This window comes from Thalassotalea castellviae, assembly GCF_031846185.1.
GTDB classification, from domain to species: Bacteria; Pseudomonadota; Gammaproteobacteria; order Enterobacterales; family Alteromonadaceae; genus Thalassotalea_H; species Thalassotalea_H castellviae.
This window is the reverse complement of record NZ_JAVRIF010000002.1, coordinates 1-57,671: the sequence shown is the minus strand read 5'-3', so window position 1 is coordinate 57,671 and position 57,671 is coordinate 1. Positions and strand designations below refer to the sequence as shown.

Sequence of the window (57,671 nt, the reverse complement as noted above, 5' to 3'; positions counted from 1 at the left end):
CGATAAATCCCAAGTGGAATGGGCTGAATTATGTGAAGATTTTCATCATGATGGAGTTTATCAAACCAATGATGTGATTGGTTTTGGCATACTTGAATGTCAAAAATGCTTGAAAACACAACAAATCACTCATTTTTCCAACGTAAATAATTGTTTGCATTGTGGGCATAATCAATTTTTAAGAAAAAGTTTAACGCCTTAATTGATTGAATAGCTTAAGATCTTTTTCCAATTAAACCGGTTAACGAGTACAATCATCCATAATTTACAATGACCGCATAATATTCTTTAGGTGCTTACGGTGATGCATTCATGACCCAACATTCAACGCAGTGGCGTTTAACCCCAGAACAATTAACGGCCGATTTACGTGATGATATTTTTTCGTTATCGGAGCAAAACAGTAATGACAGCGATATTTTTCTTGGTCATCACCGTGCAAAAGAAGCCCTAGATTTTGGCTTGTCTATGGAATCTCGCGGGTTTAATGTGTTTGCCATGGGGGAACATGGTACCGGTCGTCAAACCTTAATTAGACAAATGTTAAATGCCAAAGCAAGTGTGCAACCAACCCCTTCTGAGTGGTGTTACATTAATAACTTTGATGATGTGCATGCGCCATATAAACTTTATGTTAGCCCTGGTGATGGTAAGCAATTACTTACTCGGATAAATACATTTATAGATGAGTTATTAGATTTATTTCCAGAAATATTTGACAACCCTGGCTATCAGCGACAAAAAGCAGCGATAGATCGCGAGTTTAATCAAAAGTATGACGAAGCGATAAGTAAAGTTGAAGATACGGCGTTAAAAAATAATGTCATTTTATTTGAAGAGAATGGTGAAATTGGTTTTTCGTTATTAGTTGATGGTAAGCCGTTAGGTGATAAAGAATTTGCTAATTTAGATGAAAAAAAGCGTAATGATTTTTATGTTTTATTAGAAAAACTAGAAAACTTATTATCTGAGCAATTGATCGAGTTACCCTTATGGAAGCGTATTTCTTCCGATAAAATGCGGAAACTCAAACATGAAACCGCTGAGCAAAGTATCCGGCCATTTTTAAAAGAGTTGGAACATGAGTTTGCCAGTAATATTGGTGTGCTCAAATACTTATCAAAAGTAAAAACACATGTGGTTGATGCCGTGTTAGAGATTTTGGTCGATGAAGGCAGCGAGCATCAAAACGATAAAGATTCCCGTAAATTAATGCAAGAACGCTTTTTACCAAACCTTCTTGTGGCTCGTGAACCTGAAGAGGGGGCTCCTGTTGTTTATGAACAAAACCCCACCTTTCAAAACTTATTTGGCCATGTTGATTTTGCCAGTTTTCAAGGAAGTTCATATACCAGTTATCGGTTAATTAGACCGGGTGCTTTACATAAAGCCAATGGTGGTTATTTATTATTAGAAGCGGAAAAATTGCTGAACCAACCTTTGGTTTGGTCACGTTTAAAATTGGCACTTAAAACTCAAGAAATAACCATTGAAAACCCTTACTCTGAATTTTCACAGCCAGGCGCATTTAGTTTACAGCCTGAAAAAATTCCTTTGAAAGTTAAGGTGATATTATTAGGTGATCCTGAAATTTATTATACATTGCAAGATTACGATCAAGAGTTCACTGAACTATTTAGAGTGCTAGCCGATTTTGATCGCTACTTAGATAGTACCGATCAGAATTTAATTGAGTATGCGCAATTGATCAGACAGCGTGCAGAAAAATATGATTATCCTAACGTCTCCGATGCTGCCATTAAAGAATTAGTGAAATATGCGTTAAGAAGAGCTGAGCATCAACATAAAATATCTTCCAATATTGTGCAGGTCAATGATTTACTGGATGAGTCGGTATACTTCTGGAAAAAGCAAACGGAACAAAGCTTGTTAACTCCCGAATTTGTTATTCAAGCGTTAAATGCACAACAACGTAGAACTGGCAGAATTAGTGAAGCTTGGCTTTCTGAAATAAAAGAAGAGCAAGTATTAATAAGCACACAAGGTAAGCAAGTTGGTAAAGTCAATGGTTTAACTGTACTTGAAATTGGCGATAGTGTTTTTGGAACACCAGCTAGAATTACCGCGACTGTTTATGCCGGTAGCCATGGTATAACCGATATTGAAAGAGAAGTGGATTTAGGGAAGTCAATTCACTCGAAAGGTGTCTTGTTATTATCGGGGTATATTGGTCATAAGTATGGACAAAACTTACCTGTAGCTATTTCGGCAAATATAGCCATAGAGCAATCTTATGGTCATATCGACGGAGATAGCGCATCAATGGCCGAACTTTGTGCTCTTATCTCTGCCATTTCTCACTTACCAATTGATCAAAGTATCGCCATTACCGGTTCAATGAACCAACATGGCGAGGTGCAATCTATCGGTGGAGTGAATGAAAAAATCGAAGGTTTTTATCGATTATGTAAAGATAAAGGCTTAACAGGTGAACAAGGGGTAATTATTCCTACCACTAACGTGATTAACTTAATGCTACGTGATGAAGTGATTAATGCCGTAAAAAATGGCGATTTTCATATTTATGCGGTTGATAATGTTGACCAATCGTTAGAAATATTAATGGGGTTAAGCGCCGGTGTGAAAAATAGCGTAGGGCGTTATCCTAGAAAATCAATCCACGCACTCGTGTTAAATAAATTATCTCATTTATCAGAATTATTAGAAGGCGGTGAAGCGTAAGCGCTATCCATAGTCACACGTTAGCTTTTCATTTAATTTTCAATGCTAGTTTAAACACTTTATTAACTTTATTTGCTTAAAAATTAAGCAAATAAAGTTTTTCTTTCTATACTGAGATCAACATATAAATTAATCGTTAATTTAGCCAACAAATAATTATTCATACTCTGTTGAGAAGGATCGTTTATAAAAATAATAAAAAAACAATACCCTTAACTGTTTGTAAACTGAGTAACGCGCTATTACTGTTTTCAGTGAAACGTTTTAAGGTCAATTTCAGTTATGGCAATGTCCATTTTGCCGCATCATTTGACGTCACTTTAGCTCTGACGCCCCGACTAACGCATGCCGCAAATTAATTAAAGTTATTGAAATTTAAGAATATTTTGCAATTTATTTACTTTGGTTTATGATTTAATAAAGATGATTAAAAAGTAAACGAATACTCAATTATAAAATAGAAGCATTCTTTATTTTGAGTACGATAAGTCAGCTGTCTATCGTTTTTGTCAGTAGTGAATACTGTCAGCAGTGAGGGCGTTGTGGATAAATCGAATCAAATAGATCAGTTATGGCCTATTGCGGCCTATTTTTTAATATTAGCGGTAATGTTGGCCGTGATGATGTTATTGTCTCACTTTCTTGGGCCTAAAACTAACAGCCGCGCAAAAAACACGCCTTATGAATCAGGCATCATCTCAGTGTCAGACAACAAAACACGTTTTACCAGTCACTTTTTTCTCTATGCTATTTTCTTTGTTATTTTCGATCTAGAAACTATTTATCTATTTGCTTGGGTGATTGCTTTTGATGAAGTTGGTTGGTTAGGGTTTATTGAAGCGAGTATTTTTATTATCGTTTTATTGGTCGCACTACTCTATATATGGCGTATTGGTGGCTTATCACTGAAAAAGCGTCATTTACCTTTTCGGCAAACACAATTCACTGTGAATTCTCCCAAAACAGCGAAATCATCGCATCAATTTACTGATAGTTCGAGAGGTGCTTAATGGAGTGGTCGTTAACAAAAGCGAAATTAGATGAAGCAATGGAGCAAGCTCAGAAAGTTTCGGAAGAAGAGTTAAAACGAAATGTGTTTATGGCCAAGCTTGATGATATGGTGAATTGGGGCAGAAAAAACTCAGTCTGGCCGTTTAATTTTGGCCTAAGTTGTTGCTATGTTGAAATGGCTACGAGTTTTACTTCTCGGCATGATATTGCGCGTTTCGGTGCGGAAGTCATTCGGGCAACACCAAGACAAGCCGATTTGATGGTGATCTCAGGTACTTGTTTTCGAAAAATGGCTCCAGTGATCCAACATTTGTATGAACAATTATTAGAACCTCGCTGGATCATCTCAATGGGATCTTGCGCAAATTCTGGCGGTATGTACGACATTTATAGTGTTGTACAAGGGGTTGATAAATTTATCCCTGTGGATGTTTATGTTCCCGGTTGTCCGCCAAGACCTGAAGCTTTATTAGAAGCATTATTATTATTACAAAACTCCATTGCCCATCAACCAAGACCTTTAAGTTGGGTAGTTGGCGAACAATCTGTGTCACAAATCGCAAAGCCTTCACTACGGGATATAAAACACGAACATCGTATGAATGTCACCAACCTCGATGAACCGGACTCAATTTAATGGCGAAGATAGATTTGCAAGCCAGTAAAGACTGGCAACCGACTCACGTTTTACCTATTGGCGACGAAATACAGGCAGTTGCTGATCATTTAGTGTTAACCCCAGTCTCGGTGATTGAAAACATTGTTGATGGCATAGACACTTTTTGGCTCGATAAAAAGCAATTAACACAATTGATGCAAGTACTTAGGTATGACTTATCTGAGCCATTTGATATGTGTTTTGATATAAGCGCTATTGATGAAACTGAAAGGCAACATGTCGCAGGTCATGTGAGTGATTTTACCGTGAGTTATCACTTGCGTTCTTATCAACGAAATCAAGACATTCGCATTAAAGTTGCCCTGACTAATGATGATAAAACGTTAGCCAGTGCTTGTTCATTTTGGCCCAATGCTAACTGGTATGAACGAGAAATTTGGGACATGTTCGGCATTATTTTTGAAGGTCATCCGCATTTAACGCGTATTTTAATGCCCAATACGTGGCAAGGACATCCGCTATTGAAAACCCATCCTGCTCGTGCGACCGAAATGGATCCCTTTGTACTTCCCCCCCAGAAGCAAGATGAAGAACAACAAGCATTACAGTTTAATCCAGAGGCATGGGGGATGAAACGTCAAAGTCAAGATAATGACTTTATGTTCTTAAATCTTGGCCCTAATCATCCGAGTGTTCATGGCGCGTTTCGAATTGTTTTACAAATGGATGGAGAGGAAATTGTCGATTGTGTCCCAGATATAGGCTATCACCATCGTGGCGCTGAAAAAATGGGTGAACGTCAATCTTGGCATAGTTATATTCCCTATACCGACCGTATCGATTACCTCGGCGGTGTGATGAACAATTATCCTTATGTCATGGCCGTGGAAAAACTAGCGGGCATTGAAGTACCTGAGCGCGCGAAAATGATCCGCATTATGACCGCTGAAATGTTTCGCATCCTTTCTCATTTACTTTTCTATGGCACCTTTGCACAAGATATTGGCGCTCTTTCGCCGATATTTTATATGTTTGTCGATCGAGAAAAACTCTTTGGCATCATCGAAGCGTTTACTGGTGCAAGAATGCACCCAAGCTGGTTTCGTATTGGTGGCATCGCTTCTGATTTACCTAAAGGTTGGGATAGCTTAGTGCGTGATTACGTCAATTATTTGCCCAAGCGACTCGATGAATACGAAAAAATGGTGATGCAAAATAGCTTATTGAAAAAAAGAACGGTTGATGTTGGTGCGTACTCAACCAAAGAAGCTATTGAGTGGGGCGTAACAGGCCCTGGATTACGTGCTACGGGTTTTTCTTGGGATTTGCGTAAGCAACGCCCTTATGGCGGCTATGATCAATTTGAATTTGAAGTACCACTTGGTCATAAAGGAGATTGCTACGATCGCTGTCGTGTCCGAGTTGAAGAAATGCGTCAAAGCATTCGTATTATTGAACAATGCCTAAATAATATGCCTGAAGGGCCTTATAAAGCTGAACACCCTCAAACTACACCTCCAAATAAAACTAATACCATGACAGATATCGACAGTTTGATCCCGCATTTTATCAATGTTTCATGGGGACCAACCATTCCGGTAGGAGAAGTTTCGATGAGCGTGGAAGCGACTAAAGGCATTATGGCTTATCACTTGATTAGTGATGGCTCAACCATGAGCTATCGTACCCGAATTCGCACACCAAGCTTCGCACATTTACAAATGTTACCGGTGATCTGTAAGGGGCAAATGGTGGCTGACTTAATTGCCACGCTAGGCAGTGTTGATTATGTCATGGCTGATGTCGATAGATAGCGGAGGAAGTTGCATTGGAAATTATTAAAACAATTACAGTACATCCAACAGATTACTTAACCTCACAAGAGTTGGCGGACATTGATCATGAAATTAGTCTTATGGAAACTCGCGAGGCGGCAGGTATTGAAGCTTTAAAAGTGGTGCAATCACATCGCGGCTGGATCAGTGATGAATCGTTACATGTTATCGCTGCTTATTTAAAAATGTCATCGGCAGAGTTAGAAGGTGTTGCGACATTTTACAATTTGATTTATCGACAACCGGTTGGCAAGTATGTGATCCATCTTTGTAATAGTGTTAGTTGCCATTTAACCGGCTATCAACAAGTGCTTCACGCCATTGAACAACATCTTAATATTGGTTATGGACAAACAACGGAAGATAATCGCTTTACATTACTATCAAATGTTTGTTTAGGCGGTTGTGATAAATCGCCTGTTATGATGATAGGTAAGCAACATTATGAGCAGTTAACTCCGAAAAAAGCAGTTGAAATAATTACCGCTTTACAAAATGAAAATCAAAACGTTGAGGTAGAACTATGAACGCCTTAACACACCCATTAACGCATTTAGTGAACCTACAGTCCCCACTCAATTTAAAAGATTACTATCAACAAGGTGGTTATTTAGGCGCTGAAAAAGCATTGAAAGCATATAGTCCGTCACAGGTGCTCGACATTGTAAAAAAATCTCAGTTAAAGGGCCGAGGAGGTGCAGGTTTTCCTACCGGCATGAAATGGAGTTTTGTACCCGATTATGATGAGTCAGATCCTCGTAGCCAAGAAAATAAGTACTTAGTTTGTAATGCTGATGAGATGGAGCCAGGCACATTTAAAGACCGTTTATTACTGGAAGGGGTTCCTCATCAATTAATTGAAGCAATGATTATCGCGGCATATACCATAGGCGCTAATAAAGCTTATATCTTTTTACGTGGAGAATATCATCTCGCGGCACAACGTATCGAAACTGCACTTAAAGAGGCATATCAAGCCAATTGGCTAGGGAAAAATATTCAAGGCAGTGATTATCAATTAGATTTATATTTACATACGAGTGCCGGTCGCTATATATGTGGCGAAGAAACTGCGTTGATTAATGCGCTGGAAGGTAAACGCGCTAATCCTCGTGCAAAACCGCCATTTCCACAGGTGGCGGGATTATTTGGCAAACCGACGATCGTGAACAATGTCGAAACCTTATGTAACCTTCCTCATATTTTAAAAAATGGCCCTGAATGGTTTATTAACCTTGCCCCAAATAGCGATGCTGGCAGCAAAATATATGGTGCTTGTGGGCGAATAAAAAATCCTGGTTTGTGGGAATTACCCATGGGAGCGACGATAGGTGAAGTATTAAATAAACACGCCGGAGGTATGCAAGAAGGCTTGAAACTTAAAGGTTTGTTACCAGGCGGTGCATCAACTGATTTTCTCTTGCCTGAACATTTAGATACACCGATGGATTATGACTCTATCGCTAAAGCTGGAAGCCGTTTAGGTACTGGGGGATTAATTGTCTTAGACGATAAGAATTGTCCGGTGGCAATGGTGTTAAACCTATTACAATTTTTTGCACAAGAATCCTGTGGTTGGTGTACACCTTGTCGTGATGGTACTCCCTGGGCGGTTGAAATTTTAACTCGCATTGAACAGGGGAAAGGCACGATTGACGATATCGATTCTCTGTTAAAGTTATGTGATTTTATGTGGATAGGCAAAACCCATTGTGCATTAGCCCCAGGAGCAGTTGAGCCATTAAAAAGCGCGTTAAAATATTTTAATGATGAATTTATGCAACACATAGAACAAGGTTGTTGCCCTTATCATGGAGCTTACTAAGATGAGTGCTGATAACAACACGCCAACTATGGTCACAGTGTATATTGATGATCTCCCCTATCAAGTAAGCAGTGACGACAATTTACTCGCTGGCGTGCTTTCTCAAAAATTAAACCTGCCTTATTTTTGTTGGCACCCTTCAATGGGATCTGTGGGGGCTTGCCGACAATGCGCTGTGACGCAATACCAAGACGAAAATGATCAACGCGGCCGTTTAGTCATGGCCTGCACAACACCTGTAACCGATGGCATGCGCATTAGTTTAAAAGACAGTCAGTCCGAAGTTTTTAGAGAGCAAGTCATCTCAGCCATGATGACTAATCACCCCCATGATTGTCCGGTTTGCGCTGAGGGCGGTGAGTGTCATTTACAAGATATGACTGTCATGACAGGGCATAGTACTCGCGAATATAAAGGTGATAAGCGAACCTTTGTTAATCAACATTTAGGTGAATTTGTTGGTCATGAAATGAACCGTTGTATCACTTGTTATCGGTGTGTTCGATTTTATAAAGATTATGCGGGAGGTACTGATTTTGGTGTTTACGGCACCAACAACAAAGTTTGTTTTGGTCGCCAAGAAGAAGGGCAATTAGAAAGTGAATTCAGTGGTAACTTAATAGAAGTTTGTCCAACAGGCGTATTTACTAATAAACTTTTTTCTGCTCATTACACTCGAAAATGGGATTTACAATCGGCACCTTCAATATGTGCTTTTTGCTCTGTGGGTTGTAATACCAGTGTAGGCGAGAGATATGGCAGTGTTCGACGGGTAATGAATCGTTATAATCATGACTTAAATGGGTATTTTTTGTGTGATAAAGGACGATTTGGCATCGGTTTTGTCAATGGATTAACACGATTGCGCAAAGCCAAAGGTATTTCGCAACAGTCTCCTGAGAAACTGACCCGCTTAGAGGTAAGTAAAGCGCTAGTGCATTACAAAGGTAAGAATTTTATCGGTGTTGGTTCTGCGCGTGCCTCGTTTGAAGCGAACTATTATTTGCAACAACTTGTCGGTAAAAGTCATTTTTCTTTAGGTTATAGCCATAATGAAATGGTTTTTGCAGAACTACATCAACAATTTTTAATCCACCATAAAGCGCCAAGTATAGCTGAAATTGAGCAAAGTGATTTTGTGCTTATTATTGATGAAGATATCACACAAACAGCACCAAGAATTGCGCTTGCGGTGCGTCAAGCATTGCGCAATGCAAGTATTGAAAAAGCAGATAAACTAGGCGTACCTTCGTGGCAAGACAGTGCAGTGAGAACCATAGGGGGAAGTGCACTATCACCATTATTCTTACTGCAAAGTAAAGCAACCAAGTTAGACGATGTTGCTGAAGCTGTGCTGATGAAAAACACGCAAGACAGCATTGAACTGCTGCATTTATTCACGACCTTAATTCAAAACAATCATGAATTGGCCAAAGTCGGTGATGATAATGTTGCTTTACTGAATAAATTATTAATGGCTAAAAAACCTTTAATTATTAGCGGTTGGAGTCACCAATCACCCGCTTTATTTAACGCAACAATTGAATTCATGACCGTTTTGACTCGAACTTGCAAAACCTTGCGATCACTTTTATTGCCGCCTGAAGCTAATAGCGTTGGGCAATTAGCCTTGATGGATGAAAGCAGTTTATCGATTGAACAAGTCGTTTATAAATTAACCGATAATGATAGTGGTATCGATGGGGTTATCTTGTTAGAAAACGAGCTTGAAGTGATGAATGAAGCACAGCTTAATTGTTTAAAAGAGACAGATAAAACCATTATTTGTTTAGATCATAGTGACAACCAAATAACGGCGTTGGCTGATATTGTTTTTCCCGCTGCGCCGATAACGGAAAGCGATGGACATTTCGTTAACTATCAAGGTCAAATCCAAGCCTTTTATCAAGTACACCCCAGTGTTTTACCTGTGCAAGAGAACTGGCGTTGGTTAACATTAATTGCCAAAGCTATGTATCCTAAACATGCTCTGTCCCAAGAGGTTCATTCGCTTAGTGAGCTTCACCAACTTTTTCATCAACATGACGATTATTGGCCAATTACGAAGTCGGCGACTTATCAAGCTAACGCGATTAAACCGATTGCTAGGGAGCCTCATCGTGCTAGTGGTCGTACGGCTAAAATGGCCAATATTAGTGTACACGAAGCGAAAGTTAGCCAAAGCGAAGGCGATTATCGTTTTTCAATGGAAGGTAGCGATTTAAATCATGCCACTGAAATGCCTTTTACTTGGTCTCCTGGGTGGAATTCCAATCAATCTATACATCAATATCAACAAAAAGTGGCGGGTCATTTAACTCATCAAGCCGACGCTTTGTTTTTTGATTTCAACCAAATTAAAGCAGTGATAGAGCGACGAGCACCTTTAAGCGAGCATCAACAATGTTTTCATTCTCAAATACCTTGGCATCGTAGTGGTTGGCAATCGGGGTTAAATCCGGAGTTTGCTTTGTTGCATAAAGTCAACAAGATATTTATGTCATCTACTGAAATAGCTAAAAGAAAGTTAGTTGAAAATCACTGGGTGAGTGTTGATCTTACGGCTGCAAGCACGGGTGAGAAAAGACAATATATTGCTCAACTATTGTTAGATGAAAATCTATTGGGGGATTTAATTTATGGTGATATCGATCAATTACCTAATCAAATCTATAGCAAAGTTGCTGTTTCCATTGCAAGTGCGCATCAAGTAGAAAAATATCAAAACCAATGTCAGCATTTACAACAAAAAGCGACTCAAGATAAAGCGTTAATCCTTGAAAAACTCAAAGCACAAGATGCTTATATTCCAATTCGATTAGTCTCTGGAGGGTTAGATAATGCCTGAAATGATATGGAAACTAGTTGAAATATCTATCATTATTGCCTTGTTGATCCCAATGGCTGCCATGTTGGTGTGGGTTGAACGACGCATGATAGGCATATGGCAAGATCGCTTAGGGCCAAATCGTGTTGGGCCATTTGGTATTTTGCAATCGTTTGCCGATTTATTAAAAATTCTCGGTAAAGAAGATTGGATCCCACCTTTTAGTGAAAAGTTCGTTTTTGTATTAGCGCCAATAATTGGTGCGGTATGTGTGTTGATGAGTTTTGCGGTGATCCCTTTCGCTCCTGATGTAGGGGTTTCTGATCTCAATATCGGTTTGTTGTTTTTCTTGGCCATGGCATCACTGGCAGTTTATTCCGTGGTGTTAGCGGGTTGGGCTTCTAATTCTAAATATGCCTTACTTGGCGGGATGAGAGCGGCAGCGCAAACGGTAAGTTACGAAGTTTTTATGGGCTTATCTGTTATGGGAGTCGTATTGCTTTCAGGAAGCTTTAACTTACGCGAAGTGGTGTTGGCACAATCGGATGGTTGGTTTATTCAATCACAATTTATCGGTTGTTTTGTTTTTTTAGTGGCAGGGATTGCTGAAAGTCATCGTTTGCCGTTTGATTTGCCTGAAGCGGAAACTGAATTAACAGCAGGATTTCATACTGAGTATTCAGGCTTAAAATTTGCCTTATTCTTTTTAGGTGAATATTTAGGGGTCACATTAATCTCTGCGATGTCAGTGGTATTATTTTTTGGCGGTTGGTTAATGCCTGCACCATTAGATACTTGGTTGCCGCCAATAGTGTGGTTTGTCGTGAAGATTGCTTTTTTTATCTTATTTTTTATTTTACTTCGTACCTCATTACCTAGGCCAAGATTTGATCAGTTATTAGCCTTTGGTTGGCTTGTTATGTTACCTCTGGCGCTTCTTAATTTATTGGTCACCGCTTTATTAAAACTGATGGAGGTGCTGTAATGCTTAGTCAATTAAGAACCATGTGGTTGGTGTTAAAACATACCTTTACGAAAGCAGATACGGTTGAATATCCCGAACAAAAACCGTATCTCGCGCCAAGATACCGAGGTCGTATTGTTCTCACAAGAGAGCCTAACGGTGAGGAGCGTTGTGTTGCTTGTAATTTATGCGCCGTTGCATGTCCAGTTGATTGCATTGCTCTTCAGCAAACTATTGATGATGACGGAAGAAAACGAGCTGAATTTTTTCGGATAAATTTTTCGCGTTGTATTTTATGTGGTTTTTGTGAAGAAGCTTGTCCTACTTATGCCATTCAATTAACCCCTGATGTTGAGTTAGCTGAATATGACCGTCAAAATTTAGTGTATGAAAAAGAACATTTGTTAATTAAAGGCGTTGGTAAATACCCTGATTATAGTTTTTATCAACAGTCAGGCATCAAAATAAAAGACAAAGACAAAGGGGAGGGGCTCCAAGAGAAACCGCCGATAGATGTGAAGGGGTTAATGCCATGATTACACGCTTTGCTTCAATTGAAACCTTATTCTATCTTGCTGCTTTAATTGCCATTATCGCGAGTTTAAAAGTTGTCACACAAAAAAATACCGTTCATGCTTTATTGTATTTAGTGGTGTCTTTACTCGCCGTTGCTGTTTGTTTTTATTTAATGGGGGCTCCTTTTGCTGCCGGTTTAGAAGTGATTGTTTATGCCGGCGCCATTTTAGTGCTGTTTGTTTTTGCTATTATGATGTTTGGTTTAAAAAATGATGAAACCAAATATGCCCCTCAAAGTACGGGATTAACTATTTGGCTTGGTCCTTGTCTCTTAGCTGTATTTTTGCTGTTGGCCTTATTGCTTTCTTTTGATAGTGCTGACATTCAACAGCAACTTAATGCAACCGTCATTAGTTCCAAAGATGTAGGCATTCTGCTTTATGGCCCGTACTTACTCGCTGTTGAAATTGCTTCTTTTCTTTTATTAGCCGGTCTTGTGGCTGGTTATCATTATGCAAAACCTGACGCCCAAGGAGGTCATTTATGACAGCAATTCCACTGGAGCACGTTTTAATTTTGGCTTGTATTCTTTTCAGCATTGGATTTTTTGGTGTGATCGTCAGAAAAAATACGCTTTTTATGTTGATGAGTTTAGAAGTGATGCTAAATGCAGTTGGGGTTGCCTTTATTGGAGCAGGCAGCGTTTGGCAACAAGCTGATGGACAAGTCATGTTTGTTTTAATTTTAACCTTGGCCGCTGCGGAAGTAGCCGTTGGCCTCGCGTTACTTATTCGTTTACAGCAAAGATTTAAGTCGCTCGATATCGACTGTTTAAGCCAGTTAAAAGGGTAGGAGATATTATGTTATTAAGCTTTTTGCCTTTTTACCCATTAATCAGCTTCTTGTTGATCATTTTATTAAAAAAACAACTGTCGTGGTGGCAAACCAGTGTACTGAGTGTCGGGGCTATGTTGTTGTGTGCTATCACGAGTTTAGTGTTATTTAATGCTTTAAACCAAGCCCCAGATGGCGTGATAACTTCACATTTATGGCGTTGGTTCTCTCTCAGTGATGGCGATAGCTTTGTCAGTGTCAATTTTTCTTTTTACTTAGATGCTTTGTCTGCGGTGATGATTTGTGTCGTGTCTTGCGTGGGATTTCTTATTCATCTTTTTGCCGCAGTTTATATGAAGGAAGATGAAAATTTTGGCCGTTTCATGGCCTATATGAATTTATTTATCGTAGCGATGCTGATTTTAGTTTTAGCTGATAATTTAGTTTTACTGTATTTAGGTTGGGAAGGTGTTGGCTTATGTAGCTTTTTATTGATTGGCTTTTGGTATCAAGAAAAAGCCAATGTATTAGCAGCAAGAAAAGCGTTTATTGTGACGCGTATTGGCGATACTTCTATGGCTATAGGGCTATTTATGCTCTTTAATGCGTTAGGAAGTGTAAATATTGTTGATGTAAGTGAACTTGCCAGCGCTCAATGGCAATTAGGTAATAATGACGCTTATTGGATTTGTTTATTATTGTTGGGCGGCGCAGTAGGAAAATCAGCACAACTGCCATTACAAACCTGGTTACCTGATGCTATGGCTGGACCAACACCTGTCAGCGCCTTGATTCATGCCGCTACTATGGTCACGGCAGGTGTATATTTAATTGCTAGGATGAACGGATTATTTATTTTGTCTCCTCAAGTGATGAATTATGTTGCTTGGATAGGAGCCATTACCTTACTTCTTGCCGGTATTTCGGCACTGGTGCAAACTGATATCAAACGGGTTTTAGCTTATTCCACCATGAGTCAGATTGGTTATATGATGTTAGGTTTAGGTGCTGGCGCTTGGTCTGCGGGGATTTTCCATTTAATGACCCATGCTTTTTTCAAAGCCTTGTTGTTTTTAACGGCAGGCGCGGTTATTTATGCACTACATCACCAACAAAATGTTTTTAAAATGGGTGGCGTGTTAAAGCGTTTACCGTTCGAATCAAGTTTGTTTATTATTGGTTTGATCTGCCTGATGGCGTTACCGGGAACGTCAGGTTTTTTCTCAAAAGAAGCTATTATTGGCCAACTTTGGTCCTCGGCAACCGCAGGACAAGCATTATGGTGGTGTGCAATTTTAGGCGCTTTTTTAACCAGTGTTTATAGTTGTCGATTATTTTTCATTGCTTTTCTTGGTCAAGAACGTTTTAGTCATCCAGTGACAAACTTATCAAATAAGGGGTTAAAAGCATCGTTAATTACTTTAGCTTTATTATCACTTGTTGGTGGTTTTCTTGTACCTGACTTGTCTGGAGTGTTTGTTAACACAACTCAAGGCGTAAACAATGTCGTTGAGCCAAAGTGGTTACACAGTGTCGCGATTGCAACTCCTATTGTTGGCATTGTATTTTCTTGGTTTTATTTTAGTCAGTATCGCAGTGCAGAGCCTAATATTTATCAACAGGCCCAACTAAAGGAAAATCAAAACCCGATTGTTCGCTATTGTTTTTCAGGGCTTGGTTTTGATCATTTATATGAATTAGTGTTTATTAAACCTTTTGTTTTTATCGCACGCTTAAATAAACGTGATGTGGTCGATCAATGTATCATGAGTATTACATGGTATGTTGGCCTATGGCGAGATATCTTAGTTTATAGTCAAAATGGTTTGATGCGTTGGTATGCTGCGGCTTTTGCTATTGGTTTAGTCTGCTTTATAGGAGGCTGGTTATTATGATCATTTCTTTACTGATGATCGGACTTGTTTTCTCTGGCGGTTTCGCTTGGTATATGGAAACTAAACGGTCAGGGCAAGCAAAGTTTATTGCGTTGTTAGCCACGATCATACTTGGAAGTAGTTTTACACTTTACATCGCCACCTCGCCAGAAAGTTATGCTGAGTTAGTGTTACTCACTAAGGTTACATGGATTTCTGTTTTTAATATCCATTATATGATTGCCTTAGATCATTTAAGTATCTTGCTATTATTACTTACTTTCATACTCACTGTGGTTGCCATTTTAATTTCATGGCGTGAGATCACGCACCGACAAGGTTTCTATTATTTTAATTTATTAACCACCATCGCTGGCATTATTGGGGTTTTTACCGCGGTAGATATGTTTTTGTTTTTCTTCTTTTGGGAAGTGATGTTATTACCTATGACCGCACTGATTGCAATTTGGGGTCATGAAAACCGTCATTTTGCAGCAATTAAATTTTTCATCTTTACGCAAGTAAGTAGTTTATTAATGCTTATTGCCATTATATTAATGGCTTTTATTCATCAACAGCAAGAAGGCCAACTAAGTTTCGCTTATCAAGACTGGTTAACATTAACCCTTCCTGCTGATTATAGTTATTATTTAATGTTAGGTTTTTTTATTGCTTTTGCCGTGAAGCTACCTTCTTTTCCTGTTCATAGTTGGTTGCCTGATGCTCATACACAAGCCCCAACGGCAGGTAGTGTATTACTTGCCGGCATTTTATTAAAAACAGGAGCTTATGGACTCATTCGTTTTGTTATCGTCTTATTTCCACAAGCTAGTGAGGAATTTGCGCCTATTGCCGCTGTATTAGCTTTAATAAGCATCTTATATGGCGCCAAAATGGCCTTTGCACAAACTGATTTTAAACGTTTGGTGGCATATAGCAGTATCAGTCATATGGGCTTTGTGATGTTGGCGTTATTCGCGTTTAATGCGAATGCTTTTCAAGGGGTGATTATTACTTTGGTCGCTCATGGTTTGAGCAGTGCGGCATTATTTACCTTTGCAGGCATGATCTATGCGCGGATCCATTCACGAGATTTAAGGGAAATGGGAGGCTTTTGGCGAGCCTCCCCCGTGATGGGAGGCTTTGCTTTGGCATTTGTAGCCGCAGCGTTTGGTATGCCAGGTTTAGCGAATTTTATTGGTGAATTTTATAGTTTAATCGGCGCTTTTCAACGGTTCCCTTTGATCACAATTTTAGCGGCCTTAGGCATTATCGGATCAGCAATTTATGGCATGTTACTGTTTCAATCTAGTTTTCAAGGCCCGGTAAAAAATAGCTTTATTGATTTATCGATAAGAGAAAGGTTTATTGCAACAAGTCTGTTTATCTTTCTGTTAGTGCTCGGATTATTTCCCAATTTAATTTTGCAATATTCGTTTAATGGAGGGCTATAACCATGGATTTATTTGCCCTTAGTATGATTGTCCCACAATTAATAATTGCCGCAGGTATTGTTCTTGCTATGTTGTTAGTTGCATGGCGAAGAAGTCAGCAACTGATCGCAAACTTTACTTTGTTCACTTTAATCCTTTCTTTGGTCGCAACTATTCATGGTTTTGGTTTTGATAAAATATCGGTAACTATGTTGTTAGCGGTTGATGACTATAGCCGCTTTGCTTTTATTTTAGTGTTATCGGCCAGTATCGTTTGTTTGTATTTAAGTAAAATTATGCTTAAACAAGTCGAAGACGTTCATGATGAATACTATTTATTATTATTACTAGTGGTATTGGGTGCTGGAATTTTAGTTGTTAGTGATCATTTTGCTAGTTTGTTTTTAGGTTTTGAATTATTAAGCATCGCCATTGTTGGATTAGTTGGTTATTGTCGAAAAGCGCCCAATGCCGTAGAAACTGGATTTAAATATTTAATATTAAGTGCCAGTGCATCAAGTTTTATGTTACTTGGTATTGCGTTTATGTATGCCCAAACGGGGGATTTAAGCTTTACACAAACTGGCTTGGAAAATGTCACTTTATTGAAAATATCTTTGCTATATCAAATTGGTTTTATGCTGTTTTTTTCAGGAGTTGCCTTCAAGTTATCTTTAGTGCCTTTTCATTTTTGGACACCAGACGTTTATCAAGGGGCGAGTTCCCCTGTGGCTATGTTATTGGCGACTGTCTCGAAATGTGCGATGTTTATTGTGTTATTAAAATGCTGTTATACCGCTACAAATTTAATGTTATTACAAAATGATAAACTGTTTGAATTTATCGCTTGGATTGCCATTTTATCGATGATAGTTGGGAATAGTTTGGCATTAAAACAACAATCTATTAAGCGCTTATTGGCTTATTCTTCTATTGCACATATGGGGTATCTTCTAATCGTGTTGCTGATCAGTGACAGCAAAGGTTTAAATATGGCGTGGCAAAGTGTGCTGTTTTATTTAACGGCTTATCTTTTAGCTAATGCATCAATATTCACAGTTATTACCTTGATGAATCGCGATAGTGAGGTGTATCAAGACATTACGATTAATGATTGGCGTGGTTTATTTTGGCAACAACCTTTGAGGGCCACGTTACTCATTTTTTCTTTGTTAAGCTTTGCTGGCATCCCTTTAACTGCCGGTTTTATCGGTAAGTTTTATTTAATCACTTTAGCGGCAAATCAGGCATTATGGGCGTTATTAGCCGCGTTAATTATCGGCAGCGGTATTGCTTTAGCGTATTATTTACCGGTTATATTTTCATTGTTTTCGTTGGAAAAACCTCGTGATGATTTACCTCCGGCTTCAATGTCAATACTGGAAAAGTGTGCGGTTATCTTATTGATTTTTACCGGCTTAGCGATTGGTATTTTCCCTAATGCTATCGGCAGAGTTTTACAAGCGATTTAAACCTTTTATAAAATAACGGCTTGGTTAATTTCACAAACTAATTGTTTTCTTGACGACTAATATGTCATTAAACAACTTACTTAATAGAAAAAAATTACTAACGTATTGTTAATCTTGTAAAAAACATGTTGGCGTGATGTTTGTATATATTCTTGCTAAAAATGATCAGAACGTTGATCTTTTATTTATTATTCAAGGAATATCGTAGATGAAACATATAAAAATAATTTCAGCCATAACTCTTACTACTTTAATGAGTGGTTGCGTAGTCATTGCTTCGTCACCTTCTCGCGCAGATTTTCATATGCAAAAAGAACTTTCTATAGACGCGAGTGAATTAACCGCTTTAGATATTGAAACGGGCAGTGGTTCACTCAGCGTGATAGGCAATGCAGAGTTAACTGAAATTAGAGTAACAGCGGATATTTATACGGATAAAAAGTATACCGACAATTATGAACTTACCCTAAATAAGTCGGGGAATTCAGGTTACTTTGTTGCTAAAAACCATAGTACATCTGGTTTTTGGGTGGGTGACTCGCCACATATTGATGTGGTTATACAACTTCCTAAATCTATGTCGTTAACTATTGATGACGGATCGGGTGATATTGATGTGCAAAACTTAAACGGTCAATTAGATATTAAAGATGGCTCTGGTGGACTGTTGGTAAAAGATATTAATGGCGATATTAATATTAATGATGGCTCAGGTGAAATAGATGTGAGTCAAATTACTGGCAACTTAAAAATTATTGATGGCTCTGGTGAAATAAATATCCATGAAATCAAAGGTAATCTTAACGTAGATGATGGCTCAGGAACGATCTATGCGAGCAATATTGATGGAAGTGCCGACTTTGATGACGGCTCTGGCGATTTAACGGTTAAAGAAATTACCGGTATGGTAACCATTGATGATGGTTCAGGTAGTATAACGGTCGATAATGCAGGCGGTTTGAAAATTTTAGAATCAGGCTCAGGTGGCTTAAAAGTCAAGAATGTTAAAGGTGGTTTTAATATTGATAGCTGATCGATAAATAGCACAATTTTGCCGGTAAATAACGTTAAATTGCGATAATTTAGCGTTATTTTTTACGTTTCTTGTAGTTTTCCTTGCTTCTAATTTTCACCTCTGTATAATGCGCGCCTCGATATCAAGTCGTTGGATGTACTTGATATATTTATAGTGTGGGGTTATCCCAATAGACTTGCCCAGCTAGTTTCCTAACTAAGCTTTAGAATGTGCCTTGAGTCTTCCGGTGGTTTCCTCGTTATTGAACGCAGGGGTTGTTAGTTTACAACTATACCTGCCATTGAGAAGACAAAATTTATGTTAAATATTGACAATGCCTCTGTAGGCTTTGATGGCCTTGGTTTGCCTGAAAACTTATTATCTGCCCTTAAAACACTTGGTTTTGAGAATGCAACGCCTATTCAATCAAAAACAATTCCACCTTTATTAGAAGGTTATGATGTTTTAGGTGAAGCACAAACGGGTACAGGTAAAACAGCTGCTTTTGGCTTACCTGCCTTAGCAAAAATTGATACATCAATTAGAAAACCACAATTGATGGTATTAGCACCAACTCGTGAGTTAGCGATGCAAGTGGCTGAAGCCATTGAATCATTTGCGAAAAATATTAAAGGTCTTAAGGTTGCTACTTTATATGGTGGTCAATCTTATGGTCCACAATTTCAACAATTAGAGCGCGGTGCGCAAGTGGTTGTTGGCACACCTGGTCGTTTAATGGATCACTTACGTCGTAAGAGCCTTAAATTAGATCAATTAAAAGTTTGTGTACTTGATGAAGCTGATGAAATGTTAAACATGGGCTTTTTAGAAGACATTACTTGGACACTAGATCATGTGCCTGAATCTACACAAATGTGTTTGTTTTCAGCAACAATGCCTGCTGGCATTCGTAAAATTGCCAATCGTTTCTTAAAAGATCCTGTGCATGTAAAAATTGCCGCGGTTAAGAAAGAAAAAGCGAATATTACGCAATATGCTTGGAAAGTTAGCGGAATTCAAAAAATTACTGCATTAACACGTATTGCTGAAATTGTTGATTATGATGCGATGATTATTTTCGTACGCACCCGAAACGATACTGTTGATGTTGCTGAAAAATTAGAGCGTGCAGGTTACCCTGCATTGGCGTTAAACGGTGATATGAACCAGCAGCAACGCGAACGAACTATTGATCAATTAAAATCTGGTGGTTCTTCAATTTTAGTCGCTACAGATGTGGTTGCTCGTGGTTTAGATATTCCGCGTATTTCGTTAGTCATTAACTACGATTTACCGAGTGATAATGAATCTTATGTTCACCGTATTGGTCGTACTGGTCGTGCCGGTCGTGAAGGTACATCTATATCGTTTGTTCGTCCGCGCGAAATGTATTCATTACGTCATTATGAACGTTTAACTTCAGGCGTTGTGAAACCTTATGATTTACCAAATATTCAAGAAATTGGTAAAAAACGTATCGAAAGAACACGCACTGAAATAGCTGAAATTATTGCGGAAAAAGATTTAACGGCAATGCGCGAAATTATTGAAGGTATGGCGGCAGAGTCTGAACTTTCGATGACTGATTTAGCGGCAGCATTATTGTTCCAAAAACAATTAAAGCAACCTTTACAGCCGAAAGAAGATCCTAAGCCTCGTCGTGATGCGCGTTCAGATAACCGTAATGATAGAGATGGTCGTGGTCGTAATGATAGTCGTCGTGATGCTCGTGGTGAAGGCCGTGGTAGGGATAACCGCAGTGAACGTGCGCCTCGTAAAGCGAAAGAAGTGCGTAACGATGTAGATTGGCAGACTTACCGTTTAGAAGTTGGTAAAGAGCATGGTGCTAAACCGGGTGATATTGTTGGTGCCATTGCCAATGAGATTTCACTTGATAGTAGCTACATTGGACAAATCAACTTACATGAACGTCATACTTTTGTTCAGTTACCAAAAGGTATGCCTGATAAGTCATTTAAACAATTAAAGAATGTTCGCATTCGACGTCAAGCTTTAGAGATTTCGGTGTCAGATGCAGCATTGGTAAAAGATCGTCCTCGTCGTTCAAATAGAACTGAACGTCCAAGACGTGCAAACTAAGCACCAATATTAGACAATATTAATATATAGAAAAGGCGAGTCAGTTGACTCGCCTTTTTTGTCTGTGCATTTTACTTGCTAAGTTAATTACCTATCGTTATTTGGCTAATTCAACCATAACTGCGGTATACATTTTTAAATTAAGAGCAAATTGTTCTACGGTAATAAACTCATGTTCAGAATGTCCAGTATATTCTGCACCAGGCATTGACGGCCCAAAAGATACCGCATTAGGGAATAAACGAGAGTTTGTACCACCGCCAATTGAAATGGGCTTGGCATCTGTTATGCCAGTAAAATGAGAGAAAACAGCTAATAATGTCTCGATTTGTGGGGCTTTATTTTGTACAAAGGGTTCGCCAATATAATGATCTAACTCAGTAATATCAGCCATATTTTTTAATTTCCAGCTGGCAATGGCATGATTGATTTCATTGCGCAATTGCTGTTCACTCTTACCTCTCGGTCGTCTTATATTGATATTTAATTCAAGATTGTTTTTATTCTGTTTGATTACCGTTGGAGACACCGTCATCGGACCCATAAAGTCGTCAGTGTATGCGATATTGCCGAATTTTTTTCCTTCTAATCCTAAGCCAATATTATCGTTAATAAAATTAACTAACGTGCCGGCACCATTATTGGGCCAACGGGTATTGGACAATAAGTCTGCTAAATAGGGAATAGCGTTTACCCCTTCTTGAGGTTTTGAAGAATGGGCTGATTTCCCTAAAGCGGTAATTATTAATTGCTGGTCTTTTAAGGTTAAATCAAAAGAGATCCCTTGATAAAACTGGACCTTGTCCATTAATTTCTGTAGCAATGTAATGTCTGCATTTTCGATAATGGCTTTAGCATCTTCGGGAATTTGACTGCCAAAATATCCCCCCTCAAAATGACTAATATATGGATCTAAGCTGCTAGATTTATCTTGTTTATTAAAGGCTATTTTTAATGTGCCATAGCCTTTTTCTGCAGTAACAACAGGATATTCTGCATCAGTAGTAATGTTTATCTGCGGGAGATCATTATTCTTCACATATTCTTGTAAAGGTCCCCAGTCTGACTCTTCCGCCATATATACGTAGAGCTCTATACGTTTAGATAATTTAATATGTTTGTCTTTAATGGCTTTCATGGCATATAGTACAGAAGAGATTGGCCCTTTATCATCTTCACTGCCTCGAGCAATTAATTTTCCAGGTTCGGTGGTGCTATCTAATTCAAAAGGAGATTTAGCCCATTTAGCTGGATTAACTGGTTGAATATCACCGTGGGTGATAATACCTAGTCTTTCTTGGCTATCACCTAAACCGATTATTAGCACATAACCGTCATCTTGATAATCTAAACCTAGCTGCTCAGCTTGAGTTTTTAAGGTTTTCTTAAAGGCGATATGCTCAGGATTATCGGTAGATTTAATTCCTTCAACAGCAACCGTATTATGTTTTACGAGTTGGCTGAGGCTGTTAATCATGTCTTTTTTGTAGGTTTCTACCGCATATTGTGCGGTATCTTTTGCAAGAACACTCACAGTGTTAGCCATAGCATTAACAGAAAATATGAGCATGGTTACTATCGATACGGTTCGGGATAGTAAGGATAATTTTTTCAGATTTTTTAACACAAGATTTCCTTTCAGATATAAGTAAAGTAACAAATCAGCTAACATACATCATTTGAATGTAATCGATTAACTCAAATATAAACTGATAACGTAGACCGTTAATATATTAACTGGTTCAAGGTAAAAACAGCTACAATAAATAAAAAAATAAACTTATACAGTTAGTTAAAGTTTTAAAAAATGATCATATGGAACTAAATGAAATTTCTACACGTTTGAAATACATTTGTCATCCCTATGTTTTAATAAATAACCCCCACTTTATAGAGTAATATATGTCAAATTTAAACATCAGAACTGCAACGATTGACGATGCAGAAACCATTTTATACTTTATTCGTGAACTTGCGATTTACGAGAAGGCTGAACATGAGGTGCTAGCTACAGTAGAGACGATCAAATCAAGTATGTTTGGTGAGAAAGGTGGTGTACATGGTTTGATTTGTGAGCTTGATGGTAAAGCAATCGGCTTTTCTGTGTATTTTTATAATTATTCTACTTGGTTAGCAAAACCGGGACTTTACTTGGAAGACTTATATGTCTCGCCCGAGTATCGCGAGCAAGGTGCAGGCATTGCTTTATTAAAAGCATTAGCCAACATCGCTTTAAATGAAGGCTGTGGTCGTTTTGAATGGAGTTGTTTAGATTGGAATACTCCTTCTCGCGAGTTTTATGAATCACTGGGCGCAGAACCACAACATGAATGGTTAGGTTATAGAATGTCAGGAAAAACGTTAACAGACTTTGCTCGTTAACGTTTAAAATTTATTGGTATAACGCTTACCCTTGACAGTATTTTTTACTGGTGAGTAAGAGTCGTTAGATGGTTAATTTTAGGAACAGTCATCTGTGACTTTGAAATATTAATCATTAAAGTGTGAAAACATCTATAGACTTGTGCCAAAGTACAGGTGTTTAGGGAACACAAATAAAAGTACTGTTCAAACATCAATAGAAAGAGTAATTATGGGGTTGCTGTTTTTTGTTTTGAGCGAATAGTTTCAGTAAAGTTTAAGGTCTCAAATGAAAGTAAAATTTGCCGTAATAGGCACCAGTAAAATTACTAAAATGTTTATTGAAGCAGCTAAACAAGATCAACGTTTTGAACTACATGCCGTATATTCTCGCGGCAAAGAAACCGCACAAGCGTTTGCAAAAGATCATAACGCAGCGCATGTATTTACTGATTTGTCAGCGCTAGGGCAATGCCAAGAAATTGATGCCGTTTATATTGCTTCACCCAATAGCTACCATGCTCAACAAGCGATTCAAATGATGAATGCGGGCAAGCATGTATTGTGTGAAAAACCGATTGCCGTGAACAGCAATGAGTTTCAGGCGATGGTCACGAGCGCTAAACAAAACAATGTTTGCTTAATGGAAGCTATGCTAAGTTCATTTGTACCAAACTTTTTAACCATTAAAAATTCATTAGATAAAATATTACCATTAAGAAAATTCACGGCTAGTTTTTGCCAGTATTCTTCTCGTTATCCGGCCTATTTACAAGGAGATAATCCCAATACTTTTAATTTAGCCTTCGCTAACGGTTCGTTAGTCGATATCGGTATTTATCCGCTTTATGCAGCTATTTCATTGTTTGGAGAGCCGGATAATGTTCAGAGTCAGTGTACTAAATTAGCATCTGGTGTTGATGGTTGTGGTGATGTGTTATTAAGTTATGAAAAATCGTGGCAATTGCAAGCGGTGATCAGTCATTCAAAGGTCAGCTCTGGTGAAAACATTGGCGAATTACAAGGTGAAAACGGTCGGATTGTTTGGCAACATTCATCTGAATTTAATCAAGTAAAGCTACTATTAAATGATGGTGAAGAACAAACACTCTCCGTTGAGCAAAATAGCAACAAAATGGTGTATGAATGTCAGCACTTTCTGGATTTGATTGCTGCAAAGCGCATTGAGTCTCCGGTTAACTCATGGCAATTATCATTGCTTGTATTACAAGTGTTAGAGCAAGTGAGAGCTCAGCAAAGTATTGTTTACCCTAATGATAACGTGTGAATAAAATAAGCTAAGCTATACTCAATCATATACTTATTTATTGTCTTTAATAAATATAAGTTTTTCTTTGTAAAGTGAGGTATTTGCTGTGGTAGCTGAACAAGAATTAGAAATTCTTTCACAATCAGATCTTGATGATTTATTGCGAATTAATGAATTTATTGGCCAACAAGATGAAAATTCTTTAGTGAGTGAATTAAAACGAGCTATTTTAGATTCAGGTAAATTAGAGTTAAGTCAGTGGAAATCACTGCGTGATCATATCAGAGAAATTGAAGAACTGATTCCTCACATTGATTTAATCATAAAGTTGAAAAAAGAAAACTAAGCGGTGTTATTTAAAGTAGGGTAATTATTTATTAATTATTTTAATAAAAAGCAGCAGATCACGGTAATCTCACATATAATAACGCGAGATTATACGTGAGGAAAATTATGAAAGTTTGTGGTGTAGAGTTAAAAGGTAGTGATGCCATTATTTGTGTGATGTCTAAAGCTAATGGTTTATATGATATTCCACACATTAGAGTGCCTAAAATATCCATTAAAGATGCAGGCGATGCCGATCATTTACGAGATTTTCAATTTGCTTTTGCTAAGTTGGTTGAAGATTATAAAATTGATAAAGTTGTTATTAAAGGTCGTGCATTAAAAGGTAAGTTTTCTGGTGGGCCTGTTGGTTTTAAATTAGAAGCGGCCATTCAATTAATTAATAATTTACCGGTAGAAATATTATCGGCAAGCTATGTCAAAAATACGTTAGCAAAATCTCAAGTGAATATAGATTTTAGAGACACAGGTTTAAAAAATCTTCAAGAGACGGCATTCCAAACAGTTTTTTCATATTTGGAAAATAATTAACTCTTAAAATTCAACGTTTTTAGAGCACTTTGTAGAAAAAGTGCTTATGTTAAACTTACACATCATCCTTAATTATTTAAAATAAACATTACCAATACCCTTTAAATTGGTAATGTTTTTTTTGCGAGCCTTTTGATAAAAAAATTTACCATTTATAAATGCAGTGTTTTATTACTCGTTTTTGTTTTTCTGTAATAAACCTTTCTATAGCAAGTTAATCATACCTAAATTAAATCAACTTAATTTATTGCCTATCATTTTGTGGTGAAAGTGAGATGGAAATAAACAATTATTCAGAACAATAATGAAAAATTGATGACCAATCTGTATAAATTTCAATCCTTTTACTATGTTAAATACAATGTGAATTAATGGACTGAAATATTTCTATTGTTAACCGAGTTGGTTTACCGATTTTGTGTTCTCATTAAGGTATTTTTAAAAACTTTGGTTGACAAATTGGTAAGCTGTTGAGAGTATCGTATCTAGTATTTAGTACAAAAGAAATATAAATAACAAAATTAGTTTTCTTTTTAGTACTTAAATGGTTCATACAATAATTTATTAGGGGAATAATGATTGTGAAAACGAAATTATTAATGAGTTTGCCAATTCTATTGGCATTAAGTGCATGTGATAATGACTTTGAAGGCAATAAAGAAGGTAACTCAATTGGCTCAATAAGTATTTCTGGTGACACGATAGTTGGTTCATCATTGTCAGCAAACTTGGTTGACACTAATGGTTATGACGCTGCTGCGGTAACTTATTCTTGGATGGCAAACGATGTGGTAATTTCGGGGGCTACTTCAAGTTCATACACATTAGTAGATGCAGATGCAGCGACAAAAATAACCGTGTCGGCTTCATATACTGATGATGATGGTTATGATGAGGTAGCTAAATCTAATCCTTCTAGCACAGTAGAATTTCCTGCGGTGAATACCGAAGGGACTGTTGCTATTTCTGGTGATGCTGTCGTTGACGGTGAGCTAAAAGCGACAATCACAGATCCTAATGGCACGGGAGCAACGCCAGTTGCTTACACTTGGATGGTTGATGGTTCAGATATTGCTGATTCAAATGCTTCAACTTACACCTTAACTGCGGCTGAGCTAGGTTCGATTATCACCGTTTCTGTTGTTTATACAGATAATGACGGATTTGATGAGATGGCAACGTCTGAAGGCGTTGGACCTGTTACGGATGAAATTATTGTTCCACCAGCTGTAGAGATCACGAAAGTTGCATCAATTACCGATAGCATGACCGATGATGCGGGCGAATTACGTTACAAAGATTCAATGTTAGAGCAAGGTAAACTGACCGTTTCATTTAACAAAACATTAGATGATGGTAAAGATGCCTATATCGGCTTATACGGTAGCTCAACTAGTACCAACAATGCTGTGATTGATTTACGCATTCAAAATGGTGTGTTCCAAATTCGTAATAATGAAGACGCTATTTTAAGTGAAGTTACTTATACTTTAGATGAATGGCATGATGTTGAAATGACTTGGGACTCTTCAAGTACTACAGAAGTGACTACGTTAACATTAACGATTGATGGCGTAATGTATGGTCCATTTCTTTCATCAACAAAAGAAGGTCCAGACTTAACTACTGACGGTGTATCTACGGTCATCTTTAAATTAGGTGATAACGGTGGCTTAACTGATGCTTCATTCTTAGTGGATGATTTTAAACTGTATTCAGATACTGCAGGAACGACTGAAGTATTCTCTGATGATTTTGAAGGTTATGCAGTAGGTGATTCTTTAGATACTGATAACGGGGCCTCTCCATATAACTCTAGTACTGCTGAAGCGGTAGTTGCAGAAGCTGAGCGTTTAGTTGAAGAAGAGCCAGAAGAACCGGCTGAGCCTAATTTCAATGTTGCCTCAATTACCGATACTATGACCGATGATGCGGGCGAATTACGTTACAAAGATTCAATGTTAGAGCAAGGTAAACTGACCGTTTCATTTAATAAAACAATGGATGATGGTAAAGATGCCTATATCGGCTTATACGGTAGCTCTACTAGCACAAATAACGCTGTGATTGATTTACGCATTCAAAATGGCGTGTTCCAAATCCGTAATAATGAAGACGCTATTTTAAGTGAAGTTACTTACACCTTAGGCGAGTGGCATGATGTTGAAATGACCTGGGACTCTTCAAGTACCACGGAAGTGACTTCGTTAACATTAACGATTGACGATGTTATGTATGGTCCTTTTCTTTCTGCAACGAAAGAAGGTCCAGACTTAACAACTGATGGGGTTTCAACGGTGATCTTTAAAATTGGTGACAATGGTGGCGTAACTGATGCTGCATTCTTAGTCGATGATTTTAAACTATATTCAGATATCGAAGGTACTACAGAAGTATTTGCAGATGACTTTGAAAGTTATACAGTAGGTGATTCTTTAGATACAGATAACCCTGACTCGCCTTATAATTCAAGCACTGCAGAAGCGGTTGTTGCTGACAGATTATAAAAGCGAAAAGTATAATTAACGTTGGTTAAGTCATTAATCAAGATACAAAAATAGCGCTTATATTGGCGCTATTTTTATTCTATTTATATTAAGTCTGAATGTTCTACCGACAACTGACGAAAAATTAAATTGAGTTTTACAGAGGTAAACTTGTACTAATCAATGATTAGTCGAGGATAAATAAGGTGAAAAAATGTTGGTTTCAATTAAAACATTGCTAAGTTTACTGTTATTAATAACTTTAACGGGACAGAGTTATGCTGAAAGTAATGAGCTGAGAAACACTAGAGGCGAAATCATTAAGTTAGATCCTAGCTTAACACCCGCTAAAAATTTTGATTTGAGCCAATGGAGTATTAGCTTACCTGTTGATACCAATAAAGACGGTATAGCTGACAATATTCCGGAAAATTATTTATCAAAGGGGTTAACTATTGCTCCTATTTTTTACACGGCAAAAGATGGTGGCATGGTTTTTACTGCGCCAATTGATGGCCCTAAAACCTCGAAAAACACTAAATATACCCGTACTGAATTACGTGAAATGCTCAGAGCAGGAAATACTCGAATTAAAACGACGGGCATTAGCAAAAATAATTGGGTGTTTAGTACGGTCAAAAGATCTGTTCGTAAAAAATCAGGTGGTGTCGATGGAACGCTTGACGCGACACTTGCGGTAAACCATGTCACTAAAACGGGCGATGCAAAACAAGTAGGTCGCGTGATCATTGGTCAAATTCATGCCAAAGATGATGAACCTGTTCGTTTGTATTACCGAAAATTACCGAACAATGAACGTGGTGCAATCTATATGGCTCATGAGCCTTTAACGGGGGATGAACAGTGGTATGACTTAATTGGGTCTCGTGCGAGTAATGCCAAAGACGATCCTGATGGAGTGCTGCTTAACGAAGTTTTCAGTTATCGAATACATGTTGATGGTGATTTACTGACAGTAACGATTATGCGTCCTGGAAAAGCTGATGTTGTTCAAGAAGTTGATATGAGTGAAAGTGGTTACCACAAAAGTAATCAGTATATGTATTTTAAAGCCGGTGTTTATAATCAAAACAATACTGGTGACAAAACAGATTATGTACAAGCTACCTTTTATCAATTAGAAAATAGTCATAAAAAACGTTAATTATTTATAACCTCAGAAACATGTTTTAAGACATCATCTATTTATACGGTAAACAATGACTCTGTAAAGCTGCTACCTGCGTCACTTAAAATCTATTGGTGGCGCGATGTCAAACAGTGCAGTTTCAATTCATAAACAATAGTTTTATTGTACTATATTACGTTGGAGGCCTAAGTGCTTTTACGATCAAATTTTATACTCATCAGCTTGTTGGTATTGCTTCAGGGCTGCGGATCTTCTTCAAGCTCTGATACGGCTATTGATGAACCTATTCAAGAACAACCTACTACACCGGATACACCAGACGAAGTAGTAATAGAAACTATTAGTTGCTCAACTTTAAACAAACTCGATTTTACTCAAGCCTCAGTTCAGTCACAAATGCAAGGGTTTGAGGCTAGTCAAAGTATTGATGGCTCATTTATCGCAAGCTCTCGATGGTCTACTTCCAACAATCAGCATGATTTAATATTAACACTTGATGAAGTTTCACTAGTTAAAGGTCTTGCTATTACTTGGTTAAATAACGATGAAAGAACTTACAGTTTTGATATTGAAACCTCACAAGATAAAGAAGAGTGGTTGCCAGTCTTAACATCAGCTATCAGTAACGCATCAACAACACGAGGTGAATATGTTGAGCTAACAGAAAGCTCAGCGCGTTACGTTAAAATTGTTGCCAATGGCAGTGATAAAAATGATGGGAATCATATTGTTGAAGTTGAAGCGTTTGGTTGTCGGGAGAACAAAACTTCGTCGATAGAACTAAACGATTGGTATTTAAGTATTCCTGTTGATGAAAGCACCAATTCAAAAGCGAAAAGTATTTATGAATCAACACTCAACGATAATTATTTTAATGCTGAATTTTTCTTTTTAGATAAAGAGGGCGGCATGGTTTTTAGAGCACCTATCGAAGGCGCTAAAACCTCAACCAATACTAAATATACTCGTACAGAGTTAAGGGAAATGTTAAGACGCGGGAATACAAATATAAGTACCCAAGGGGTGAACAAAAACAATTGGGTGTTCTCCAGCGCACCAGCAAGTGATCAATCTGCGGCCGGAGGAGTGGATGGTACGCTAACTGCTGAGTTGGCGGTAAATTACGTTACAGAAACGGGGGATAGCGCACAAGTAGGACGGGTTATCATAGGTCAAATACATGCAAATGATGACGAACCCATTCGTGTTTATTATCGAAAATTACCTAACAACGAGAAAGGTGCCATTTATTTAGCGCATGAAATTAAAGATGGCGATGATACTTATTACGAATTAATTGGTACGCGGTCTAAAAGTGCCGAAAACCCTGCCAATGGCATCAAATTAAATGAACGATTTGGCTATCAAATTTCGGTGTCTGGCAACATTTTAACCTTTACTCTGACTCGTGATGGTCAAGCAGATTTAATCCAAGAAATTGATATGAATAGTAGTAGCTACGACCTTGGTGGTCAATATATGTATTTCAAAGCAGGTGTTTATAATCAAAACAATTCAGGTGATCCGAAAGACTATGTTCAAGCGACATTTTATAAAATAGAAAATAGTCATATAAACTACGATGGGTAACATTGTTCGTAAATTAGTCGAATAGCGTTAAATTGTTAAATAACCGTTGTCGGCTAAATTTACTGTGATAGAATAGCTGGACATCTAGGTTGCATTTGGACCTGCACTGACATGTATATTGTTTTTATATATGACATGTGCTCCGTTGCAACGGGCTTGATCTAGGATTCGACAGGATTCACGAAGCTTGAGGTGCATGCCCAGGGGCGGTTGGCCTGGTAAAAAGCCGCAAAACTATAATTGCAAACGACGAAACGTTCGCACTAGCCGCTTAAGGCTAGCCATCACCTCATAAATTGTCCTGTTGTTTAGAGGATTGATGGTCACCCCAAATAGGATAGCGAGGGAAGCACGCTTAAGGCTGAACCGCGAAATAGTATTAAGCTCACCATGACGAAGCCTGTCGGTTGGCGTCTAATTGGTTAAATAAATAATCGACTAAGCATGTAGTACCGAAGGTCTAGGCTTTCTGGACGGGGGTTCGATTCCCCCCAGGTCCAAATGCAACTTAGAGTACCTTTCTTTTAAATAATTGTTATATAAATACTTAGTCACTCAGCAAAAAATTAACCGCCAAACTCAAGTCCAACGGTTATTTATCATTAAGTTAATTTCTCTTTAAAAAATGCCGTTGTACGTTGCCATGCTAATTCAGCATTTTCTTTATCGTACCTGGCCGTAGAATCATTGTGAAAGCCATGTTTAGCGTTTTTATACATATACATTTGATAATCTACATTTTGCGCTTTTAAGTCTTGTTCGTATTCTGGCCAAGATTTATTGACTCTTTCATCCAACTCACCTAGTTGGATCATCATAGATGCTTTAATATTTTTTCTGAGTTCTTTCGTTGCCGGAGTTCCATAAAAAGGTACACCAGCCGTTAATAACTTGCTATCGACAGCGGCTAAATAATTCACCATATAACCACCAAAGCAAAAACCGACAGCACCTAATTTACCATTGCTATAAGGTTGTGACTTTAAAAAGTTGGCTGCAGCAACAAAATCATGCTGAATTTTACCTCGGTCTAGCTTGCGTTGCATTGCTCTACCGTCATCATCATTGCCAGGGTAACCACCTACAGGGAATAGTGCATCAGGTGCAAAGGCGATAAAACCTTGTTTTGCTAATCGCCTTGCTACGTCTTTTACGTATGGGTTTAAACCTCTGTTTTCATGAATGACTAATACCACTGGATAAGTGTTCTTTTTAGTTGTTGGCTTTACTAAATACCCTCGGCCTTTGCCATGGCCTTGAGGAGAATCAAATTCTTGGTAACTTGCAATAATATCATCATCATTAAAAGATACTTGCTCAGCTAAAGCATAATTAGGCAATAGGGCTGAAGTTAGCGTTGTCATTGAGTAACCTAAGGCAACTAAAGTGGTTAATTTTTTCATAAAGTCACGACGGTCCATTCCGCCATGGGCATAATCGTCATACCAATCAAACGCTTCTTGTGGAATTTGAGTCGATTGTTCTTTCATATGAGTGGCCTTTACAGTTTGTTAGCTAGAAGGAATAAGCATGATTAAGGTTTAAAAGTAGCATCATTTTTCACCTTGAGCCAGAAAGGATATTGACTTTTTGTCCAACTTTATCGGTTTTAGTCGACGAGAATATTTCATGGGATGAATCCCCAAATTTGTGATGAAAACTGGTGAAAGGTTATTGTGGACAATTTTTATCTGAGCTAGGGAGTTGATAAAAATTGTCCAGAGGATTGGCTACGCTGTTTTCTGGTGGCGTGCTAACGGTCTAAATTTTTATTTTTCATTAAGCGACCTTTATCTACGGCCCATTCACGATCTTTGATATCTGCACGTTTATCGTGATCTTTTTTACCTTTACCTAAATAAAACTCAAGTTTTACCCAGCAGGCTTTCCAGTACATTGCTGTTGCAATTAATGAATAACCGTCACGTTCTACCGCGCCAATAAGTTTGTCTAACTCGCGTCGATTTAATAATAATTTACGATCCCGATTAGCATCACAAACTACATGGCTTGAAGCCGCGTTTAAGGGCATGATTTCAGCACCCAGTAAATAAGCTTCGCGGTTTTTAATATGCACGTAACAATCGGAAATGTTTACCTTTCCGCTACGGATACTTTTTATTTCCCAACCTTGCAAACTTAATCCCGCTTCAAACTTATCCGTTAAAGAGTAGTTATGACGCGCTTTTTTATTGAGTGCAATCGTATTGCTATTTGATTTTTTTAATTTCTTTTTTGCCATTATCTTTCCATTGTTAACGGCGACATTATACGGAGAATTATCGCTAATTAAATGACTATTTTTGATTTTTCCAAACTTGATTTAGGTTAATGCCTTTTTTGATAAGCTTTGCTATGATATCGCTTTATTTTTAGGGGGTTAAATGGCGTCAATTAGTCGTAATGCGTTAGTCATGTTTAGTGTTGAGCAAATGTATCAACTTATCAACGATATCGCTGCTTATCCGCAATTTATCCCCGATTGTGGCGATAGTAAAATTATTTCTGAAGATCAGCATGAAATGGTTGCAGGTTTATTGGTGGCCAAAGGCGGTTTGAAAAAATGGTTCACCACTAAAAATACGCTAATATCAAATAGTGAAATTAAGATGACGCTCGTCGACGGTCCATTTAAATCTTTAACCGGAAGTTGGCAATTAACTTCGTTATCAGATGAAGCATGTAAAATAAGTTTACACTTAGATTATGAATTTTCGAGTAAGGTATTTGATTTAGCTTTTGGTCGAGTATTTAATAGCTTAGCAAATAATATGGTTCAAGCGTTTACGCAACGTGCAAAAGATGTTTATGGAGCAAAAGTTGGATAGTTTAGAAATAAACAGCTCACAAGCTGATGAAAAACAAACATTAATAAAGATTGAAGTAGTTTATGGCACACCAACGGAGCAAGCGCTATTAACCTTAGAGGTTGAAGAGGGAGTAACGGTTGAGCAGGCTATTATCTCATCAGGCATTTTGTTAAGTTTCAAAGAAATAGATTTAACGGTAAATAAGGTCGGGATTTGGAATCGAACTGCTAAGCTCACTGATACGGTAAATGATTTAGATAGAATTGAAATTTATCGTCCGTTAATTGCTGATCCAAAAGAAGTGCGTAAACGTCGTGCTGAAAAAGCCAAAGAAGAAGGTCGAGCTGATAAAGTAACCGGTGGACGGGTTGATCCTCGACGTGCTAAATCCGAATAACATTATTGTATTATCGCTATCACTGTAGTTAGGGGTATATCGACATTGCAGGAGCATAATATTAAGCTCCTGTGAATTCGATTAAAGGGGATTAAATGTTTTAGGTTAGTTAACCATTGGTGTGTAGTAGCTTTCTGGTAATTCGAAATCGCCTTCAGCAGAAACTAGTTTGTTATCTTCAAATCTCACGGTAAATTGTTTTTTCGCGTTTAAATTTTCACTTCTACCTGACTTAAAACGATAAACGTAATGCCATGTATCCTTATTAAAAGCATCTAAAACTACCGGGCTACCGAGTACAAACTTTACTTGTTCTTTGGTCATACCCACTTGCAACTTGTCGACATCTTTTTGCTCTAAATAGTTTCCTTGTGGAATATCAATCCGGAAGACCCAGCTTGAACAGGCAGAAATTGATAAAACTAAACTTAAAGCTAAAACTCGAAACAACATGATGATGTATTTATCCTATAAACTGTGAACGGGGATAATAACTAAGCCAGCCATCAGATACAAAAGTTTTTTAGTTTATTTCACTTTCTGTTCAGCTTGCTAGTAATTCTTGGGCATTTGCAATGCTGTTATCGGTAATTTTATCACCGGCTAACAAGCGAGCAATTTCTTGGACTCGGCCATCGTTACTTAGTTCCGTAACTTTTGTTTCAGTATGTTCACCGTCTGTAAGTTTCGTCACAAATAATTGTTGATGTCCTTTAGACGCAACTTGAGGCAAGTGAGTTACACAAATAACTTGGGTGTTGGCTGACAATTGTTGCAGTTTTGTGCCAACCATTGCGGCTGTTGGTCCGCTAATACCAACATCAACTTCATCAAATATTAACGTTGGCGTTATAACTTTGTCTGCAAGGATCACTTGCATCGCTAGGCTTATTCTTGATAGCTCGCCTCCTGAGGCTACTTTATTCATGGCGGCTAATTGTTGACCTGGGTTTAAACTAATTAAAAAGTTGATATCATCTAAGCCATGAGAGGTGAGTTTTTCGTTTTCGTTTTGAGTCACACTTATTTGAAATTGGCCGTGTTCCATATTTAGTTCGCGCATACTTTCCGTAATTTTTGTACTTAAGGTCTTGGCAGCTGAAACTCTAGATTGAGTTAACGCTTTTGCGCTAGAGATGTAATTAGCTTCTGCGGTTTCAATTTCTTGATAAATATTATCTAAACGTGACTCATCGCCTGAGATCAATGCTAATTCTTGTTTTAAATGCTGGTGAAATTTAGTTAAGTTCTCTGGGGGAACATGATGTTTCTTTGCTAATTGAACCGCGGTTGAAAATCGCTCCTCAATGATTTGATAGGTTTGTGGGTCTAACTCTAAACGCTCGTAATAATGTCTTAGTTCGCTATTTACATCTTCTAGTTGTAATAAACTCTCATTAAGTTGTGCAGCCAACGGCTTAATATTTATATCTAAACTAGCGAGATGATTAATTTGTTCACAAGTCGTTCTTAAACTATCTGTAATATTAAATTGTTCATTTTCTGACAAATCTTGTAATGCTTGTAAAGAAATATCTAATAGTTGCTGGCTATTACTATGTCGTTTGTAATCCGTTTCTAGTTGTTCAAATTCGCCTTCAGCTAAGGCAAATTCATCCAGTTCATTGACTTGATATTGTAATAATTGACGTTGGGCATTTCGTTGAGATTGGCTTTCTTGTAACTTGTTGCATTCATGATTTAATGTTTGCCATTGCTTGAAATAATACTGCAAAGTATCGATTAAATTTTTATGATCTGCATAATCATCTAATATCTGACGTTGTTGTGAAGCTTTGACTATTAATTGATGTTCATGTTGGCCATGAATGTTGATCAAGTATTGTCCGATTTCTTTCAGTTGCGCTAAAGGTACTTGGCTGCCATTTATAAATGCTTTAGATCTTCCTTCGGCAGAGATCAATCGGCGAAGTATGCATTCTTGATCCTCAAATGAAATGTCATTTTTTTCTAACCATTGCTTTGCTATATTATTATTGTTGATGTCAAAAGTGGCAGACAACTCTGCTTTTTTACAATGAGGTCGAACAACATCAGTGACTGCACGATCGCCTAAACATAACCCTAATGCATCTATGGCAATCGACTTACCTGCGCCGGTTTCGCCTGTAATGGTAGTCATCCCATTACGCCAGTCAATATCTAACGCTCGGACAATTGCAAAATTTTGAATGTTTAAATGTAATAACATAATCAATCCAAATTGCTGTATAAATACTTAGGTGTTAATTTATACAGTGTTTAGGTTTTTTGCAATAATTATTTTAATTTTCCGTGATGGTTTTATCATCAACTTTTATAGAAAGGTTATATTTTTTATAAATAGCTTGGAGGGTATTATGCTCTAATAACTGTTTTGTGGTTGTATCATAATATTTTTTTAGCGCGATACCTTGTTCATCCTTACTAAAAATTAAATATAAATTTAATGTTGATAAATCTTGAATCTGATAATGACTTTGCTGCTCTATCGGCAAACTAGCTAAATGAAGTTCTAGGATGGATCTAATATCCAAATAATAATCTACTTTGTTTTTTTGCAACAAAGCCATTGCATCAGCCCTATAATGTGCAGTAATTCCGTCTAAAAATTGCGAGATATCAGATTGCATCAATTGTTCGGTATATGTCAAAGGCCATACACCAACTAAGGTTTTAATCTGAGTTAACGATAAAGGTTGTTTTGCGCGTGTTAAAATACTTAAAGGCTGAGTTAAAATAGGAAGGTCGGCAAAAAGATATTTGTCACTTTTAGGTAAAGCGCCACTAACTTGTGCTTGATTAATGGCGACTTGGTTTAATGCTCTTTTCCAAGGTAAATACTGTACGGATACGTTGTAAGGGGAGTGCTCAAAAACTTTATTAAAAATTTCATGATAAATACCCGTGCCGTCGCGATTTGTAAAACCTTCCCACGAGTCAGTAGCCCAAATTATATCAATCTTTGGTGATTGACCACACTTGGCGATACCTGAAGTAAATCCTACAAGTAGAACGAGGAAAAGACTGGCGGCACGCAGAGTGTTTATTTTTTTAATAAAGTTTATGTCCCCAACTTAGTTTACTTCTTAAAACATTAAAATAATTATGATCGAGGGGATGCACTAATCGAAGGGTATTTTTACTCTTTTTAATGATCACTTCATCACCAGGCATCACAGCTAAAATAACATGGCCGTCACAACTGACTTGTAAGTTTTCGTAATTTTCATTAGCGAGCACTAATTTAATTTCACTATTCCCGTCAACTACAATCGGACGACTAGTTAATGTATGGGGGAACATTGGCACTAAGGACAATGCATTTAAATTTGGGGTTAGAATAGGTCCGCCAGCAGACATTGAATAAGCCGTTGAACCAGTAGGTGTTGAAACGATTAAACCATCTGAGCGTTGGCTAAACATAAAACTGCCGTCGATATACACTTCAAATTCAATCATGCTAGCAACTTTACCCGCATGCAATACTGCCTCATTAACCGCACTATTAGAGCTTTTTAGTTTGCCATGGCGATAGACTTCAGCTTCGATAATAAATCGTTGTTCTGAACGAGACTCACCCGCTAATATTTTAGTTAATGGTTCGTTGATATCATCCGGCGATAAATCAGTTAAAAAACCTAAATTACCGCGGTTAACCCCTAAAACACCGATGTTATAACAAGATAAAACGCGTGCGGCACCTAACATATAACCGTCGCCACCGACAACGATGGCAAGATCTGCTTGATCACCTATTTCAGTGACTGAACGAATATTAATATCATTGAATTCGAGAGCACTCGCTACCGAATTTTCCACAAGAATTTGATATCCTTGCGTTGAAAGGAATTGGTACAGAGCATTAATAGTAATCCCTGCTCCCTTATGGTTTGGCTTACCAATTAAGCCGATTGTTTTATATAGTTTACTCATATTCGCTATAATTAGGGATTTTACACGGTTAACAGCAGTTTGGCGCTATTTTGGAAACTTGTAAAGTTGACTTTTTTATAAATGTTTCACATTTGTTCTTGAATCATTTAAACAAGCCCCCATAATTAGCACAATATTAGTTTTAATTAGTCGCATTTTACGATTTATCTTGGAGTTTTTCATGACTAACAAGTCTACAGAGAATAAGAGTGCTGAAGAAATTTCAGCAGAAGATTTAGCCGCAGAAATTATTGGTGAAGCAGAAGAGCAAGTTGAAGTGCAGTTAGATGCAGCCGCTGATAATATTAGTCCTGAGCAAGAAAGAATAAATGAATTAGAGCTCTCTTTATCAGTAGCTCAAGCTACAGTAGCGGATCAAAAAGATTCGGTGATTCGAGCAAAAGCAGAAGTTGATAATGTGCGTCGAAGAAGTGCACAAGACGTTGAGAAAGCACGCAAGTTTGCATTAGAAAAATTTGCCGCTGAAATGTTAACTGTCGTGGATAACTTAGAACGTGGTTTAGCAACCATTGATGCGGAAGCTGAAGAGCAAAAAGCTACTTTTGAAGGCGTTAATTTAACTCTGCAAGGTTTATTGTCAGGACTAGAGAAGTTTGGTGTTAAAGCGATTGATCCTCAAGATCAACCTTTTAACCCAGAGCTTCATCAAGCGATGTCGATGCAAGAAGTTGAAGGTGTTGAGCCAAATACTGTTATTGCGGTAATGCAAAAAGGTTATGAATTAAATGGTCGATTAATTCGTCCAGCAATGGTGATGGTATCTAAAGCTGCCCCTGCCGTAGATACTTCAGCATAAATTCATTGTATAAGCACCCAGAAAAGCCAGACATGATGTCTGGTTTTTTTATGGGTTTACATTGAATAAGACGCTCGAGAAAAGCACGCAGGATTTGTGTAAATTTGCCTGTAATTCTGCTTTATTTGTTATTTTCAAAAAATATGTCATTTTTTTTACTTTTTTTAACAAAAAGAGTTGAAAACAATTTTCTCGCCCCCAATTTAGTTTTCAACAACAGATTAATTTAATTTAGTATTCGGAGATCCTCAAGATGGGCAAAATTATTGGTATTGACCTAGGGACAACAAACTCATGTGTTGCTGTACTCGATGGCGACAAAGTACGTGTTATTGAAAATGCAGAAGGCGATCGTACAACACCTTCTATCATCGCTTATACAGAAGATGGTGAAACGTTAGTGGGTCAACCAGCTAAACGTCAATCAGTAACAAATCCTAAAAATACATTATTTGCTATTAAGCGTTTAATCGGTCGTCGCTTTGATGATAGTGAAGTGCAACGCGATATCGGCATTATGCCTTTTGGTATTGTTAAAGCAGACAACGGTGATGCTTGGGTAACGGCACGTGATAAAAACGTAGCTCCACCACAAGTTTCAGCAGAAGTTTTAGCGAAAATGAAAAAAACGGCAGAAGACTTTTTAGGTGAAACCGTTTCTGAAGCGGTAATCACAGTTCCTGCTTACTTCAATGACTCACAACGTCAAGCAACGAAAGATGCTGGCCGTATTGCGGGCTTAGATGTAAAACGTATTATTAACGAGCCTACGGCTGCTGCTCTTGCTTACGGCATGGATAAAAAACAAGGCGATAAAGTTGTTGCTGTATATGATTTAGGTGGTGGTACATTCGATATTTCAATTATTGAAATTGATGAAGTTGAAGGTGAGCACACTTTTGAAGTATTAGCGACTAACGGTGATACGCATTTAGGTGGTGAAGATTTTGATAACCGCTTAATCAATTACCTAGTTGAAGAATTCAAAAAAGACCAAGGCATGGATTTAACAAAAGATCCATTAGCAATGCAACGCTTGAAAGAAGCTGCAGAAAAAGCGAAATGTGAACTTTCTTCTGCACAACAAACTGATGTAAACCTACCTTACATTACGGCAGATGGCTCTGGTCCTAAGCACATGAACATTAAAGTGACGCGTGCAAAACTAGAATCACTTGTTGAAGATATGGTTAAAGCTACATTAGAACCACTTAAACAAGCACTTAAAGACGCTGATTTATCAGTAAGTGATGTGAATGATGTTATCTTGGTTGGTGGTCAAACACGTATGCCAATGGTTCAAAAAGCAGTGTCAGAGTTCTTTGGTAAAGAGCCTCGTAAAGATGTAAATCCTGATGAAGCAGTAGCTTCTGGTGCAGCAATTCAAGCGGGTGTACTTTCTGGTGATGTGACTGACGTACTTCTTTTAGATGTTACGCCATTATCATTAGGGATTGAAACAATGGGCGGTGTGATGACGAAAGTTATCGATAAAAATACCACTATCCCAACGAAGCAATCACAAACATTCTCAACAGCTGACGATAACCAAGCGGCGGTAACTGTGCATGTTGTACAAGGTGAGCGTAAGCAAGCTTCGGCTAACAAGTCTTTAGGTCAATTTAACCTTGAAGGTATTGATCCAGCGCCACGTGGTACACCACAAATCGAAGTAACTTTCGATATTGATGCCGATGGTATCTTACATGTAACGGCTAAAGATAAGAACACAGGTAAAGAACAAAAAATCACCATTAAAGCTTCATCTGGTTTATCAGACGATGAAGTAGAACAAATGGTACGTGACGCGGAAGCAAATGCTGATGAAGATGCGAAGTTTGAAGAACTAGTTCAAGCACGTAACCAAGCTGACGGCATGATCCACGCTACTCGTACTCAAATTACAGAAGCCGGTGATGATTTACCTGCAGAAGATAAAGAGAAAATCGAAGCGGCATTAGCGGAACTTGAAACTGCTTTAAAAGGCGATGATAAAGAAGCGATTGAAGCTAAGTCTCAAGCGGTTATCGAAGCTTCAGCTAAGTTAATGGAAATTGCACAAGCGAAAGCTCAAGCACAAGGTGGCGCACCAGAAGGTGCAGCTCCTGAAGGTGACGCAGCTCCAGCTGATGATGTAGTAGACGCTGAGTTTGAAGAGGTTAAGGACGACAAATAAGTCGGCTGAAAAGCTTATCGCTAGTTAGTCCCATTACTGCGTTGGAAGTACTCACTTGGTAAACCAAGCTCCGTGCTTCCGCCTTGTACTGAAACTAACTAGCTTAAAGCTTTACAACCTTAGTTCATTAAGGTTGATAAATAATAAAGCGTCGATCGTTATCGGCGCTTTATTCTGTTTTATTATTCTTGCTAACGTATTAATTTTATTAGTTATTTTTTATCCAATAAGTAATTAACCAAATTGATATCAATAGATGTGAAGTAAAGAGAATTATGTCAAAACGCGATTATTATGAAACGCTTGGCCTTACAAAAGATGCTGGCGAAAGAGAAATAAAAAAAGCTTATAAACGTTTAGCGATGAAATATCATCCCGATCGTACTCAAGGTGATAAATCGAAAGAAGAGACGTTTAAAGAAATTAAAGAAGCTTATGAAATTCTAAGTGATGATCAAAAGCGTGCGGCATATGATCAATATGGTCATGCTGCTTTTGAACAAGGTGGTCACGGTGGTGGCGGCTTTGGCGGTGGTCAAGACTTTGGTGATGCTTTCGGTGATATCTTTGGTGATATTTTTGGTGGCGGTCGACGTGGCGGTGGTCAATCTCGTCAACGTCGTGGTAGTGATTTACGTTACAACCTTGAAATGAGCTTAGAAGATGCCGTAAAAGGTAAATCTGTAGAAATTAAAGTACCGACTTATGTAGCTTGTGAGCCATGTGATGGCTCTGGAGCGAAAAAAGGCACAAGTGCTAAAACTTGTTCGACTTGTCATGGCCACGGCCAAGTACAAATGCGCCAAGGTTTATTTGCAGTGCAACAAACGTGTCCAACTTGTTCAGGTAAAGGTAAAGTCATTAGCGACCCTTGTACTTCTTGTCGTGGTCAAGGTCGAGTAGAAAAAACTAAAACCCTTAATGCGAAAGTACCTGCAGGTGTTGATACAGGCGATCGTATTAGGCTATCAGGTGAAGGTGAAGCAGGTGAGCATGGTGCGCCAGCTGGTGATTTGTATGTGCAAGTACATGTTAAAGATCATCCGATATTTGTTCGTGAAGAAAATAACTTATACTGCGAAGTGCCAATTAGTTTTACGACTGCAGCTTTAGGTGGTGAAATTGAAGTGCCAACCCTTGGCGGTAAAGTTAAACTGAAAATACCTAAAGAAACACAAACAGGTAAAATGTTCCGCTTAAGAGGTAAAGGTGTTAAATCAGTAAGAAGTCATGCGACGGGCGATTTAATGTGTAAAGCGGTAATTGAAACTCCCGTGAATCTCTCCGGTGATCAAGCTGACTTATTGCGTCAACTTGAAGAAAAAATGGGTAAAAATCAAACCAAGCATAACCCAAAAGAAACTGGATTTTTCGACAGCGTAAAAAACTTTTTTGATGATTTAAAAAGTTAAGTCTTTCAGAAATAGTCAAAAAATTAAAGCCATAGAAAATAAATTTTCTATGGCTTTTTTTAGCGTATTAAATTGTTCTATACTCAATCTTGAATCGTTGAATGTTTCCAATATTGCCTATTTTTGCTAAGGGAATATTTGGATAATTTAATATAAATTAGTAATCCTACAGAAGTATTTTTCATGGCCAAAATATTATTTATTGTCGTAAGTTTCATGTGTTCTTTTACTTTGTCTGCAGAGGAAGCTGCGGAATTACCGCCGTTAGATCCAGGCTATGTAGGAGTTCATGGTATGGTATTATTTACGAAATCATCGAGTATTTATGCTTCTCATCTTCCCTTGTATCATAAGCCTCATAACGTACAACTAATTTATAAACTTGAAAATAAAGATTTAGCACTTTTACAAAGTGTCAGGGATGGGGATTTAGTCACTATTAAACCTAAACCATTTAACTTACAACGACTTATGCGTGGTGAAAAAATGGTGATTAATGCCGATGTATATTCAGGGCATTTTGAGCGAGACGGCATGCTTGTCTATGAAAGTATCCCACTTACCTTTGCTAAATTGATGTATGTCAGAGACATGGTGGACTTAACCGATTCTTCGAATAAACAAGAGTATGATGTTGTAAACATAAATAAAAATAACAAATTATATATACATCGCATCCAGAAAGCCCCTAGCTATGATCATATTCTTCATATTGATGTAGAAGCGGGCTGCTTAGGGCGTTTTAATACCAGCTCTGCTGTTCCTAAAGAAAATGAATTGCTGTTTAAATTTATCAATTGTGGAACTATGACGCCTTTGTATTATGAGAACCAAGACTTTTCTGCTTTATAGATTTGTCACTTTTATCGTTAGAATTTTACTAAAAAAATGCCAAAAGTCTTTATTTAAGGGAATAAAATATTTTGCTTAGATTTATGCTGTTTTGTAGTTGTTTATTTACTTTATTGGCTAAAGCAGATGAGCAACTTTTATTTGTGGTAAATGATCCTGGCTCACTACCTTACTTGTATTTTGATCATGATCAAAATTCATACATAGGAGTGATCCCTGATATATTACATGGCATGCAATCGCTCAATTATCGGTTTGTTTCAAATAGTCGAAAAAGGAGTGAAGAACAAATATATGCTAACAAAGCTGACATGATGATGTTAAGTGTGGCTTGGCTGAAACAACCAGAAAAGGTGATATCAACGATTCCAATTCATCAGCACCGAAGTTTTTTATACAGTCCTCGTAAATTCCCCGAAAACTTTTCTCTTGCTGAGTCTAAAAAAATTAACACTGTATGTACGAGAAAAAGTTATTTTTATCCAAAGCTAAATTCTTATTTTGACAGTAAACGACTAATGAGAGTCGATGCATCAAATCATTTATCGATGTTAAAAATGCTGTTTAAAAAACGCTGTGATTATTTAGTGATGAACGAATTTAATGCCATCAATATTATGCAATTGCCCTTCTTTGAGGGCAAACAACTTTATCATGCCAAACAACCAATAAGCAGTGTACCACTCAATATTATTTTACGGCCTGAATTTACTCGTGAAAAACAATTATTAGATGAACATATTCGAGCGCTTCAAGAAAGTGGTGAGATGGATAAACTATTAGCCAAGTACACTTATACTCACCGAGCAAAAAAAGAATAAGATTTTGTTGTTATTGAGAATAACTATTCCTCTTCAAAATTAGGTAAAACGCCACTTCGGCTATGCTCAAAAATTAAAGAGGTCTCAACAGTTGTCACTTCATCTCTTGAGGTTACGGCATTAAAGACAAATTGACGTAAGTGTTCACTATCTCTAACGGACATATGAATAAAGTAATCATAACTCCCCCCCATATGATATAAACTCACTATTTCTGGTAGTTTCAATAAGTCGTCTCGTAATTTATTGACGATTTCCTCTGAGTAAGGTTGCAGCCGTATCGCGGCAATCGCTTCTATATTCCCGCCAATACTTTTAAAGTTAATATCAACAAAAGCACCTTTAATAATGCCATTTGTTTTCATTCGCTTCACACGCTCTAAACAGGTAGATGGCGCAATGCCTATTTGCGACGCTAATTCTTTATTGGTGATATCTGCGTTTTTATAAAGAATGGTGAGTATTCGTAAATCGATTTCGTCTAATTTTTTCATTTGTTATTGTTTACTCATTCATTTACATCTGATTATTAATTGCATACTACACTTATTATTGTTTGAAAAACCAGTGAAAACGGATAATAAAAGAAATTATTATCGATAAAGTCAGTTTATTCCGAATTAAAGACGCGCCATTGTTTTTTCTTATTGAGTTGGACTAAGCTATTTAGTAAAAAATGGATGATCATCACGCGTATTTGTGACATATTATGTCGCAAATAAAAGCAGTGGAAAATTGAGGTTTTATGCCAATTAAGTCAATTCAAGATTTTTTAAAGTTAGAAGCATCAAGTGGGATTATTCTCATGGTTACGGCAATTTTTGCCATGATTGTTGCTAATTCTCCTTGGTCAGTTTATTACGACATGCTGCTAAATATTCCTGTAGTAATTGCCGTTGGATCCTTTGAAATAGCTAAGCCTTTATTATTGTGGATTAATGATGGACTGATGGCGTTATTTTTCTTCTTAGTAGGTTTAGAGCTGAAAAGAGAATTTCTAGAAGGTGACTTATCAGAGCCAGGACAAATTACCTTACCAGCAATAGGTGCTATCGGTGGTATGTTAGTGCCGGCGCTTTGTTACGCCATGCTTAATTATGATAATCCAGTTGCGTTAAATGGTTGGGCAATACCTACGGCAACTGATATTGCTTTTGCATTAGGAATTTTAGCGATTATTGGTTCGAAAGTGCCTTTACAGCTGAAAGTATTTTTAACTTCACTGGCGATTTTTGATGATTTAGGCGCAATAATTGTTATCGCATTTTTTTACACGGAACAATTGTCGTTGCTATCGTTGAGTATTTCGGCAGTAATGTTAACACTTTTATTTATGTTAAATCGTAAAGGGGTTACCGATACCGCCCCTTATATTTTTATCGGCATTATTTTATGGGTTGCCGTGTTAAAATCAGGTGTTCATGCCACATTAGCTGGAGTTATATTAGCGTTATTTATTCCCATTAAAGGCAAAGAAGGCGAGCCTTCACCGTTAAAGTCTCTTGAACATAATTTACACGCGTTAGTTGCGTTTATTATTTTGCCAATTTTTGCTTTTGCTAATGCAGGGATCAATTTCAGCGGTGTCGGTCTAGAACAAATTATATCCCCTGTACCGCTTGGGATCATTTTAGGTTTAGTCGTTGGCAAACAAATTGGTGTCTTTGGTTTTTGCTTTATAGCAATTAAACTCGGTATGGCAAAGTTGCCTGATAATGTAAATTGGACCTTGTTATATGGCGTTGCTATGTTATGTGGCGTTGGCTTTACCATGAGTTTATTTGTTGGTTCACTTGCTTTCGAGCAAGACGCGACAAGTCCGCTTTTTCAAGATAGATTAGGCATAGTTGTCGGCTCCCTTATCTCTGGGATCAGCGGCTACCTATTAATTAATAGCGCGGTAAAACACTTACCGAATTCTCCTGAAAAAAAATAAATCTTTAGTGATAAAATTGGCGATGTTTTTTGTCGCCAATTTTCGTTAAAATACCGACAATTTTCTTCGATTCATTTGCCGTATGAAACACGACTATCAGGACTTGATAAAGTTATTCGAGCAATGCTTTTATCAAACGTATAATACTCGATTAGTAAAAGGTGGTGGTGAACCGCTTTATTTACCTTCGAGTGAACAATGTAGTTATCACCAAATTATTTTTGCTCATGGCTTTTTTGCGAGCGCACTTCATGAAATTTCTCATTGGTGTTTAGCGGGTGAGGCTCGTCGTCTGTTAGAAGATTTTGGTTATTGGTATTTACCTGATGGACGAAATGCCGAGCAACAAAAACGGTTTGAGCAAGTTGAAATTAAGCCACAAGCAATAGAATGGGCTTTTTGTGTCGCTTCAAGAAAAGCATTTTCTGTTTCTGCGGATAATTTAAATGGTGCACAGGCGGATACTGTTCAATTTAAACATGCAGTATACCAACAAGTTAAAGTGTATATTCAACAAGGCTTTCCATCACGCGCGCAACAATTTATCGAGGCATTGGCGACTTTCTATCAGGTTACTTTACCACTTAGCATAGAACAATTTATTTATGAAAAAGAGTCATATGAGTCTATTTAAACTAGGTTTAATTATTAATCCTATTGCCGGTATTGGCGGTAGCGTTGCCTTAAAAGGGAGTGACGGGGAAGGGATTGCTGATAAAGCAAAATTATTAGGCGCTCAAGCTAAAGCCAATGACAGAGCTAAGTTAGCGTTAGAAATTTTACTCCCGTATCAAGAGAATATTGAAATTTATACTGCGAATGCATTGATGGGGGAAGACATCGCTCGTACTTTGGGCTTTAAAGTCAAAGTGGTTTATCAAGCCCCGTCACTTGATACAACTTCGCAAGATACTGAAGATACCGTAACAGCTTTATTAGCGGAAGATATAGATTTATTGTTATTTGCCGGCGGTGATGGCACTGCACGAAACGTCTGTCATATGGTTGGTGATACTTTTCCTGTATTAGGGGTGCCTGCAGGCTGTAAAATACATTCAGGTGTTTATGCTGTTACACCGAAAGCAGCAGGGCGAGTAGTTGAAATGATGGTGACAAACCAGTTGGTTACATTAACAGAAGCGGATGTGATGGATATTGACGAATCATTATTTCGTCAAGGTATTGTAAAAGCCAAACGATTTGGTGAAATGAAAGTGCCATGTGAGTTACGTTATATTCAAGCGGTTAAATCGGGTGGGAAAGAGTCTGATGAATTGGTGTTACAAGACATTGCTGCTGATGTTATTAATCAAATGGATGAACAGTTATTTATAATTGGCTCAGGATCAACAACCGCTTATTTAATGGCAGAGTTAGCATTAGAAAATACCCTTTTAGGGGTTGATTTGGTTCAACAACAAAGGTTATTGGCAAATGATGTTACTGAACCTCAATTATGGCAATACCTTCAAGATAACTCAGCGACAAACGTTAAGTTGGTGATCACCTTAATTGGTGGTCAAGGTCATATATTTGGTCGTGGTAATCAGCAATTGAGCCCTCGCGTAATAAAAGCGATTGGTAAAGAAAATATTATCATTATTGCCACAAAAACCAAACTTAGCGCTCTGCAATCAAGACCGCTGATTGCTGATACCGGAGATAGTGATGTGGATAATTTACTCGCTGGTTTTATGACAGTAACGACAGGGTATCATGATCAAGTGTTATATCCTGTTGCTAGCCCACAATAAAAGTCAACCTAATAAAATAATCATACAAAGGATACATGCGTGAAAGCGATGAATTTACAAGCGTTATATCAATATTTTGATGAATTGGTAGCAGAAGAAGCTGACAGTGATACTTTATTTGCCAGTAGTTATATTCGAGGTTTTATCGCCTTAGTCGCCGCTCAATTTGGCGATGAAAACCAAGTCATTAGTGTTGAACTTTGTGATCGTGTCAGCGAGGAGCTCAGCAAAGCTAAAACTGAGTTGACTCCCCAAGACAATGCCATTGTGAATAATTACTGGTTAAGTTTACAAAAAACTTTACTCGTTTAAGAGTTTCTTATTACCTGAAATAATCTGACAAATTATTTACTCAGACTTGATACCGCTTCAGTTAGTATCGTGAGTAGCTCTTGTGACGAGAATGTATTCTTTGCTACATCAAAGTTATCGTAAAAACTAGGTATCGAAAGAGAGGCTTTTACATCGCCATTAAAATATGGCGCTGATGTTACAGCTGCATTTAATACGGTTGCAGCACCTCCAGGGCCCGGTGATGTCGCTAATAGAACCATAGGTTTATTTTGAAAAAGTTTTTGATTTATTCTCGACGTCCAATCAAATAAATTTTTGTAAGCAGCAGTATATGAACCATTATGCTCGGCAAATGAAATGATCAGTGCATCTGCTTGCGTTATTTTTTGATAGAAAGCTTTTGCTTCCTTCGGTTGCCCTAATATAGCTTCTTTATCTTCGCTAAATAAAGGCATTTCATAGTCATTAATATCTAACACTTCAACATCTGCACTTTTTACCAAAGAAGCTGCATAGGTAGCTAAGGTTTTATTGATAGACTTACTACTGCTACTCGCGGCAAAGGTTAATATTTTCATAATAGTTAACTCCTTAAGTTATTCAGGTTGTTTTGTAAACTAGCGCTAGTATATATTAAGTGTTATATGTAATTAATATCACTTTTAAGGATAAACTGTTTCCAAATGGCTTCTAATACAAATTTATTTGATGGTATCGTAATTTTTACCCAGGTGGTTAATTGTCGTGGCTTTAGTGCTGCCGCAGAAAAAACGGGGCATTCAAGTTCATATATCAGTAAAGAAATCAATAAATTAGAAGCTCGATTAGGAGTGCGGTTATTGAACAGGACTACGCGATCTATTAGTTTGACCTCTGAAGGGGAAGTGTATTATCAACAATGTCAGCAAATGGTAAACGATGCCGAACAAGCTTTAGGCGAATTAGATCAAAGCCAAGAAACCATTAAAGGTGTTTTAAAAATCAGCTGTCCTGTTAGTTTTGGCCTTAATTATCTTCAGCCAGTATTATCGAAATTTCTTCAGCACTATCCGTTAATGAGCTTAGACATTGATTTTAATGATAGACAAGTTGATGTGGTATTAGATGGATTCGATTTAGTGATCAGGGCGACTCAACAGCTCGAAGAATCAAGCCTGATTTGTCGAAAAATATTTCAATCAAAAGGAGTAACGGTTGCTTCAGCTGAATACCTTAAAAAATATGGTCGACCTACAAATCCTAGCCAATTATCTGAACATAACTGCTTGTGTTATAGTAATTTACGCTTGCCACATAAATGGGTTTACCGCACATTGAATGACAAAATGATTGTGGTTGATGTGAAGTCTAAACTGCTTTGTAATAGCGCACAACTTGAATTAAAAATGGCGTTAGATGGTCATGGAATAGTACGTTTGCCAGAATTTGCATTAGAAGATACTTTGAAAAATAATCAGTTAGAAGTGCTCTTTAGTGATTATCAAGAGCCTGCCATTGATGTTTTTGTGGTTTACCCAAGTCGCAAATATTTGTCGCCTAAAATTAGGTGTTTTATTGATTTTATTGTCAATGAGCTGCCAAATGAATCCCTTTGAAATTAACTGTTTTGGACTGTCATATAGACAAAATTCAATTTTGCTTAGCTATATTTTCGTTTAATAATATCTCGGATCACAAAACGATTCGGTGAGAGGTTAAAGAGCATGTCACTATCAATTGGATAAGGTGCGCCCGTCAAATCAGCGGTTAAAATTTGTGCTAATAAAGGGGCAGTACAAAGCCCTCGAGCACCCAAACCAGTTAACAGATACAAATTTTTAATCTGGGGTGCTGGTTGATAAAATCGCCAATTTTTATCTTTCGCTAAATGCTGATAATTTGCGATATGTTCCTTTATATTTGGCATGGCGCCAACCATTGGCAAATGATCAGGCGTCATACAGCGTAAACGTGCTTTTCGGGTTACTATGTCTGATAACTGCCATGATGATATATTAGCGCTTAATTCGGGTAAGCACTTTTCTAACATGGTTAAGTTATACAGGTCATCCTCGTCTCGAGGTACAGTATCAAAACTGTTTTTATCAAAAGTGGCGCCAATACAATGTATTCCTTTATGTTCAGGCGTTAAATAACCTTTATGACAAATCACCGTATTCAATTTGCCAAGATGTTTATTGGTTTTCATTGAGGTAATTTGGCCTCTTACTGAACTTAAAGGCAAGTCATCGATTGTGTTTATTTTTATGCCGTCAGCACCACCACAAAACACTAGAACAGAAGCATTAAACTCGCCTTTATTGGTTTTTAATCGCCAACTGTCGTCATCTTGTTGTGAAATACTCGAAACTTGCGTCGAGGTTTCAATGCGTAAACGATTCGTGTGAGCCGCCGCTTTGAGTAATTGTTCGACTAATTCTTGTGGGGCTATCCAACCTGATTGAGGAAAAAACAACCCGCCATGCTCTAAAGGAATTTGTGCTTGTTGGCTCGCTTGTAATTTATCCATACTGGTGACTAATTCACTTGGCCAAGCTTGAATTTTGTCAAATGCTTGTTGACGCTTTTCAAGAGACGTTTTATATGAAATTTCGAGTAAACCACACCAATTATGGCTGAAATGATACTCTTGAGCGTCAAGTTCATTATAAAAATTTAATGCAACCGAAAAGGCTTTTTGATAGAACAGGCTAATGTCGTCTTGTTGCTGATGAATAAGTGGAAACAAAGCTCCGATAGCATTGCTAGACGCTCCTTGCGCGACTTTTATATCTTTACAATAAAGGGTTACTTTGATGCCGTTTTTCGTTAATAAATAAGCCGCACATGCAGATGCTATCCCTCCGCCAATAATGCTGACATGTTGTGGTTTAGTGATCTGAGGTCTTAATTGGTAACCTTTACCTTGAAGTTTATTTTGCTGATATTTCCCGGTTAAAATTTCATTTTTATTGCCCAAGTATTGTTTTTTTTCTAACCGAAAACCAACTTGCTCTAACCCTCGTCGAATAAAACCAGCAATAGTAAAGGTACTGACGGTTGCTTGTGGTTTTGATAATCGAGCCATTTCGGCAAATAGTGCGTCTTGCCACATTTCTGGGTTTCGAGCGGGTGAAAAACCGTCGAGATACCATGCATCGACGAGTCCTTGTTGTTTTCTAGGTAGTTTTATCGCGTTAAGCGCAGCTGTGGAATCATCAAAGAAAATGGTTAACTTTATTTTATTATCAAAAAACAAACATTCTGCTTTTTGCCTAGGTTGTAGCTCACCTTGAAGTTCAGATAGATACACGGGCGAATCAGGATAACAGGCAATCAGCTCGTCTTTTTCATCAGTTAAAGCGTTTAGGCTGGCTAGTGATTTTACTAATTGTTTTTTCGTGAGTGGATATTTTTCAGTGCTAATAAAATGCAACACAGGCAATTGGTGACTTTGCGCGAGCTTTTTATATAATCTTAACGTTAGTAAAAAGTTTAACCCTGTGCCAAAACCAGTTTCAGCAATGGTAAATTCTTTTGCTCCTCTGATTAAATTTTCAGCAATATTATTGCCTTTTATGAACACGTGTTCACTCTGCTGATATCCTGATTCGGTATCAAAATATATGTCGTTAAATTTTTCAGAATAAGGAGAGCCGTCGTCTCGAAACGTTATTTTATTGATAGAGGTCACTTTATGATCAATTTTTATAAATAGCACTATACACAAGGACTATTTTACCTATAATTCATCAACATTGTCATGGTTTGAATAAATGAGAGTACACGTGTACACTCAGCAGACCAGTTTCCGGGTAAATTTCTGTATGATATGCCCGATTTTTATAAATTTTAAATGGTTAATTAAATGAAACGAGTAGTCATCACCGGATTAGGAATTGTATCAAGTATCGGTAATAACGCTGAAGAAGTTTTAGCGTCTTTGAAAGCAGGCCGTTCAGGTATAACTAAAGCGGACAGCTTTGAAGAACAAGGCTTACGTAGCCAAGTATGGGGTAAACCTTCACTTGAACCAAAAAATCATATTGATCGTAAAGCCTTCCGTTTTATGGGAGATGCTGCTGGTTATGCTTATGTTGCAATGGAGCAAGCGATCGCTGATGCTAAATTGACAGAAGAACAAGTTTCTGATTTCCGTACCGGTATTGTTGCTGGCTCAGGTGGCGCGTCATCAGAAAATGTTGTTGCAACAACTGACACTTTACGAAATCGTGGTATTCGTCGTGTTGGCCCTTATGCCGTACCTAAAACAATGGGTAGTACAGTATCTGCTTGTTTAGCAACCCCATTTAAAATTAAAGGTGTGAATTATTCAATTAGTTCAGCTTGTGCAACAAGTGCCCATTGTATTGGCAATGCTGTTGAGCTGATTCAATTAGGCAAACAAGATGTCGTTTTTGCTGGTGGTGGTGAAGAAGTACATTGGTCATTAGCAATGATGTTTGATGGCATGGGCGCATTATCAGCGGGTCGTAACGATACACCAGAGTTAGCTTCTCGAACTTATGATGCTGACCGTGATGGTTTTGTTATTTCAGGCGGCGGCGGTATGGTTGTTGTTGAAGAATTAGAACATGCATTAGCACGTGGCGCACATATTTATGCTGAAATCGTCGGTTATGGTGCAACTTCTGACGGTTACGATATGGTTGCGCCAAGTGGCGAAGGCGCAGTGCGCTGTATGCAACAAGCGATGGAAGGTGTTGAAGGTAAAGTGGATTATTTAAATACTCACGGTACTTCTACGCCAGTAGGTGATGTTAAAGAATTAGGTGCTATTCAAGAATTGTTTGGTGATGATTCTCCGGCAATCAGTGCGACTAAAGCCATGACAGGTCATGCTTTAGGTGCTGCGGGTGTTCATGAAGCGATTTACTCTTTATTAATGATGGAAAATAACTTTATAGCACCTTCTATTAATATCGATACGCTTGATGAAAAAGCACAAGGCCTAGATATTGTCACTGAAGCTCGTGAAGCTGAACTTGATTTAGTAATGTCAAATAGTTTCGGTTTTGGTGGGACTAACGCCACATTAGTAATGAAAAAATATAAATAACGATTAATTCTTTGCTATTTTTCATTGTAACTGCATCAGAAATACTCATTGATAGTCATCAATTCCGTGTTTCTTCTTTGTTACAGACTTAAATAACTGCGAATTCATTCGTTATTACATTAAGCCACTTTACAGTGGCTTTTTTATGTACAGGATGTACGGTATATCGCGGGTTCATGGATGAACAGGAGCGTGTATGTACAGGATGTACGGTATATCGCGGGTTCATGGATGAACAGGAGCGTGTATGTACAGGATGTACGTCATGGATGAACAGGAGCGTGCATGTACAGGATGTACGGTATATCGCGGGTTCATGGATGAACAGGAGCGTGCATGTACAGGATGTACGGTATATCGCGGGTTCATGGATGAACAGGAGCGTGCATGTACAGGATGTACGGTATATCGCGGGTTCATGGATGAACAGGAGCGTTATGTACAGGATGTACGGTATATCGCAGATTCATGGATGAACAGGAGCGTGTATGTACAGGCTTCCTGCCTTTCAAAGCATTAGTGCATCTATGCACGTCGATGTGAAAAGATACAATGTTGAAACAAGTTAGTAGTGAAAACTAAAATAAGTGTTTACTTAAATGAATATTTTTTATGATGAAAATATGCCGTTTGCGGCAAAATTTTTTGCAGACTTTGGTGAGTTAACGCCATTTTCTGGTCGTGATTTAACTGCAGAGCAAGTTGCCAATGCTGATGTGCTGTTAGTGCGCTCTATTACTCAGGTTAATGAAACCTTGTTAAAGCAAAATCATGCCTTAACATTCGTAGGGACAGCGACCATTGGTTTTGATCATATTGATAAAAATTATTTAGATTCGAGAAATATCGCCTTTACTTCCGCCCCTGGATGTAATGCTGTGTCTGTTGCTGAATATGTCCTGTCTGCACTAGTTGTATTGGCTGAACGTTATCAATTCAAACTATTGGATATGACGGTAGGTATTGTTGGTGCAGGTAATACGGGCAGTCGATTGAGTGAAAAATTAACCGCATTAGGGATCCAGCATGTCTTATTTGATCCTTACCTTGAGCAAGATGCTTCTGATAAGCGAAATTTTGTTACTTTAGAGGAAGCGTTAAGCTGTGATGTTATTTCATTACATGTACCTAAAACTACCCAAGGCGAACATCCAACTTATCATCTTCTAGATGAACAACGTTTAGCCGCATTAACTGCCGAACAAATTTTGATAAATGCCTGTCGCGGTGAAGTGATAGATAATCAGGCGTTATTGCGATTAAAGCAATCAGGACATCCACTGAAACTTGTTTTAGATGTTTGGGAAAATGAGCCTAATATTTTGCAAGAGTTAATTCCGTTTTGTGAAATCACCACTGCTCATATTGCTGGTTATAGCTTAGAAGGAAAAGCTCGTGGTACGGAAATGCTTTATCGTGCATTATGTCAACATTTGGAGGTTCGTGAAGAAAAATCATTAGAAAATTTCTTACCTGAATCAGGTATCAATCAAATTGAAATAAACCAACAATTTGATGAAATTTTACTAAACCAACTGGTGAAAATAGTTTACGATGTGCGTCGTGACGATGGCCTTTTCCGTCAACAAATAGGCTATCAACATGTAAATTGTCATTCATTTGATTATATTCGTAAAACTTACCCAGCTCGCAGGGAATTTTCGGCCATTCAAATAGCGATGACAAAACAAATAGAGAGTGATGTTTTATATCAACTCGGTTTTCGAAAAGGCAGTAAGCAGTAAATAGTAGCGTAAAAGAGAGAAGGGCATGACACAGAAATTTGATGTTTGCATATTAGGTGCAACAGGTTTAGTTGGTAAAACAATTATGGAAATTCTTGAAGAAAGAGACTTTCCTATTAATAAATTATATCCATTAGCAAGTGCTCGTTCTGCGGGTGAAATAATTGAGTTCAATGGCGAAAATATTGAAGTGATCGATGCTGACACCTTTGACTTTAGTCTTGCTCAAATCGGTTTTTTCTCAGCCGGTGGTAGTACTTCTGCAAAGTTTGCCCCTATTGCGGGTGAAGCAGGCTGTGTGGTGATTGATAATACTTCAGAATTTCGTTACGAAGATGATATTCCATTAGTTGTTCCAGAAGTAAACCCTAGTGCTTTAGCGGATTATCGTAACCGTAATATTATAGCCAACCCAAATTGTTCAACCATCCAAATGATGGTAGCGCTTAAACCAATTCAAGACGCTGTTGGTATTGACCGAATTAATGTTTGTACATATCAGTCAGTGTCGGGTGGCGGTAAATCTGCAATGGATGAGTTAGCTAAACAAACTGCTGATTTATTAAGTGGTAAGCCGGTAGAAACGAAAAACTTTTCTCGTCAAATTGCCTTTAATGTGATCCCGCAAATTGATGTGTTTTTAGATAATGGCTACACCAAAGAAGAAATGAAAATGGTGTGGGAAACCAATAAAATATTAGGTGATAACAGCATTCGTGTGAATCCAACAGCAGTTCGTGTACCGGTATTTTTTGGCCATGCTGAAGCGCTTCATATTGAAACTAAGTCTCCAATTTCGGCTGAAGAAGCGAAAGAATTATTAAAACAGGCGCCTGGTGTTGTTGTTTGTGAAAATGACGAAGACTTCCCAACTCAAATTAGTGATGCGAGCGGTAAAGACGACACTTATGTTGGTCGTATCCGAGAAGATATTAGCCATAACAATGGCTTAAATATGTGGATTGTTGCCGATAATGTTCGTAAAGGTGCTGCAACAAATAGCGTACAAATCGCAGAATTATTAATAAAAGAGCATCTATAATAAAATCTATTTTGCTGAAATCACTTAGCTATTGCTAAGTTCAAGATTTATTAAAGAAAAATAAAAACTCGTCGTTATAGTTAACGACGAGTTTTTTTGTTATAAAAAGGGTTCAATAAATAAAACCTATTGATATAAAAAATACGCTGTTTTGACATTGGAATAATTTTTGCTTTGTTTTTTCAGTACTTGGACGAGTCAAACAATTGGCTAACTATAAAAATAATTAGGAAATCTTAATGCAACGACTGTTACGCCTGTGCCTGTGGCAGGTTATATTTATCAGCATTAGTACAACCAGCCTTAATTCATTCGCGTTAGAAGAAGGCGGTATTCGTATTCGCGGTCCTAAAAGTATGGACGCTTTTCCTTTTGAACGATATGGACCGATTCGTTCAAGCGATACTTTATGGAATATAGCTTTACAAGTGCGCCCTGATCCTAGCCTAACTATTTATCAAGTGATGCAAGCGCTGTATCAAAAAAATCCTGCGGCCTTTAAAGATAACAATTTAAATCATTTAGTTGATGGTCAATATCTTGCCATACCATCAAAATCTGAAATTGCACAAATTAACCCTTATACTGCGCGACAAAAATCTGATCAAGACGATCAAACGTGGCAATCAAAAGTGGTTGAAAAAGTAAAAACGACTAAACCACCTGAGCAGAGTGTCCAGAAAAAAGATTTAGAATTAGCAAAAAGTGAAATTAACGATAAATTACAAACCTATGATAACTCTCAAAAAGAACGTTTAGAAAATATTCAAAATGACGTTTCTGATTCAATCGATGGTTTACAAGCATTACTCAAAGAAAATCAAGTGGTTGATAAACAACTGTCAAACTTTAATGAACAGTTAGAAGTTATTCAACAAGAGTCCGCTAAAGAAGTTGATGAATTAAAAGAACAACTGTCTGCAATGCAAGCTTTGCTTTTAAAACAAGAAGAAAGAGCCGCGGCGCGAGAGCAAGAATTATTATTAGAAAAACAACAAGCCGAATTAGAAAAAAATAACTTTATGACGAGTGCATGGTTTCTTGTCTTAATGGGGAGTATCCCTGCGGCCATTATTATCGGCACTGTCGTATTTTTCTTACGTCGAAAGAAAAAAACAGAGCATGAAGGCAACGACACAGAAAAAGCGGTTGAAGCAAAGAGTAAAGCAAAAGAAGAAACCAAATCTGAACCCACTCAAGAAGCTGAGGATTCTTTATCATTAGACGATGAATTATCTTTAGATAATGAGCTGTCGTTAGATGACGAATTATCATTAGATGATGAGTTATCTATTGATTTATCGGAAGATAGTGGTGATGACTTATTAAGTGCTGATTTAGATTCACTCAATGATGATCTTCTTGATGATGATGAAGTTATTCATTTAGATGATAGTTTGAGTGATCTTGATGACCTTGATGATCTCGATGATTTAGAAGAAATATCGTTAGATATTGATGAACCAGCTGAAGAGCTTGAAGGCGGAGAATTAGATCAAGGCGATTTAGATTCACTTCTATCAAATATAGATGATGATCTTACAGATGAAAAAGAGGAAGAAGCTGAACCTCTTGAAGGCGGTATGTTAGATCAAGGCTCGTTAGATGATTTATTGCTTGATGTTAGTGATGAAGATGAAAGTCAAGATACTGATGATGTGCTAAATGTTGATAGTATTATTGATGAAATTGAGACTGATGAGCCTGAATCGACGAAGGCCTCAGAGTCTGCCGATGAATTACCCGACAATGCCGAATTAACCGATCCAGATGATATTGACGCGCTGATGGATTCAATGGCAAGTGCGCCTGAGCCAGAAACAGCCAGCGAAGCAACTGAAAGTGCGGTGGATGAC

Annotated in this window: 50 protein-coding genes and 1 other RNA gene (1 of these 51 running past the window's edge); 41 read left to right on the top strand and 10 right to left on the bottom strand. The window is 37.7% G+C overall.

Annotated elements, in window-relative coordinates; all coding sequences use genetic code 11:
- The 17 genes from RM573_RS03980 to RM573_RS03900 all read left to right on the top strand — a co-directional run.
- On the top strand, window positions 1–202 hold the end of the coding sequence (locus RM573_RS03980; RefSeq protein ID WP_311577629.1) for a zinc ribbon-containing protein. It extends 281 nt beyond the left edge of the window; only the last 202 of its 483 coding nucleotides appear in the window; its start codon lies beyond the left edge, outside the window; it ends in the stop codon at window positions 200–202.
- Window positions 203–312: 110 nt separating this feature from the next.
- Window positions 313–2,703: an AAA family ATPase gene (locus RM573_RS03975; RefSeq protein WP_311577625.1), complete on the top strand. Its 2,391-nt coding sequence runs from the start codon at window positions 313–315 to the stop codon at window positions 2,701–2,703.
- Window positions 2,704–3,245: 542 nt separating this feature from the next.
- Window positions 3,246–3,713, top strand: coding sequence for an NADH-quinone oxidoreductase subunit A (locus tag RM573_RS03970; RefSeq protein ID WP_311577620.1), 468 nt, complete (start codon window positions 3,246–3,248; stop codon window positions 3,711–3,713).
- Window positions 3,713–4,351 (top strand): NuoB/complex I 20 kDa subunit family protein, encoded by a 639-nt coding sequence (locus tag RM573_RS03965; RefSeq protein ID WP_349254878.1) that lies wholly within the window; start codon window positions 3,713–3,715, stop codon window positions 4,349–4,351. Before RM573_RS03970 ends, RM573_RS03965 begins: the two co-directional genes overlap by 1 nt.
- Complete coding sequence (nuoC, locus tag RM573_RS03960) at window positions 4,351–6,147, top strand: NADH-quinone oxidoreductase subunit C/D (RefSeq protein WP_311577617.1); 1,797 nt, start codon at window positions 4,351–4,353, stop codon at window positions 6,145–6,147. Before RM573_RS03965 ends, nuoC begins: the two co-directional genes overlap by 1 nt.
- Before the next feature lie 14 nt (window positions 6,148–6,161).
- Entirely contained in the window at window positions 6,162–6,695 is a 534-nt protein-coding gene (gene nuoE, locus RM573_RS03955; protein ID WP_311577614.1) for an NADH-quinone oxidoreductase subunit NuoE, read from the top strand.
- Window positions 6,692–7,993, top strand: a complete 1,302-nt coding sequence (gene nuoF, locus RM573_RS03950) for an NADH-quinone oxidoreductase subunit NuoF (protein WP_311577612.1) — start codon at window positions 6,692–6,694, stop codon at window positions 7,991–7,993. The genes nuoE and nuoF overlap by 4 nt, the downstream gene beginning before the upstream one ends.
- A 1-nt stretch (window position 7,994) precedes the next feature.
- Complete coding sequence (gene nuoG / locus RM573_RS03945) at window positions 7,995–10,841, top strand: NADH-quinone oxidoreductase subunit NuoG (RefSeq protein ID WP_311577607.1); 2,847 nt, start codon at window positions 7,995–7,997, stop codon at window positions 10,839–10,841.
- Entirely contained in the window at window positions 10,834–11,805 is a 972-nt protein-coding gene (gene nuoH / locus RM573_RS03940; protein WP_311577604.1) for an NADH-quinone oxidoreductase subunit NuoH, read from the top strand. Before nuoG ends, nuoH begins: the two co-directional genes overlap by 8 nt.
- A complete protein-coding gene (gene nuoI / locus RM573_RS03935) occupies window positions 11,805–12,320 on the top strand; it encodes an NADH-quinone oxidoreductase subunit NuoI (RefSeq protein ID WP_311577601.1) in 516 nt (171 codons plus the stop codon). Before nuoH ends, nuoI begins: the two co-directional genes overlap by 1 nt.
- The gene (gene nuoJ / locus RM573_RS03930; protein WP_311577597.1) at window positions 12,317–12,847 is read left to right on the top strand and encodes an NADH-quinone oxidoreductase subunit J; all 531 of its coding nucleotides are present in this window, start codon (window positions 12,317–12,319) and stop codon (window positions 12,845–12,847) included. The genes nuoI and nuoJ overlap by 4 nt, the downstream gene beginning before the upstream one ends.
- Window positions 12,844–13,152: an NADH-quinone oxidoreductase subunit NuoK gene (gene nuoK, locus RM573_RS03925; protein WP_311577594.1), complete on the top strand. Its 309-nt coding sequence runs from the start codon at window positions 12,844–12,846 to the stop codon at window positions 13,150–13,152. The genes nuoJ and nuoK overlap by 4 nt, the downstream gene beginning before the upstream one ends.
- An 8-nt stretch (window positions 13,153–13,160) precedes the next feature.
- Entirely contained in the window at window positions 13,161–15,029 is a 1,869-nt protein-coding gene (gene nuoL, locus RM573_RS03920) for an NADH-quinone oxidoreductase subunit L (RefSeq protein ID WP_311577591.1), read from the top strand.
- Window positions 15,026–16,462 carry a complex I subunit 4 family protein gene (locus RM573_RS03915; RefSeq protein WP_311577589.1) on the top strand — a complete coding sequence of 479 codons (1,437 nt, stop codon included), beginning with the start codon at window positions 15,026–15,028 and terminating at the stop codon, window positions 16,460–16,462. The genes nuoL and RM573_RS03915 overlap by 4 nt, the downstream gene beginning before the upstream one ends.
- Window positions 16,463–16,464: 2 nt before the next feature.
- Complete coding sequence (locus tag RM573_RS03910; RefSeq protein ID WP_311577586.1) at window positions 16,465–17,913, top strand: NADH-quinone oxidoreductase subunit N; 1,449 nt, start codon at window positions 16,465–16,467, stop codon at window positions 17,911–17,913.
- Between the two features lie 208 nt (window positions 17,914–18,121).
- Entirely contained in the window at window positions 18,122–18,946 is an 825-nt protein-coding gene (locus RM573_RS03905; protein WP_311577583.1) for a DUF4097 family beta strand repeat-containing protein, read from the top strand.
- A 300-nt stretch (window positions 18,947–19,246) separates the two neighbouring features.
- Window positions 19,247–21,028, top strand: coding sequence for a DEAD/DEAH box helicase (locus RM573_RS03900; RefSeq protein ID WP_311577580.1), 1,782 nt, complete (start codon window positions 19,247–19,249; stop codon window positions 21,026–21,028).
- Window positions 21,029–21,125: 97 nt separating this feature from the next.
- On the opposite strand, the gene RM573_RS03895 is transcribed toward RM573_RS03900, so the two are convergent.
- Window positions 21,126–22,598 carry a dipeptidase gene (locus tag RM573_RS03895; RefSeq protein WP_311577577.1) on the bottom strand — a complete coding sequence of 491 codons (1,473 nt, stop codon included), beginning with the start codon at window positions 22,596–22,598 and terminating at the stop codon, window positions 21,126–21,128.
- A 332-nt stretch (window positions 22,599–22,930) separates the two neighbouring features.
- Here RM573_RS03895 and RM573_RS03890 point away from each other — a divergent pair, with 332 nt between their 5' ends.
- The 8 genes from RM573_RS03890 (at window position 22,931) to ssrA (ending at window position 31,265) form a co-directional block, all read left to right on the top strand.
- On the top strand, window positions 22,931–23,410 hold the full coding sequence (locus RM573_RS03890) for a GNAT family N-acetyltransferase (RefSeq protein ID WP_311577574.1): 480 nt from the start codon (window positions 22,931–22,933) through the stop codon (window positions 23,408–23,410).
- Between the two features lie 268 nt (window positions 23,411–23,678).
- Window positions 23,679–24,677 carry a Gfo/Idh/MocA family protein gene (locus RM573_RS03885; protein WP_311577570.1) on the top strand — a complete coding sequence of 333 codons (999 nt, stop codon included), beginning with the start codon at window positions 23,679–23,681 and terminating at the stop codon, window positions 24,675–24,677.
- 88 nt (window positions 24,678–24,765) lie between these two features.
- Window positions 24,766–25,005 carry a hypothetical protein gene (locus RM573_RS03880; RefSeq protein ID WP_311577567.1) on the top strand — a complete coding sequence of 80 codons (240 nt, stop codon included), beginning with the start codon at window positions 24,766–24,768 and terminating at the stop codon, window positions 25,003–25,005.
- A gap of 107 nt (window positions 25,006–25,112) precedes the next feature.
- Entirely contained in the window at window positions 25,113–25,538 is a 426-nt protein-coding gene (locus RM573_RS03875; protein ID WP_311577564.1) for a DUF3010 family protein, read from the top strand.
- A gap of 581 nt (window positions 25,539–26,119) precedes the next feature.
- Window positions 26,120–28,045, top strand: coding sequence for a hypothetical protein (locus tag RM573_RS03870; protein WP_311577561.1), 1,926 nt, complete (start codon window positions 26,120–26,122; stop codon window positions 28,043–28,045).
- A 193-nt stretch (window positions 28,046–28,238) separates the two neighbouring features.
- Window positions 28,239–29,189: a polysaccharide lyase family 7 protein gene (locus tag RM573_RS03865; RefSeq protein ID WP_311577558.1), complete on the top strand. Its 951-nt coding sequence runs from the start codon at window positions 28,239–28,241 to the stop codon at window positions 29,187–29,189.
- Window positions 29,190–29,363: 174 nt separating this feature from the next.
- Window positions 29,364–30,764, top strand: coding sequence for a polysaccharide lyase family 7 protein (locus RM573_RS03860; protein WP_311577555.1), 1,401 nt, complete (start codon window positions 29,364–29,366; stop codon window positions 30,762–30,764).
- A 152-nt stretch (window positions 30,765–30,916) separates the two neighbouring features.
- Window positions 30,917–31,265: a transfer-messenger RNA gene (gene ssrA / locus RM573_RS03855) on the top strand.
- Between the two features lie 101 nt (window positions 31,266–31,366).
- On the opposite strand, the gene RM573_RS03850 is transcribed toward ssrA, so the two are convergent.
- Both RM573_RS03850 and smpB read right to left on the bottom strand, forming a co-directional pair.
- Entirely contained in the window at window positions 31,367–32,254 is an 888-nt protein-coding gene (locus tag RM573_RS03850) for a dienelactone hydrolase family protein (RefSeq protein WP_311577552.1), read from the bottom strand.
- A 263-nt stretch (window positions 32,255–32,517) separates the two neighbouring features.
- Window positions 32,518–33,006, bottom strand: coding sequence for an SsrA-binding protein SmpB (gene smpB / locus RM573_RS03845; RefSeq protein ID WP_311577548.1), 489 nt, complete (start codon window positions 33,004–33,006; stop codon window positions 32,518–32,520).
- A gap of 142 nt (window positions 33,007–33,148) precedes the next feature.
- Between smpB and RM573_RS03840 the strand changes: the two genes are divergently transcribed.
- A complete protein-coding gene (locus tag RM573_RS03840) occupies window positions 33,149–33,592 on the top strand; it encodes a type II toxin-antitoxin system RatA family toxin (protein ID WP_311577544.1) in 444 nt (147 codons plus the stop codon).
- Window positions 33,573–33,971 (top strand): RnfH family protein, encoded by a 399-nt coding sequence (locus RM573_RS03835; protein ID WP_311577541.1) that lies wholly within the window; start codon window positions 33,573–33,575, stop codon window positions 33,969–33,971. Before RM573_RS03840 ends, RM573_RS03835 begins: the two co-directional genes overlap by 20 nt.
- Before the next feature lie 105 nt (window positions 33,972–34,076).
- On the opposite strand, the gene RM573_RS03830 is transcribed toward RM573_RS03835, so the two are convergent.
- The 4 genes from RM573_RS03830 to nadK form a co-directional block, all read right to left on the bottom strand.
- Window positions 34,077–34,424 (bottom strand): outer membrane protein assembly factor BamE, encoded by a 348-nt coding sequence (locus RM573_RS03830; RefSeq protein ID WP_311577537.1) that lies wholly within the window; start codon window positions 34,422–34,424, stop codon window positions 34,077–34,079.
- A gap of 91 nt (window positions 34,425–34,515) precedes the next feature.
- The gene (recN, locus tag RM573_RS03825) at window positions 34,516–36,183 is read right to left on the bottom strand and encodes a DNA repair protein RecN (RefSeq protein WP_311577534.1); all 1,668 of its coding nucleotides are present in this window, start codon (window positions 36,181–36,183) and stop codon (window positions 34,516–34,518) included.
- A 73-nt stretch (window positions 36,184–36,256) separates the two neighbouring features.
- The gene (locus RM573_RS17490; protein WP_432280207.1) at window positions 36,257–36,625 is read right to left on the bottom strand and encodes a hypothetical protein; all 369 of its coding nucleotides are present in this window, start codon (window positions 36,623–36,625) and stop codon (window positions 36,257–36,259) included.
- A 400-nt stretch (window positions 36,626–37,025) separates the two neighbouring features.
- A complete protein-coding gene (gene nadK, locus RM573_RS03815) occupies window positions 37,026–37,907 on the bottom strand; it encodes an NAD(+) kinase (protein ID WP_311577531.1) in 882 nt (293 codons plus the stop codon).
- A gap of 181 nt (window positions 37,908–38,088) precedes the next feature.
- Between nadK and grpE the strand changes: the two genes are divergently transcribed.
- The 5 genes from grpE (at window position 38,089) to RM573_RS03790 (ending at window position 43,985) form a co-directional block, all read left to right on the top strand.
- Window positions 38,089–38,724, top strand: coding sequence for a nucleotide exchange factor GrpE (gene grpE, locus RM573_RS03810; protein ID WP_311577527.1), 636 nt, complete (start codon window positions 38,089–38,091; stop codon window positions 38,722–38,724).
- Window positions 38,725–38,977: 253 nt separating this feature from the next.
- Window positions 38,978–40,900, top strand: a complete 1,923-nt coding sequence (dnaK, locus tag RM573_RS03805) for a molecular chaperone DnaK (RefSeq protein WP_311577524.1) — start codon at window positions 38,978–38,980, stop codon at window positions 40,898–40,900.
- A gap of 275 nt (window positions 40,901–41,175) precedes the next feature.
- Window positions 41,176–42,312, top strand: a complete 1,137-nt coding sequence (gene dnaJ / locus RM573_RS03800) for a molecular chaperone DnaJ (RefSeq protein ID WP_311577521.1) — start codon at window positions 41,176–41,178, stop codon at window positions 42,310–42,312.
- Between the two features lie 183 nt (window positions 42,313–42,495).
- Window positions 42,496–43,164 carry a hypothetical protein gene (locus RM573_RS03795; protein WP_311577518.1) on the top strand — a complete coding sequence of 223 codons (669 nt, stop codon included), beginning with the start codon at window positions 42,496–42,498 and terminating at the stop codon, window positions 43,162–43,164.
- Window positions 43,165–43,235: 71 nt separating this feature from the next.
- Window positions 43,236–43,985: a substrate-binding periplasmic protein gene (locus RM573_RS03790; protein ID WP_311577515.1), complete on the top strand. Its 750-nt coding sequence runs from the start codon at window positions 43,236–43,238 to the stop codon at window positions 43,983–43,985.
- A 23-nt stretch (window positions 43,986–44,008) separates the two neighbouring features.
- Here RM573_RS03790 and RM573_RS03785 read toward each other — a convergent pair whose 3' ends face one another.
- Window positions 44,009–44,479 carry an Lrp/AsnC family transcriptional regulator gene (locus RM573_RS03785; protein WP_311577511.1) on the bottom strand — a complete coding sequence of 157 codons (471 nt, stop codon included), beginning with the start codon at window positions 44,477–44,479 and terminating at the stop codon, window positions 44,009–44,011.
- 251 nt (window positions 44,480–44,730) lie between these two features.
- Between RM573_RS03785 and nhaA the strand changes: the two genes are divergently transcribed.
- The 4 genes from nhaA (at window position 44,731) to RM573_RS03765 (ending at window position 47,987) form a co-directional block, all read left to right on the top strand.
- On the top strand, window positions 44,731–45,921 hold the full coding sequence (gene nhaA, locus RM573_RS03780; protein ID WP_311577508.1) for a Na+/H+ antiporter NhaA: 1,191 nt from the start codon (window positions 44,731–44,733) through the stop codon (window positions 45,919–45,921).
- Between the two features lie 82 nt (window positions 45,922–46,003).
- A complete protein-coding gene (locus tag RM573_RS03775; RefSeq protein ID WP_432280206.1) occupies window positions 46,004–46,555 on the top strand; it encodes an elongation factor P hydroxylase in 552 nt (183 codons plus the stop codon).
- Window positions 46,542–47,675 (top strand): ATP-NAD kinase family protein, encoded by a 1,134-nt coding sequence (locus RM573_RS03770; RefSeq protein WP_311577501.1) that lies wholly within the window; start codon window positions 46,542–46,544, stop codon window positions 47,673–47,675. The genes RM573_RS03775 and RM573_RS03770 overlap by 14 nt, the downstream gene beginning before the upstream one ends.
- 48 nt (window positions 47,676–47,723) lie before the next feature.
- On the top strand, window positions 47,724–47,987 hold the full coding sequence (locus RM573_RS03765; protein ID WP_311578884.1) for a YfcL family protein: 264 nt from the start codon (window positions 47,724–47,726) through the stop codon (window positions 47,985–47,987).
- Between the two features lie 32 nt (window positions 47,988–48,019).
- Here the strand turns inward: RM573_RS03765 and RM573_RS03760 are convergent, their stop codons facing one another.
- Window positions 48,020–48,547 (bottom strand): NADPH-dependent FMN reductase, encoded by a 528-nt coding sequence (locus RM573_RS03760; protein ID WP_311577497.1) that lies wholly within the window; start codon window positions 48,545–48,547, stop codon window positions 48,020–48,022.
- Between the two features lie 105 nt (window positions 48,548–48,652).
- Here RM573_RS03760 and RM573_RS03755 point away from each other — a divergent pair, with 105 nt between their 5' ends.
- A complete protein-coding gene (locus RM573_RS03755; protein WP_311577493.1) occupies window positions 48,653–49,564 on the top strand; it encodes a LysR family transcriptional regulator in 912 nt (303 codons plus the stop codon).
- 44 nt (window positions 49,565–49,608) lie between these two features.
- Here RM573_RS03755 and mnmC read toward each other — a convergent pair whose 3' ends face one another.
- Entirely contained in the window at window positions 49,609–51,642 is a 2,034-nt protein-coding gene (gene mnmC / locus RM573_RS03750; protein WP_311577490.1) for a bifunctional tRNA (5-methylaminomethyl-2-thiouridine)(34)-methyltransferase MnmC2/FAD-dependent 5-carboxymethylaminomethyl-2-thiouridine(34) oxidoreductase MnmC1, read from the bottom strand.
- A 174-nt stretch (window positions 51,643–51,816) separates the two neighbouring features.
- Between mnmC and fabB the strand changes: the two genes are divergently transcribed.
- The 4 genes from fabB to RM573_RS03730 all read left to right on the top strand — a co-directional run.
- Window positions 51,817–53,028, top strand: a complete 1,212-nt coding sequence (fabB, locus tag RM573_RS03745) for a beta-ketoacyl-ACP synthase I (RefSeq protein WP_311577488.1) — start codon at window positions 51,817–51,819, stop codon at window positions 53,026–53,028.
- Window positions 53,029–53,627: 599 nt separating this feature from the next.
- Window positions 53,628–54,773, top strand: a complete 1,146-nt coding sequence (locus RM573_RS03740) for a 4-phosphoerythronate dehydrogenase (protein WP_311577486.1) — start codon at window positions 53,628–53,630, stop codon at window positions 54,771–54,773.
- 25 nt (window positions 54,774–54,798) lie between these two features.
- Complete coding sequence (locus RM573_RS03735; protein ID WP_311577482.1) at window positions 54,799–55,815, top strand: aspartate-semialdehyde dehydrogenase; 1,017 nt, start codon at window positions 54,799–54,801, stop codon at window positions 55,813–55,815.
- 239 nt (window positions 55,816–56,054) lie between these two features.
- A partial coding sequence (locus RM573_RS03730) for a FimV/HubP family polar landmark protein (RefSeq protein WP_311577480.1) occupies window positions 56,055–57,671 on the top strand: 1,617 nt, incomplete at its 3' end.

Coding starts and splice junctions, on each gene's coding strand:
- RM573_RS03765 (WP_311578884.1), top strand. CDS start 47,724: ATGAATTTACAAGCGTTATATCAATATTTTGATGAATTGGTAGCAGAA.
- nuoJ (WP_311577597.1), top strand. CDS start 12,317: ATGATTACACGCTTTGCTTCAATTGAAACCTTATTCTATCTTGCTGCT.
- RM573_RS03770 (WP_311577501.1), top strand. CDS start 46,542: ATGAGTCTATTTAAACTAGGTTTAATTATTAATCCTATTGCCGGTATT.
- RM573_RS03735 (WP_311577482.1), top strand. CDS start 54,799: ATGACACAGAAATTTGATGTTTGCATATTAGGTGCAACAGGTTTAGTT.
- RM573_RS03850 (WP_311577552.1), bottom strand. CDS start 32,254: ATGAAAGAACAATCGACTCAAATTCCACAAGAAGCGTTTGATTGGTAT.
- nuoI (WP_311577601.1), top strand. CDS start 11,805: ATGCTTAGTCAATTAAGAACCATGTGGTTGGTGTTAAAACATACCTTT.
- fabB (WP_311577488.1), top strand. CDS start 51,817: ATGAAACGAGTAGTCATCACCGGATTAGGAATTGTATCAAGTATCGGT.
- RM573_RS03900 (WP_311577580.1), top strand. CDS start 19,247: ATGTTAAATATTGACAATGCCTCTGTAGGCTTTGATGGCCTTGGTTTG.
- nuoC (WP_311577617.1), top strand. CDS start 4,351: ATGGCGAAGATAGATTTGCAAGCCAGTAAAGACTGGCAACCGACTCAC.
- nhaA (WP_311577508.1), top strand. CDS start 44,731: ATGCCAATTAAGTCAATTCAAGATTTTTTAAAGTTAGAAGCATCAAGT.
- RM573_RS03840 (WP_311577544.1), top strand. CDS start 33,149: ATGGCGTCAATTAGTCGTAATGCGTTAGTCATGTTTAGTGTTGAGCAA.
- RM573_RS03865 (WP_311577558.1), top strand. CDS start 28,239: ATGTTGGTTTCAATTAAAACATTGCTAAGTTTACTGTTATTAATAACT.
- nuoK (WP_311577594.1), top strand. CDS start 12,844: ATGACAGCAATTCCACTGGAGCACGTTTTAATTTTGGCTTGTATTCTT.
- smpB (WP_311577548.1), bottom strand. CDS start 33,006: ATGGCAAAAAAGAAATTAAAAAAATCAAATAGCAATACGATTGCACTC.
- RM573_RS03910 (WP_311577586.1), top strand. CDS start 16,465: ATGGATTTATTTGCCCTTAGTATGATTGTCCCACAATTAATAATTGCC.
- nuoH (WP_311577604.1), top strand. CDS start 10,834: ATGCCTGAAATGATATGGAAACTAGTTGAAATATCTATCATTATTGCC.
- nuoF (WP_311577612.1), top strand. CDS start 6,692: ATGAACGCCTTAACACACCCATTAACGCATTTAGTGAACCTACAGTCC.
- RM573_RS03875 (WP_311577564.1), top strand. CDS start 25,113: ATGAAAGTTTGTGGTGTAGAGTTAAAAGGTAGTGATGCCATTATTTGT.
- nadK (WP_311577531.1), bottom strand. CDS start 37,907: ATGAGTAAACTATATAAAACAATCGGCTTAATTGGTAAGCCAAACCAT.
- dnaJ (WP_311577521.1), top strand. CDS start 41,176: ATGTCAAAACGCGATTATTATGAAACGCTTGGCCTTACAAAAGATGCT.
- recN (WP_311577534.1), bottom strand. CDS start 36,183: ATGTTATTACATTTAAACATTCAAAATTTTGCAATTGTCCGAGCGTTA.
- nuoL (WP_311577591.1), top strand. CDS start 13,161: ATGTTATTAAGCTTTTTGCCTTTTTACCCATTAATCAGCTTCTTGTTG.
- RM573_RS03775 (WP_432280206.1), top strand. CDS start 46,004: ATGAAACACGACTATCAGGACTTGATAAAGTTATTCGAGCAATGCTTT.
- RM573_RS03785 (WP_311577511.1), bottom strand. CDS start 44,479: ATGAAAAAATTAGACGAAATCGATTTACGAATACTCACCATTCTTTAT.
- grpE (WP_311577527.1), top strand. CDS start 38,089: ATGACTAACAAGTCTACAGAGAATAAGAGTGCTGAAGAAATTTCAGCA.
- RM573_RS03760 (WP_311577497.1), bottom strand. CDS start 48,547: ATGAAAATATTAACCTTTGCCGCGAGTAGCAGTAGTAAGTCTATCAAT.
- RM573_RS03830 (WP_311577537.1), bottom strand. CDS start 34,424: ATGTTGTTTCGAGTTTTAGCTTTAAGTTTAGTTTTATCAATTTCTGCC.
- RM573_RS03975 (WP_311577625.1), top strand. CDS start 313: ATGACCCAACATTCAACGCAGTGGCGTTTAACCCCAGAACAATTAACG.
- RM573_RS03795 (WP_311577518.1), top strand. CDS start 42,496: ATGGCCAAAATATTATTTATTGTCGTAAGTTTCATGTGTTCTTTTACT.
- RM573_RS03905 (WP_311577583.1), top strand. CDS start 18,122: ATGAAACATATAAAAATAATTTCAGCCATAACTCTTACTACTTTAATG.
- RM573_RS03890 (WP_311577574.1), top strand. CDS start 22,931: ATGTCAAATTTAAACATCAGAACTGCAACGATTGACGATGCAGAAACC.
- nuoG (WP_311577607.1), top strand. CDS start 7,995: ATGAGTGCTGATAACAACACGCCAACTATGGTCACAGTGTATATTGAT.
- RM573_RS03965 (WP_349254878.1), top strand. CDS start 3,713: ATGGAGTGGTCGTTAACAAAAGCGAAATTAGATGAAGCAATGGAGCAA.
- RM573_RS03895 (WP_311577577.1), bottom strand. CDS start 22,598: ATGCTCATATTTTCTGTTAATGCTATGGCTAACACTGTGAGTGTTCTT.
- RM573_RS03740 (WP_311577486.1), top strand. CDS start 53,628: ATGAATATTTTTTATGATGAAAATATGCCGTTTGCGGCAAAATTTTTT.
- dnaK (WP_311577524.1), top strand. CDS start 38,978: ATGGGCAAAATTATTGGTATTGACCTAGGGACAACAAACTCATGTGTT.
- RM573_RS03915 (WP_311577589.1), top strand. CDS start 15,026: ATGATCATTTCTTTACTGATGATCGGACTTGTTTTCTCTGGCGGTTTC.
- RM573_RS03755 (WP_311577493.1), top strand. CDS start 48,653: ATGGCTTCTAATACAAATTTATTTGATGGTATCGTAATTTTTACCCAG.
- RM573_RS03885 (WP_311577570.1), top strand. CDS start 23,679: ATGAAAGTAAAATTTGCCGTAATAGGCACCAGTAAAATTACTAAAATG.
- RM573_RS03835 (WP_311577541.1), top strand. CDS start 33,573: ATGGAGCAAAAGTTGGATAGTTTAGAAATAAACAGCTCACAAGCTGAT.